The sequence below is a fragment of the Pseudomonas sp. SZ57 genome (assembly GCF_009495975.1).
Lineage (GTDB): Bacteria > Pseudomonadota > Gammaproteobacteria > Pseudomonadales > Pseudomonadaceae > Aquipseudomonas > Aquipseudomonas syringae.
Window position 1 is genome coordinate 1 of the sequence record NZ_WIBD01000009.1, and the last position, 56,323, is coordinate 56,323.

Here is a 56,323-nt window from a genome sequence, read left to right on the forward strand (position 1 = left end):
CACACCAGAGCGTGAGGAACGAGAGGTGTCCGGAAGAACACCTCTCATTGCTATGCGCGGGGCGAAGGCTATCGCGTTCGTGATTCAACCGCGGCGGCGCAGGGCCTCGATACGTTGCTCCAGCGGCGGGTGGCTCATGAACAGACCGGCGAGGCCTTTCTTGAGGCCGGCGTTGATACCGAAAGCGGTCAGGCTGTCGGGCATGTTCACCGGGACGCCCTGTTCGGAACGCAAGCGTTGCAGCGCGCCGATCATTGCACTCGTACCCGCCAGTCGTGCACCGGCATCGTCAGCGCGGAATTCGCGTTTGCGCGAGAACCACATGACGATTGCGCTGGCCAGAAAGCCCAGTACCAGCTCGGCGAAAATCGTCGTGATGTAGTAAGCGATGCCCTGACCGTTTTCAGTCTTGAAGATCACCTTGTCGACGAAATTACCGATGATGCGGGCGAAGAACATCACGAAGGTGTTCACCACACCCTGCACCAGCGCCAGCGTCACCATGTCGCCGTTGGCAACGTGGCCGATCTCGTGCGCCAGTACGGCTTTCACCTCATCCGGCGAAAAGCGCTCGAGCAGGCCCTGGCTGACCGCAACCAGTGCGTCGTTCTTGTTCCAGCCCGTGGCGAATGCGTTGGCTTCGTACGCCGGGAAAATACCGACTTCCGGCATCTTGATGCCCGCGTCACGGGACAGTTGTTCAACGGTCTGCAGCAACCATTGCTCATGGCGAGTGCGAGGCTGGCTGATGATCTGAGTACCGGTGCTCATCTTCGCCATCCACTTGGAGATGAACAGCGAGAACAGCGAGCCCGCGAAACCGAACACAGCGCAGAAGACCAGCAGCTGATTGAGGTTCAGATCAACCCCGTTGGCCGCCATGAACCCATTGAAGCCAAAAAGGCTCAGGGTGATGCTGGCAATCAGCACGACCGCAAGGTTAGTGGCCAAAAACAGCAAAATGCGCATCATGGTCGAAACGTTCTCCTCAGGTAAATATGTAACTCGATGCCGGGTATATAAGGTGATGCTTGCTGCTATTCAACAGAGGGACTATTTCAAACTGTGTCCTCTTGTCGCAATCAATGGTAATCCCGCAAGGCTGAACGGCGCCTGAGCCAGAGCGGTCGATGCCTGAAGCGTTTGTGGCAGGAGGTTCACGCTGTTTCAGGCACGCAGAAATAAACTGCCCCGAGCGGGTCGGGGCAGAGAGGTCAGGCGAGAGGGGGCTGGCTGTTTACTGCCGATAACCCTTGAGGAAGTTACCGATGCGGCCAATGGCCTGCTCCAGCTCATCGACGCGGGGCAGGGTCACGACGCGGAAGTGGTCAGGGTACGGCCAGTTGAACGCTGTGCCCTGGACCACCAGCAGCTTCTCGGAAAGCAGCAGGTCGAGGACGAACTTCTCGTCGTTGAGGATCGGGCAGACCTTCGGGTCAATGCGCGGGAACGCATACAGCGCGCCCATCGGCTTCACACAGCTGACGCCGGGAATGTCGTTGAGCAGTTCCCAGGTACGGTTGCGCTGTTCCAGCAGGCGGCCAGGGGGAAGAATCAGGTCGTTGATGCTCTGATAGCCGCCCAGCGCGGTCTGGATGGCGTGCTGGCTCGGTACGTTGGCACACAGGCGCATGTTGGCCAGAATGTCGATGCCTTCGATGTAGCTCTGCGCGTTGTGTTTCGGCCCGGAAATGGCGATCCAGCCGGAACGGAAGCCCGCAACCCGATACGACTTGGACAGGCCGTTGAAGGTCAGGCACAGCAGGTCCGGCGCCAGCGAGGCGGTGCAGATGTGCACCGCGTCGTCATACAGGATCTTGTCGTAGATTTCGTCGGAGAACACCACCAGATTATGCTGGCGAGCCAGCTCCAGCATGCCCAGCAGTACTTCGCGCGAATACACCGCACCTGTCGGGTTGTTCGGGTTGATGATGACCATGGCCTTGGTGTTCGGGGTGATCTTGGCCTTGATATCTTCAAGATCAGGCCACCAGTTGGCCTGTTCGTCGCACAGGTAATGCACCGGGCTGCCACCGGACAACGCGACAGCTGCGGTCCACAGCGGGTAGTCGGGGGCCGGAACCAGCACTTCGTCGCCATTGTTGAGCAACGCTTGCATCGACATCACGATCAGCTCGGACACGCCGTTGCCCAGGTAGATGTCTTCGATGCCGACGCCTTCGACCTGCTTCTGCTGGTAATACTGCATCACCGCCTTGCGGGCGCTGAACAGACCCTTGGAGTCGCTGTAGCCCTGCGCAGTCGGCAAGTTACGGATCACGTCCTGCAGGATTTCGTCCGGCGCCTCGAAACCAAACGGTGCCGGGTTGCCGATGTTCAGCTTGAGGATGCGATGGCCTTCCTCTTCCAGGCGTTTGGCGTGCTTGAGCACCGGCCCGCGAATGTCATAGCAGACGTTTGCGAGCTTGTTCGATTTGTTGAACTGCATGGTGATGATCCCGAAAATGGACGAGCTGTCGCCGGCTTGCAATGAAGGTCGCTACATTCGCCATGAAAATGGGTTTGTGTACGACAAACGCGGGTGCCAGACTGACGTCTGACCTGGCGCAATGATACGTGCCACCTGATCTGCGGAAAAGGTACAGATCAGGGTTTTTCGAATTCGGAGGTGTACCTGTGGAAAAGTTGGAAAAAACGCTCGAAGAGTGGAAGCAGAAGCTCGACCCGGAGCAGTACAACGTCTGCCGTTTGAAAGGCACCGAGCGGCCGTTCTCCGGCAAGTACGACAAGGTCAAGACAGACGGCATTTATCGCTGTATCTGCTGCGAGGAGCCACTGTTCGATTCCACCACCAAGTTCGATTCAGGCTGCGGCTGGCCCAGCTTCTATGCGCCGCTGGAGGGCAGTGCGGTGGTCGAGGTTCGCGATATCAGCCACGGCATGATTCGTACCGAAGTGGTCTGCGCCAAATGTGATGCGCACCTGGGCCACGTGTTCCCGGATGGACCGCCACCGACCGGCCTGCGTTATTGCATCAATTCGGTCTGCCTGGATCTGGTGCCGCGTTAACAGGCTCTGTGCAGATTCAGCCAACGCCCTGTCCCAATTCCAGTATCGAGGCCTCCTTTGATGAGTGAAAACCTGCTGAGCATCCCGGTCACGACGATCAAGGGCGAACAGAAAACCCTCGCTGATTTTTCCGGCAAGGCGTTGCTGGTGGTCAACACGGCCAGCAAATGTGGCTTTACCCCTCAATACAAAGGGCTGGAGAGGCTCTGGCAGGACTACCGGGATCAGGGGTTGGTGGTGCTGGGCTTTCCCTGCAACCAGTTCGGCAAGCAGGAACCAGGCGACGAGGGGGCGATTTCCGGGTTTTGCGAGCTGAACTATGGCGTCAGCTTCCCGCTGTTCAAGAAGATCGATGTGAACGGTGAGCAGGCCCATCCGCTGTTCGTGCAGCTCAAGCAGCAGGCTCCGGGGTTGTTGGGCACGGAGCGCATCAAGTGGAATTTCACCAAGTTCCTGATTGGCCAGGATGGTCGGCTGGTCAAGCGTTTTGCGCCATTGACCAAGCCTGAGGAATTGACGGGCGAGATTGAGGCGCTGCTGCGCTGAGCCTTCAGTCGATACCAGTAATGGGTATCCACTGATCCAGAATGCTGACCAGTTCGGCGCGCCGGAACGGCTTGGCCAGATAGTCATTCATGCCTGCCGCCTTGCAGCGCTCGCGTTCATCGGGCATGGCATTGGCGGTAAGGGCAACGATCGGCAGGTTCGGCCAGCGGCCACTGCTGCGGATCTGGCGGCTGGCTTCATAGCCGTCCATGACCGGCATGTTGCAGTCCATCAATACCAGGTCGAAATGGCCTTGTTCCAGCTGTTCCAAGGCCTCGCCGCCATGGCTGCTGATGATCACTTCGCAACCCAGCTTGCCGAGGATGCCCTTGGCGACCAGCTGATTGACCGGGTTGTCCTCGACCAGTAACACCCGCGCCAGACGTGGCGCAGTGTGTTCGAGCGCCTGCGTGTCCTTGAGCCCCGTTTCTTCCTGACCCAGTATGCGCCGCAGCGTGTGGTAAAGCGCATTGCGCGCCAGTGGTCGGGCCTGCTGTTGCAGCGGGGCCAGGGCGGCAACCTGTTCGCCAGGCATGAAGTTGCCATAGGCGGTCACCAGCAGGATCGGCACGGGCGTCGTGGGTCGAATCGTAAACAGGCATTCGGGACAGTCGGTGATGACCAGATCGGAACTGCCGTCGAGGTCCACTGCTTGCGCGCGATCGTCGATGCTGCGTCGCTTGAGGTCGACCCCCCAGAACGGCAGCAGACTGCCCAGCAGCTCCACCAGTCCGCTGCCTGCCGAGCTGACCACCGTCACCCGGCCCTTGAGCGGGGTCTGAGTGACCGCAGGCACGTGGATCGGCAGCGGCAGCTCGGCGCAGAACTGGCTGCCGAAACCGGACTGCGACTGGATGCTCAACGTGCCATTCATGGCCTCGCAGAGGTTGTTGGTCAGCGCCAGGCCCAGTCCGGTGCCGCCGTACTGGCGGGTGATGGCCGTCTCAGCCTGGGTGAACGGCTGGAAGATTCGGGTCTGGGCGTCCTGCGCAATGCCGATGCCGGTGTCGCGGACTTCGATGCGCACCCGGTTTTCACCGGAGCTGGCGTCCCGATGATGAGTCAGACGCACATCCACGCGCCCGAAACGGGTGAACTTGAGGGCGTTGGACAGCAGATTGCTGACGATCTGACGCACCCTGGTCGGATCGCCGGTGACCATGGCCGGGAAGTCCGGCGCGATCAGGCAGGTCAGCTCCACACTGGGGGCTGCGTTCTGCGACAGCAGATTGGCGGTGTCCTCAATCAACATCCCCAGGTCGAAAGGAATGCGCTCGATCTCCAGGTGACCGGCATCGAACTTGGACATGTCGAGAATATCGTTGAGCAGCTCGACCAGCACCTTGCCGGAGTCGTGGGCGATCATCAGCTGCTGGCGCTGTTCGGCCCCCAGCGGACTGTCCAGCGACAGCGCCAGCATGCCCAGCAGACCGTTGAGCGGTGTACGAATCTCGTGGCTCATGTGCGCCAGAAACGCCGAGCGCGCATGCGCCATGTCCAGCGCCGTGCTGCGTGCTATCTGCAGTTCCTCGTTGGATTCGCGCAGGCGCAGGTTGCTGGCCTTGAGCTCGTTGGTGCGCGCCGAGACGATGTTTTCCAGTTCGTTGAGATGGTCGGTCAGCCGGTCCTCGGCCGCGCGTCGCCTGGAAAACTCGCTGCTCATGGTTTCAAACTGACGATTGAATGTCTCGACCAGCACACCGATTTCATCCTGGGCATGGTAGGGCGGGCAGGTGATTTTGCCCTGGTCAGGGTTACGCGGATCGCGACTGCTCAATTCGCGGATCACCCTCACCAGTGGCTTGGTCAGGGTCGCGTAAAACAGAATGGTCAGAATCCCGGCCAGCGCCAGGCTGCGCACAAAGCCGTTGAGCAGGGTGATTTCAGCGCGTTGCAGAAAATGGCTGCCGAACGCGAAGGTGTCCACGGTCAGGTACAGTGTGCCGATGGTTTCATTGGGCAGGTGATTGAGGTGCAGCTTTTCTTGGAACTGCCGGCTTTCGCCGAACAGCCAGTCACTCAACACCCGGTAACGCCCGGTGGCCATGGGGCGCTCGACGCTGGAGAGCACAGCGTCGTTGTTATCGGTAAGCCTGGCGCTGACCACGGCAGGTGAGCGCAGCAGGCCGAGTGTGAGTTCCTGGGCCAGCTCGGAGTCGATGTTGTAGGCGATGCGCGACGCCGGGTTCTGGATGATTTCCAGCAGTGACTTGATTTCACGATTGATGGAAGCGTCTTCGCTGGCATAATCGATCGCTATCTGGAACAGGCTCAGCAAGGTCCCCAGCACGAAGCCGATCGATACAGCCAGGCGCGCCTGCTTGAACGACAGCCTGTTTTTGAGCGATATATCCATGAGTACTGCCACTTCTGGTGCCCGGTGCCGGCCAAGCATAGCCGATCGGCACTGCTGACTAATCAGTTAAATATAAGGAGATCCCGTGGATTCTCGGTTGGATGCTTTTCTGCAGCGTGCCGATGCCGTGCTGGCCCGGCTGGAGCCGTTGCTGCCAGCGCTGCGCGAGCCGGTCGACTGGTCGCAGGCTCTCGCCGCGCGCTGGGTGCAAGAAGGCCGCAGCGGTTACCTGATGCCGTTGCAAGTGAGCCTGGATACACGCCTGACCGATCTGATCGGCGTCGACCTGCAGCGCGATCAGTTGGGGCGCAATACCCGCCAGTTCATCGACGGGCTGCCTGCCAACCATGCCTTGCTCTGGGGTTCGCGCGGCACCGGCAAGTCGTCCCTTATCCGCGCGCTGCTGGCCGAGTACGCCCCGGCCGGGCTGCGTCTGATCGAGATCGAACGCGACCATCTGGGTGATTTGCCGCGTGTGGTCGAGCAACTGCACAAGCTGCCGCAGCGTTTCGTGCTGTTCTGCGATGACCTGTCGTTCGAGTCGGGCGAGGGTGATTATCGCGTCCTGAAGAGTGTACTCGACGGCTCGCTGGAGCAGGCGCCAGACAACGTGCTGCTGTACGCGACCTCCAATCGTCGTCACCTGGTGCCCGAGAAGGAAAGTGACAACGTTGACTGGAAGCACGTTGACGGTGAACTGCACCCCAGTGAGGCCGTCGAAGACAAAATCGCCTTGTCTGACCGGTTCGGGCTATGGCTGTCGTTCTATCCGTTCACTCAGGAACATTATCTGAACGTGGTCGAGCACTGGATCACGCAATTGGCGCAAAAAGCCGGATTGCAGTGGCAGCGCGACGAAAACCTGGAAAAAGCCGCGATTCGCTGGGCAACCGCGCGCGGCAATCGCAATGGCCGCTGCGCCTATCAATTTGCACGTTACTGGGTAGGACTTGAATTGTTGGAGCAACACACATGATTGATTTGCAAAACACCGGCGCTGGCCTGGACGGCTACGGTTTGCTGGCAGCACAACTGGAAGCACTGCTGGCCGATGAGCGCGATTTCATCGCCAATGCGGCGCAGTTCTCGGCGTTTCTCTACACCCAGCTCGATGATCTGAACTGGGCGGGCTTTTACCTCAATCGTGACGAAGAACTGGTGCTGGGGCCGTTTCAGGGCCAGATCGCCTGCGTACGCATTCCTTTCGGCCGCGGCGTTTGCGGGGCGGCCGCGCAGAGTCGGCAAACCCAGCGCGTTCAGGACGTTCACGAATTTCCCGGACACATTGCCTGCGACAGTGCATCGAACAGCGAGTTGGTAGTGCCATTGATCAAGGAGGGGCGTCTGATCGGTGTGCTGGACCTGGACAGTCCGAGTGTGGGTCGTTTCAACGAGGAGGATCAGGCAGGGATCGAGCGTCTTGCGGCTATCTTTCTAGCATCGACCGACTGCTGAGCCGGCCGGCCTGCCGCTGCCCGGAGCACAATTCCGGCAGCGGCGGGGCAGTCATCAATCGTAGATGACTTTCTTCTTCCATTCCGATTCGGTGTCGTCCTGCTTCAGGCCTTCGGTCAGTGCGTTGTCGTCGTCTTCGGTCGGTGCGGTGTTGGTCAACACTACCGAGTTGGCACGGGCCAGCTGTTTTTCCATCGCCAGCAGTTGCTGTTGATAAGTGACCGGGTCCGGCTGGTTGCGCAAATACTGTACGCCGCGCTCGAATGCCAGACGCGCCTGACCTGGCTGATCCTGAGAAAGTGCGGTCTGGCCGAGGTTGTTGAAGAATTCGATGTGCAGGTTGACCAGAATCGTGCGGATTTCACGGATCCAGTGTTTCGCTTCGCTGGTCTGCAGAAAACCGTCATGCGCAGCGCGCGTCACCTGACCATGCAGGGCTTCCAGCAGAAAACGCACGTCCTTGGCCTTGGCTTCGGTCTGGATCGGTGTGACCGGGTTGGGTATCTCGATGCCTTCGCCCTTGGCGATCTGCTCTTCCAGTTCGCCGATGCGGTGCTTGAGCTGAGCGTTGCCTTTCTCCATGTTCAGCATGCGCTGCACGACGTTCAGCTCCAGCCGCGCCAGCAACAGCTTCAAGGCAGGTGACATCAGCTGACCCGGGAACACTTCAGTGATCTCGCTGCAGCGACGCAGGCGATCGCCGAGTTCGACCTTGGTGCGAGCCTTCTCCAGTTTGCCGTTTTCAGCGACGTGATTCAGGTAGCCGATCGCGATGAGCAGTGCGATACCTGCTACTACCATCAGCGTGATCATGAGTGGAGTCACTGTGCAAACCTCATTCGTTCAATTAGTTTTAGTGCGAGTGTAGTGGCTAAGCACTACTGCGCATAGATGTCCCTCTCGGAGTTTGTCGGCATCTGTTCTATATAGATGAGGGGAGATTGATCGGCCGCGCGCCTGGCGACAGTCGGTCAGCGTCCGAACGGCATCGAAGTTATTGATTTCAATAAATTTTCACATGGGGGTTGACGACCCCTCAATCCATCCATAGAATGCGCGCCACTTACAGCGTAAAGCACACAGCGTAGCGCAAATAAGTAGTGAATGTTGTACGTGTGTCCCCTTCGTCTAGTGGCCTAGGACACCGCCCTTTCACGGCGGTAACAGGGGTTCGAGTCCCCTAGGGGACGCCATTGCGGGAATAGCTCAGTTGGTAGAGCACGACCTTGCCAAGGTCGGGGTCGCGAGTTCGAGTCTCGTTTCCCGCTCCAAATTCACAAAAACGCCGCTCAACAGAGCGGCGTTTTTGTTTGTGCGTTTTAAGCCAGATATTTTAACGTCACGGGTTTTTAACGTTATATAAAGGAACGCCGCTCTATTAAGAGCGGCGTTTTTTCGTTTCAGGCTCAAGGCATCTGCGGCAATTCATTTGGCCGCATGTCGAACACCAACACCTCTGCGTCAACCCCTGCGCTCAGGCTCAGAATCTGTTCGTCGCGAACACGCACGCCATCCCCTTCGCCCAGTTGCTCGCCATTGAGCACCACACTGCCACGGGCAACGTGCACGTAGGCATAGCGGTTGGCTGCCAGCTCCAGGGTGGCGGTTTCATCGCCATCGAACAGGCCGGCATATACGCGAGCGTCCTGGCGCACTTTGAGCGCACCGTTCTCGCCTTCCGGCGAAATGATCAACTGCAAGCGACCGCGTTTCTGTTCTGGGCTGAAGTGCTTTTCCTGGTAGTTGGGCGTCGCGCCTGCAACATTCGGCACGATCCAGATCTGCAGAAAATGCACGCCCTCGGTGTGCGAGTGGTTGAACTCGCTGTGCGCTACACCGGTGCCGGCGCTCATCAACTGCACGTCGCCAGGGCGAATCACCGAGCCGGTGCCCAGCGTATCCTTGTGTTCCAGCGCGCCTTCCAGCACATAGGAAAAGATCTCCATGTCCCGGTGAGGATGCTGGCCGAAGCCTTTGCCTGCACTGACACGGTCATCGTTGATCACCAGCAGGTCGGAAAAGCCCTGTTCCTGCGGGTTGCGATAGCCGGCAAAGGAAAAGGTGTGAAAGGATTTCAACCAGCCATGATCGGCTGCACCACGATCGGAGGCTTTGCGAAGAGTCAGCATGATTCTTTCTCCATCTATCGACGCTGCACATTCAGCAATCGATCACGTAGGACGAAGAGTACGGCTTATCGACTGTCGCAATAAGTAGCTGAAATATGAATGACTGTCTCTCTGAGGTTGACAGTGTTCAACGCTGCGTTACGCTCTGTCGAACGCCATTAGCGCTTGATCAGGTCGCAACACATGAACCCTTTTGAAGACATGCGCATGTTCTGCCAAGTAATGGAGTCCGGCAGCCTGACCGCTGCGTCCGACAAACTGGGCCTGTCCAAGCAGTTTGTCAGTCGTCGCCTGATGCAACTGGAGGAGCGTCTGGGCGTACGCCTGCTCAACCGCTCGACGCGACGTCTGGATGTCACGCCGTTGGGACAGAGTTACTACGAGTCGGCCCTGCGTCTGCTCGCCGAGCTTGAGCAGGTGGAGCAGGGCATCACCGGACAGAACAACGAACCGCGCGGCACCCTGCGCGTCAGTGCGCCGCTGTCGTTTGCCGTTACGCACCTTGCATGCCTGCTGCCGTTGTTTTTGCAGCGCTATCGCGAGGTGGCGGTGGAAGTGGACCTGAGTGATCGTCCGGTGGATGTGATCAGCGAAGGCTACGACGTGGTGCTGCGTATCGGGGTGCTGGAAGACTCCAGCCTGATCGCCCGGCGCATTGCTTCTATCGACCGGGTGTATTGCGCCAGTCCGGCGTACCTGGCCGAGCGCGGCACACCACAAAAGCCCGAAGACCTGCACACCCATGATTGCCTGCCCTATGGCCACAGCCGTCAGGCGCAGTGGCGTTTTCAAGGGCAGGACAAGCCGTTGACCCTCAATGTCAGCGGGCGTATGCGCGCCAATAATGGCGAGCTGCTGAGGGAATCAGCCATTGCCGGGCTGGGCATCACCTATTTGCCGACTTTCATTGTCGGCGCGGCGTTGCGCGAGGGCCGTCTGGTCCGGGTGCTGGATGACCTGCGCCCCGAGCCGTTGACGCTGTCCGCGGTTTATCCGCAACACCGGCAGGCGTCGCGACCGGTGCAGGCGTTCATCGAGTTCCTGCGCGAGCGTCTGGAATCAGGTATCGAGCTGAATGATCGTCAAGCTTGAAGCAGGCTGGCACTCGATCTATTGATGATTAATTTGCATCTTAGGCTAGAACAAAAATGAATTTAGCTAATTTTTGTTCGGGTGTTAGGGTCGTTGCCGATCATTTCGATTTGCCCAACGCCAGTGGAGAAGCTACCTGTGCCAACGACCCTCATCCTTTGGAGCCAACGCTTGCTGAAGGGGCTGGCGCTGAGCCTTGTGGCCTCGCTCAATACCCAGGCGGCCAATCTGATCGTCGGCGATCAGAGCTATAGCGCCCGCACCGTGATGGAAGCCGCCGGGGTCCTCGAGGACTTACCTTACGAACTGGAATGGAAGCAGTTCACCGCAGGCTCGCCGGTCGCCGAGGCCTTGAACGTCGGCAGCCTGGATATTGGCTTGCTGGGTGATTCGCCTGCGCTGTTCATGGGCGCGCTGGGGGCCCCGATCAAGGTCATCGGTGTGTCGCGACAGAACCTCGACGGCGTTGCCATCGTTGTGCGTAAGGACTCGCCAATCAAGACCGTGGCGGATCTGGCGGGCAAGAAGGTCGCCATCTGGAAAGGTTCGTTCAGCCAGCAACTGATGCTCACTGCACTGGACAAGGCCGGTATCGCCCGCGATGCCGTTGACTATCGCTACCTCAGCGCACTGGATTCCTCCCACGCGCTGGACGGCGGTTCGGTGGATGCGATTGCTACCTGGGAACCCTACGTCACTCAACAGGAACAACAGGGCGCGCGGATTATCGCGACTGCCGAGGGCTTGATTCCGGCGCAAAGCTTCATCGTCGCCAACGATCAGGCGATCAAGGACAAGCGTGCACAGATCAGCGATTTCCTGCAACGCCTGCAGGCCGCCCGCGCCTGGTCGGTCAGCGATCCGCAGCACAATGAACGCTACGCCAACGCGTGGGCCGCGCTGACCAAGGCCGATGCCGAGGTGGCACGCCGCTGGTTCTCCCGCGCCCAGGTGGTGGTCGTGCCGATCACTGCGCAAGTGGTGGCCGGTGCGCAGCAGACCATCGATTTTTTCAACAACGCGGGGCTGACCAAGCGTTATCCTGCCGCCAGCGTGTTTGACGAGTCGTTCAGTGCCGCGCTGGCCGATCAGGCGCAGGCAGTGCGCTGACCGACTGCCTGCCAATGCGCTATCCGGGAGCCATCACCATGAGTTTCACATCATTGCATTGGGGCGCTTACCGTCCACAGGTCGAGGACGGCAAGCTGACCGGGCTGCTGCCAGCAGAATGGGACAAGGACCCGTCTCCGATCGGCGATTCGGTTGCCGAGGCCATTACCTCACCGACCCGCATCAGACGCCCGGCGATACGCCGCAGTTTTCTTCAGCAGGCCGGTGGACGGCCGGATCTGCGTGGTCAGGAGCCGTTCATCGAGGTTTCCTGGGAGGTCGCGCTGGATCTGGTCGCCAGCGAGTTGCAGCGAGTCCGGCACGAGCATGGCAATCAGGCTATTTTCGGCGGCAGCTATGGCTGGGGCAGCGCGGGGCGTTTTCATCATGCGCAAAGCCAGTTGCATCGCTTCCTTAACTGCATCGGCGGTTATGTGTTCAGCACCGACAGCTACAGTCTGGGTGCCGGACGGGTGCTGATGCCGCACATCGTCGGCAACATGGACTGGTTGCTGGCGGCGCATACCTCCTGGAAAAACCTGGCCGAGCATTGCGAGCTGTTCGTCGCGTTCGGTGGCTTGCCCGCCAAGAATGCCCAGACCAGCCCCGGTGGTGCCAGCGACCATCTGCTGGGCGACGCGCTACAGCGTATGTCCGATGCGGGCGTGCAGTTCGTCAATGTCAGCCCGCTGCGTGACGATCTGGTTGGCCCGACGCATAACCAGTGGCTGGCGGTACGTCCCGGCAGCGACACGGCGTTGATGATGGCGCTGTCCTGGGTATTGATCAGTGAAGGGCTGCACAACGAGGATTTCGTCCAGCGCTATACCGTGGGCTATGCGCGTTTTCGCGATTACCTGTTGGGCCACACCGATGGCCAGCCGAAAGACCCGCGCTGGGCCGAGGCGCTGACCGATATTCCTGCGCAGCAGATTGTCGAGCTGGCCCGACGCATGGCCAGCAAGCGCACCATGATCAACGTCGCCTATTCATTGCAGCGCTCGATACACGGCGAGCAACCGTTCTGGATGACCGTGACCCTGGCCGCGCTGTTGGGGCAGATCGGTTTGCCCGGTGCCGGTTTCGGTCTGGGGTATGGCTGCATGAACAACACCGGCAGTGGCCGCAAAGCGTTCTCGGGGCCGCGCTTTTCCCAGGGCAGCAACCCGGTCAAGGCGTTCATTCCGGTCGCGCGGGTGACGGACATGTTGCTCAACCCCGGGACGCCCTTCGATTACAACGGACAGCAGCGCAGGTACCCGGACATCCGCCTGGTGTACTGGGCGGGTGGCAATATCTTTCACCACCATCAGGACCTCAACCGGCTGCTGGAGGCGTGGCAGCGGCCGCAAACCATCATCGTCCACGAGCAGTTCTGGACCGCCCAGGCACGCTATGCCGACATCGTGCTGCCAGCCACCACGGCTCTGGAGCGCAATGACATCGGCAGTTCGGCCTCCGACCGTTTCATGATCGCCATGCAGCAGGCCATCGAGCCCGTGGGAGAGGCGCGTGATGACTACTCGATTCTGGCTGCGCTGGCCGAACGGCTGGGAGTGGCACAGGCGTTTACCGAAGGTAGGGATGCGGGGGAATGGCTGCGCTTTATCTATGACGAGTCTCGGCAACGGGCCGAAACGTTTGGCATCACCCTGCCTGATTTCGAGCAGTTCTGGCGTGACGGTGTACTGGAAATAGACTACCCGCACACCGACAACGTGCTGCTTGAATCCTTTCGCCAAGACCCTGACGCGCATCCGTTGCCGACGCCGTCCGGGCGCATCGAAATTTTCTCCGAGCGCATCGCAGGCTTTGGCTATGCCGATTGCCCCGGTCACCCGGTGTGGCTGGAAAAGCCTGCGCCGACCCACGCGCTGCACCTGCTGTCCAACCAACCGAAAACCCGTTTGCACAGTCAGTACGACCACGGCAGCTACAGTCGCTCCTCGAAAATTCAGGCGCGCGAGCCGCTGACCCTTAATCCGCTGGATGCTCGCGCACGCGGGCTGGTCGATGGCGATGTGGTCAAGGTGTTCAACGAGCGTGGCGCGTTTCTGGCCGGGGTGATCGTCTCGGACGGCATTCGCCCCGGCGTAGTGCAGATTGCCACCGGGGCCTGGTTCGACCCGCTGGTACACGGCGAACGGGGCAGCCTGGAAAAACACGGCAACCCGAATGTAATCACCGAAGATGTGGGCGCCTCCAGCCTGTCGCAGGGTTGTGCAGCGCAGACGGCATCGGTGGACATCGTCAAATGGGATCAGGACCTGCCGCCGGTGACGGCGTTCGAGCCGCCGTCACTGCTCTGACGCGTCCTATTGGTCTTTGCTGCGTGCTGCAAACGCCGCCTTGCCCACGCCCGTCAGTACTGCGTCGTTCTGTGGGGTGTGCACCCGACCGCACAGGACGTTGCGGTAGTGGCGCTGCAACGGGTTGCTGCGTGACAGTCCCGGATTTCCCGAGGCCTCGATGGCCAGCTCTACCGCGCGGATGGCATTGCCGGTCACCAGGTATTTGATCTGCCCGGCGTGCTGGGCAGGTGTGTGCCCGTGGGCAGCCGATTGCAACAGGCTGCGATTGGCGAACAGCAGGGTATCGATCTGCCCGACGGTTTCCTGAAAGCGCGGCAAGGTCGATAGCGCCGCGCCAAGGTTGGAGGGCGTACGCTGTTCCAGCCAGTGCACCAGCCAGTCGCGGGCGGATTGAGCGATGCCGTCGTAGACCGACGATAGCAGCACCGCCATCCACAGCAGGCCCGATCCATCCAGTTCGGATTGCGGAGCGCTCCACGGGCTGACGCTGACGGCGTGATCGAGCGGCACCAGCACATTGTCGAATCTGACTTCGTGGCTGCTGGTGGCGCGCATGCCCAGATGGTCCCAGTCCTCAATGATGGTGATGCCCGGCGTATCCTTGTGGACCAGCCAGCTGCCCACCAGCGGGTCATCGTCATCGCTGCGCGCCCACACGGCAAACCAGGTCAGACCGTGGCTGCCGGTGGAGTAGATCTTGCTGCCGCTGATGCGCCAGCCTTGCGCGGTGCGGTGCGCGATGGTGCCTGGCAGGCCGCCACGCGCGGGCGTTCCCAGATCGGGCTCGACGCGCAGGGCGTTGATCAACGCGCCCTTACGCACGGCCTGTTCGGCCACCTGCACGCGCAGATGGCTTGGCCAGTTGCGGTTTTCCTGCAGCCTTGAATGCTGCAGGTATTGCATCACCAGAATCAGCGCCGTCGACGGCTCTCCCCGGGCCACCGCGCTGATTACCTGTTGAGCACGGGGCAAGTCGGCACCGCCGCCGCCCAGTTCGGTCGGAACGGTCAGGCCAAGCAGGCCGTGAGTGTGCAGCCGCTGGAAGTTGGCATGGGGAAATTGCGCGCTGATATCGTATTGCTCGGCAGTTTCGGCCAGCGCTGCGGTCAGTTCCGCCAGCCGTTTACTGAAGTCCTCGGCGGACTCGGGCGCGTCTTGCTGCTGGCGCGGGGTAGGGCGCAGGGTCGAGAGTGTCATGCGGGGTCCTTTTCGCAGCGTTTATTGGGCGGTGGCCTGCGCGATCTGCGCGCGCGACGCGTTGAAGCTTTTGTCGAAGCCTGTCGAAACGTCGATCCGTTTGCTCAGGATGCCTTCAGCCAGGTAAGTGTCGGCAGTGGTTTGCAGGCCCTGGACAATCTGGTCGTCAATCGGCGTGCGCTGCATTTTCGTCGCCTTGGCCACTGTGAGGTGCACCGCCAAGGGGAGGCCGGTGACTTTCGCCTGGGCCGCCGCGTACTCCTCGGGATGGGCGTTGGACCAATTGAAGGCGCGTTCCACACGCGCAACGAAATCGTCCAGTTGTGCGCGCTTGCCTTCGATGGCCTTGCTGGTTGCGGCAAGGTAGAGGTGGTTGCTCAGCAGCTCGCTGCCGCTGACGAGCACCCGCGCGTCGCTTTGCGTGATGGAGATCGTGGTGTACGGGTCCCAGGTCGCCCAGGCGTCGGCATCGCCACTGTCCAGCAGCAGACGCGATTCGCTGGGCAGCAGATTGATGAAGGTGACATCACTGGTTTTCAGCCCGGCCTCATGCAAGGCGCGGATCGCCAGATAGTGGCCGATGGAACCGCGTCCGGTGACGATGCGCTTGCCCTTGAGGTCGGCAACGGTCTTGATCGGCGAGTCTTTGGGTACCAGCACCGCAGTGGTGAAGCGGCCCTGGGCATGGGTGATGCTGACCACTTTCAAGGGTGCACCCGCCCCCAGAGCGAATACATAGGGCGCATCACCCAGCGCACCGATATCCACTGCCTCGGCATTCAGCGCTTCACCCAAAGGCGCGGCCGAAGGGAACTCGGAGAACTTGATTTCGTACGGCACACCCTTGAGCTCGCCGGAGACCTGCAGCAGGGTTTTCAGCAACGACTTCTGGTTGGCCACCAGCAACGGTGCCAGCTCAGCGGCCAGAACCTGCTGACCTGCCATGACGCTCAACAGCGCGCCCAGCAACAGGCTTTTGAAGGGCAGGGGGGATTTGAAAAAAGGCAGCATTTAAGTGTGTCTCCAATAGGGTGATGAATAGTCCTGATGAGCCTTTGACGCTTGTGCCAATACGCCTCACCTTTAGAGTCGGACGCAGCCTTGTGGGAGCGAGCTTGCTCGCGAAGACCCTGTTCCAGACGCAGAAAATGCACTGAATGTAGCGCCCTCTTCGCGAGCAAGCTCGCTCCCACTTGGCGCTTGTGCCAATGCGCTGCGCGGTGTACTCAACGGCATCAAATCACGTAAAACCCGTGTGTTGCGTCACGTCCCAACTGCTCCACCAGGCCGAATTCCCAGTCCAGATACGCCTGCATGGCTTCGCGCGGTGCGTCGGTGCCTTCGTACGGGCGGCGGTAGCGATCGATGCGTGGCGAGGCCAGTCGGCTTTCGCCGTGCTCCAGCGGCAGGCCGGCCTTGATCCAGCTGGCGGTGCCGCCTTCGAGCAGAAACACCGGCTTGTCGGTCAACGCTTCCAGGTCGGCCACGGCAAAGCGCGCCAGACGGCTGCTGCCGCAGGTCAGAACATAACGGTCGGCGGGTGGCAGCTTGCCCAGCGCCTGCTTCAGGTCGGCACGCAAGGTCCACCAGGCACCGGGGATATGCTGTTTGACATAGTTGGCGCTGGCGGTGAAATCCAGCACCGCCACGTTTACCTGTTTCTGCCATTGAGTAAGGGTCTCGACGCTGATCGCCTCGACCTGCGGCGGCGTCGGGAAGGGCGCGTCCCAGTCGCCCTGTTCGCTGAAATCCGCTGCCTCCAGGTCATCAATCACCGCCACGTCCCAGCCCAACTGCGCCAGCCAGGAGGCCGACATGTTGGCGCGTACGCCGTCGTCGTCCAGCAGAGCGATTCGCGCACCGCGTACGCTGGCGAAATGATCGGTTTCCTGCACCAGTTGCCCACCCGGTGTGGAACGCGCGCCGGGCAGGTGGCCTTTGGCAAACTCTTCCGGGGTGCGGACATCGAACAGGTAAGTGGTACGTGAAGCCTCGGCTTGCCAGCGTTGCAGATCAGCACGGCTGGCACGTTTGACGCTGGCGCGATCGGCCACTTTGCGGGCATCGGCACTGGCGGTTTCGCGGGTCTCTTCACTGACTGCCGCAAAACGCCGGTTCTGGCCATGGTCCAGCGTCTGGCCGGCCAGCAGCCAGCCAATCGTGCCATTGCGCAGTGCGTTGATCGGATTGGGCAGGCCCGCGTTGACCAGCGACTGGGTGCCGATGATGCTGCGCGTGCGACCCGCACAATTGACGATGATTCGAGTAGAGGGATCCGGTGCCAGCTCACGTGCCCGCAGCACCAGTTCGGCGCCCGGTACGCTGATGCCGCCTGGAATGCTCATGGTCTGGTATTCGTCATAGCGCCGGGCATCGAGCACCACCACGTCGGCATTGCTGTCGAGCAGGCGCTTGACCTCTTCTGCGGCCAGCGACGGGGTGGCGCGGTGATGCTCCACCAGCTCGCCAAACGCCTTGCTCGGCACATTCACGTCGATGAACAGCTCGCCGCCAGCCGCGCGCCAGCCCTGCAGGCCGCCGTCGAGCAGTTTCACGTCGCTGTAGCCCAGTGTCTGCAGGCGCTGCAGGGCGATCTGCGCCAGACCTTCGCCATCGTCGTAAAGGGTCACGGCTGTGTCGCGTCGCGGGATGCGGGAGAAAACCTCCAGCTCCAGCTTCGACAACGGAATGTTCACGGCAAACAGCGGATGAGCCTGGGCAAAGGGGGCCTCTTCGCGGACATCTACCAGGGCCAGCTCCTGGCGGTCCAGCAAGGCCTGGCGAATATCGGCGAATGATCGGGTGGCAGGTGTGGTCATGGGGTCGGGCTCCCTGTTGGCTGATCCTGATGGGCGGTGGCGGTGGCGTTCGAATAGCCGGAGATGAACAGTTTTTCGCTGCCATCGAGGTCATAGACCGCACGCTTCACAGTGCCGATATCGGCGCCGTAAACGTGGATGCTGATCGACACCTGATCGTTGAAGGCGTTGCTGACCTGATGAACATCGTTGCTGTGCGGTGACAGCGCCTCGACCTGGCCGGGTTGCAGGCGAATCGCCGGGCCGCTGGTTTCCAGGCGCCCTTGCGCGTTGCGGAGGTAGCCCTGGGATTCTTCCGCGCCGCGCAACATGCCGATCAGGCCCCACACGCGGTGGTCGTGAATCGGTGTGCGCTGCCCTGGCCCCCAGACGAAACTGACTACCGAAAAACGCTGCTGTGGATCGGCATGCAGCAGAAATTGCTGATAGCGGTTGGCGTCGGGTACGGTAAATTCTTCTGCCAGCCAGTCATCGTGGCTGACCAGTTGCGCCAGCAGCTTGCCGCCACGGCGCAACAGATCGCCTTCGTGGGGCTCGCTGCCGATCAGTTCGGTGAGGGCATCGATAAAGGCCCCGAGTCGTTCCGGGTGTCGGTTCTGAGTCATGTCCATTTCCAGATCAAAGTCGGGGAATGGTTCGATATAAGCATAATAATGATATTTAATATGCTATTTTTTAATGATTAGGTTATAACGAAAACGTCTTTTACTTCCTTGTCGTAATCCGCGAAATCTACGCTCGGGCTATCCATGAGCGCCTGCTGGTACTATGCTTTTTGCCTATGTTTAATCTCTTCTTTATGTGCGGTCCGAATGAAAATTGATGATATCGATGCGTTCGTTGCAGTCATCCGCTGCCAGTCGATCAGCCACGCCGCTGAATCGCTGGACCTGACCCAGCCCGCCATCACGCGTCGGGTGCAGAATTTCGAGCAAGCCCTCGGGGTCGAGCTGTTCGACCGCAATACCAAGCCGCTCAAGCCGACTCCGATGGGGCTTCAGGTGTACCAGAAGTGCCTGGCGATCCTGCGCGAGATGGATTCGTTGCGCGAGCTGGTGGCCAGTGACACGCCGCCCAGCGGTCTGTTGCGTCTGGGCGTGCCGCAAACCATCGGTGACGTGGTGCTGCTCGATGCACTCAAGCAGTTGCGTGGGGAATTTCCGGATCTGCGTGCTCAGGTCAGCACCGGTTGGGGCAGTCATCTGATCGGCAAGATCGAAAACGGCGAGCTGGATGCAGCGGCTGCGCTGTTTCCGGCAGGCAAGATATTTCCAGACAACATCATTGGTCAGTCGATTGGCAAGATGGAGCTGGTGGTGGTCTGCGCCAAGGGGTTGGCCCCGAAAAAGCCCGGCAAGCTGGCGGACTGTTATGAGCAGGGCTGGGTGCTTAATCCGGACGGCTGCGGTTTTCGTGCAGGCTTGCAGCGCACGCTGACCGATCAGGGCTTGAGCATGAAGGTCAATCTGGAAACTTTCGGCACCGAGCTGCAACTCGGGCTGGTGGCCGACGGCATGGGGCTTGGCCTGGTGCCCCGTCCGCTGCTGGAACGCAGCGCGCACCGCGAGCAGTTGGTGGCGCTGCCGCTCAAGGACTTCAAGCCGGTAATGGACTTGTGGCTGTTCTACCCGCGCTTTCTCGGTAACCTGCAAGCGCCGGTGGAAGCCTTTGGCACACTGGTGGCCCGGTCGCTCAAGCCGGTCTCGGCAGCCGCCTGAACACCGCATTGCGGGCAGGCGGTCTGGCGTTGGGCGTCAGACCGGCCCGCAGGATATAGGTTGAATCAGGCGACCTGTTCGCGAGCCTGCTGTTCACGCTGCGCCACCAATGCGCGGGTCAGCGGGATCAGCTTCTTGCCGTAGTCGATGGCATCTTCCAGTGGATCGAAGCCGCGAATCAGGAAGGTGGTAATCCCCAGATCGTAGTAATCCAGCAGTGCTTCAGCGACCTGTTCCGGGGTACCGACCAGCGAGGTCGAGTTGCCCTGGGCGCCGAGCAGGCCGGCGATGCCTGTCCACAGGCGCTTGTCCAGGCGCGATCCTTGTGCAGCAGCGGCCAGCAGGCGGCGTGATCCTTCATTCGGCGGTTCGCGACGTACAAAGCCGTTGCGGTCTGCCAGGGCCTTGGCCTTTTCCAGAATACTGTCGGCACGTGCCCAGGCCTGTTCCTCGGTCTCTGCCAGAATCGGACGCAATGACAGGCTGAAACGAATGGTCCGCCCATGTCTGGCGGCTTCGGCGCGGACCTGTTTCACCACGTCACGCACCTGCTCGTATGTCTCGCCCCACAATGCATAAACATCGGCGTGTTTACCCGCCACAGCAATCGCCGCCGCCGAGGAACCACCGAAGTACAGAGGGATATGTGGCTGCTGTGGGGATTTGACCAACGAGTGCGCACCCTCAAGCTGGTAGTAGGTGCCGTTATGATCGAACGGCTTGTCGCTGGTCCATTCCTGACGCACCACGCTGAGGTATTCGTCGCTGCGTGCGTATCGATCGTCCTTGCCGATATGGCTGCCGTCGGCGCGCAGTTCCTTGTCGTCACCGCCGGTGATGATATGCACGGCAGTGCGGCCGCCATTGAACACGTCCAGCGTCGCGAACTGCCGTGCCGCCACCGTGGGCGCGATGAAGCCGGGGCGATGGGCGACCAGAAACTTCAGTCTGGTGGTGACGCTGGCGGCATGCGCTGTGACCAGCGTGCTGTCCGGGCTGTTGGAGTGGTAGGCGATCAGCGCGCGATCAAAACCGGCATCTTCATGAGCCTTGGCCACGGTCTTCACGTAGTCGGGCTGGATGGTCGCGCCGCTGCGCGGGTGAATTTCAGAACCGGGTTGCGTGGCGATATAGCCAATGAATTCGATGCTCATGAAAACTCCTGCCAATGGTTGAGGTCCGTTCGACCTTGTCGAGAGGCACCATAAAGGCAAGGGGCAGACGCTGTGAAATTCGATTTCGGTCTAAGTTAATTATAAAAAATATGCATTATATGTATTTATGGTGATCAAATATTTTAACTATTAGCTTAGGTCTAAATCGAATTTCACGCAGCGTTCTTATGCTAATAGCATGGCTCTCATAATGTATCGGGTGCGTCCTGCCCGGTTTGTCCAGGAAGGATGTGCCCATGTCTGACACAACGCTGAACCTCGCAGAACCCGGTTTTCTGGTGGTCAACAAACCCGAACAAAGCCGCGTCTCGCAATCGGTTCGCCCGCGCTGGCAAGTGCCGGGTTTTGTCTTGCGTCTGCTCAGCCCGCTGGTGCTGTTGCTGCTCTGGGAACTGGCTTCACAAACCGGTCTGCTGCCCGTCCGCGTGATTGCCGCGCCATCGCAGATCGGCGGTACGCTCTGGTCGATGATCGTTTCGGGCGAACTGGCCCACCACTTGTGGGTTTCGTTGCAACGGGCACTGTCGGGCTTGAGCATTGGCGTCAGCATCGGCGTGGTCGCTGCGCTGGTGACCGGGCTTTCCCGGCGCGGCGAAATCGTTCTCGACTCGCCCATGCAGATGTTGCGCACCATTCCCTCACTGGCACTGGTGCCACTGTTCATCCTCTGGTTCGGCATTGGCGAGTTCACCAAAGTGGCGCTGATCGTCATGGGCACCACCTTTCCGGTGTACCTGAACCTGTTTTCCGGTATCCGCAATATCGACCCGAAACTCATTGAGGCTGCCAATACGCTCGGCTTGAGCCGCCGCGAGCTGATCTGGCACGTCATCCTGCCCGGCTCGTTGCCTGCGTTTTTTGTCGGGCTGCGCTATTCACTGGGTATTTCGTGGCTGGCCCTGGTCTTTGTCGAGCAAATCAACACCACTGCGGGCATCGGTTATCTGGCCAGTGATGCGCGGGACTTCATGCGCACTGATGTAATCGTTATCTGCCTGTTGATCTACAGCGTCCTTGGCCTGGTGATCGACGCCATCATTCGCACGCTGGAGCGCTATGCGCTGGCTTGGCGACCGACCTTCGTGAGGCATTGAACACATGGCGACTCCTGATCTGCGCAACACTCCATCCGTCGTGCCCGAGGCGGGGCAGGCGCCTGTACAACTGCGCAACGTGGTGCGTCAGTTTGGTCGGCAACGGGTCATCGACGGGCTGAATCTGGACATTGCTCCAGGCGAATTTGTCGCCTTGCTTGGCGCCAGTGGCTCCGGCAAGACCACCTTGCTGCGCACTCTGGCCGGGCTGGACGAGATCGACAGCGGCGAGCTCCGTGTGCCGGTCGCGCGTGCGGCGGTGTTTCAGGAGCCGCGCCTGATGCCGTGGAAAAGCGCGTGGAAAAACGTGGTTCTCGGCCTGCGCATCAACGATGCCAGGGCTCGGGCTGAGGCGGCGTTGACCGAGGTTGGCCTGGCGCATCGGCTGAATGCCTTTCCGGCCACCTTGTCCGGTGGCGAAGCGCAGCGTGTGGCGCTCGCCCGGGGGCTGGTCCGTGCGCCAAAACTGTTGCTGCTCGACGAGCCTTTTGCCGCACTCGATGCCTTGACGCGCATTCGCATGCACCAACTGATCATCGACCTGTGGCGCAAACACACCCCGGCGGTGCTGCTGGTGACGCATGATGTCGATGAGGCGATCCTGCTCGCTGACCGGGTCATCGTGCTGGCCGATGGCAAGATTGCCGACGACATCCGCGTCGACCTGCCACGCCAGCGCGACAGCGGGCAGGCCGGGTTTCAGCTGATTCGCAGCCGCTTGCTGGCCTTGCTGGGCGTCAAGGTGCACGCGGCTGCCGACACAGCTCCGCAAGCGCCGGAACAGGACGTGACCCTCAGCGCACTGCGCCGCTTCGCCAATGCTCGTTGATTCGGCGCACGCTGCGTATCATGGTCGTCTGAATTTCCGAAGGGGACGCCCATGTCTGCCGAAAAGCCTGAAGTCATCATCACCTATTGCATTCAATGCCAGTGGCTACTGCGCGCTGCCTGGCTGGCCCAGGAACTGCTGAGCACGTTCAGCGATGATCTGGGTAAAGTCTCGCTGCAGCCAGGCACCGGCGGCGTGTTCCACATAACCTGCGACGGCGTACAACTCTGGGAGCGCAAAGCGGATGGCGGCTTTCCCGAAGCCAAGGTGCTCAAGCAGCGGCTGCGTGACCAGATCGACCCGGCCCGCGATCTGGGCCACAACGACCGCCATACTCCGGCAGACCCTCAGTAATACAGGGCAACTGTCACGACATCGCCACGCACATGTCACATTCGGTTAACCGGCATGCTCCACTCTTCTGGAAACCCTGCCGGAGGTCTTCACATGACCAGTGCTCAGCTCGCCACACCCAGCCGCAAACAGCGCGTGCGCACCTTGTGGATTTCCGACGTTCATCTGGGCACACGTGATTGCCAGGCCGAGCACCTCTCCGCGTTTCTCAAGCGCTATCAGGCTGACAAGGTGTACCTGGTCGGCGACATCATCGATGGCTGGAAACTGCGCGGCGGCATGTACTGGCCACAAGCGCACACCAACGTGATTCGCCGCTTGCTGACCATGAGCAAGCGCGGCACCGAAGTCATTTACGTCACCGGCAATCACGATGAATTCCTGCGCCGCTACTCCAAACTGGTGCTGGGCAACATCCAGTTGGTAGACGAAGTCGAACACGTGACGGCCGACGGACGTCGCTTTCTGGTCATTCACGGCGACCAGTTCGACGTGATCACCCGCTACCACCGCTGGCTGGCCTTTCTGGGTGACTCGGCCTATGAATTCACCCTGACCCTCAACCGCTGGCTCAACCACTGGCGCGCCAAATACGGCTATGGCTACTGGTCGCTGTCGGCGTACCTCAAGCACAAGGTCAAGAGTGCGGTGAATTTCATCAGCGATTTCGAAGAAGCCATCGCTCATGAATGCGTGAAGCGCGGGCTGGACGGGGTGGTCTGCGGGCACATCCACCATGCGGAAATTCGCCAGGTGGGCGGCGTGGAATACCTCAACTGCGGCGACTGGGTCGAATCCTGTACCGCCCTGATCGAACACCTGGACGGCAACATCGAACTGTTCCGTCTGGCGGATGCGCATTTGAAGGCGCAACAGGTTGCGGTCGAAGAACCCGCCAGCGAAACGCTTGCCTGAAGCAGTCTGCCTAGAAAGGCACCTTACCCAGGAGCATGTCGCGGTACATCACAAAGTCGCCGAGCAAGCTGTAAAACGGATGCTTGAACGTGGCCGGACGGTTCTTCTCGAAGAAGAAATGCCCGGCCCACGCGAAGCCGTAACCCGCGACCGGCAACAACCATAACAACCCCCAGCGGCCGCTGCCCACACCAAACGCCAGCAGGAAAATCACCAGAGACGTACCGACAAAATGCAGACGCCGGCTGGTAGCGCTGCTGTGCTCGGCAAGATAGAAAGGATAGAACTCGGCAAAGCTCGAAAAACGCCTGATGGTATCCACGGTGCCTTTCCTCGTGTGGGTTCTTGTTGTTATACACAAATTTAGCCGACTGTCGTGCCAATGCTCCGCGTTGGCATGCAGTTCCTGACGCTCCGCGTCACAAATCTACGATGCGAAACACCGTCCTGCCTTGCCCGCAGCCACTGCCGCAAAAGCGCTTTTCAACCGCGATGGCACTGACGACGCAGAGTGCGACTTTAGTGACGGCTGAGCTCTGGCACTGATCCGGCGACTCCCGGAGCAGTGACAGGGCGAAGGAACCCGACGAAGTCGGGCCGGAAACGGAGCCAGGGGCTTTGGTCACTTTGGCCCCATCAAAGTAACTCGCCGAGGGGCGAAAAGGTGACCTGAGCCGAACACCAATCCACCTGACACCACAGAACCACTGTGTGACGCGGAGCGTCACGAACTGCATTCCCACGCGGAGCGCGGGAACGAGAATCTGAGCCGAGCCCCAATTCACCTGACATCGCGGAGCCGCCGTGTGACGCAGAGCGTCACGAACTGCATTCCCACCCAGAGCATGGGAACGATAAAGCCTTACCCGCGGCCTCTGCCAGGCCTCAATGCCGCCAGAATGCCGGTACACAGAGCACCAGCACAGTAATGATTTCCAGACGACCAAGCAGCATGCCGCCGGACAGAATCCATTTGGCCGCATCCGGCAGGGTAGAGAAATTGCCCGCCGGCCCGATGACCTCACCCAGCCCCGGCCCTACACCCGATACCGTACTGGCAGCGCCGGTCAGCGCCGTCATCCAGTCCAGCCCGAGCAGCGACAGCATCAGCGCGATCAGACAGATAGTGATCGTGAAGAAAAACGAAAAGGTCAGGATCGAACGCACGATCTCATCGTCCAGCCTATGGCCATTGTATTTCTGCTTCATCACCGCGCGCGGATGGATCAGTTGATTGAGGTTGGTCTTGAGCAGAATGTAGGCCACCTGAAAACGGAAGATCTTCACTCCGCCGGCTGTCGATCCGGAACAGCCGCCAATAAAGCCCAGATAAAAGAACAGCATCAGCGAGAAATTGCCCCACAGGCTGTAGTCACCCAGTGCAAAACCCGTCGTCGTCACCACCGAAGTCACGTTCAGCGCTACATGGCGCAATGCCTCGGTCCACGGCAGGTCCGTGGTATTGGCGTACCAGACCGTCATGACCAGCCAGGTGATCAACAGCAGCCCGATCAGCCCCTGAACCTGCTCATCCTTGATCAACGCCTTGCGGTTGCCACGCAATGTCGCGACATACAGCGTAAAGGGCAGGCTGCCGAGGATCATCACCACGATCGCCACCCAGTGCACCGCCGGTTGCGGCCATTTGGCCAGCGACTGGTCGGAAGTGGAGAACCCGCCGGTGGAAATCGCCGACATCGCATGGTTGATCGCGTCGAACAGACTCATGCCCGCCGCCCAGAAAGCCAGACTGCCCAGCGCGGTAAAGCCGACATAGGCGAGCACGATGAACTTGGCCACCATGTGCGAGCGGGGCATGACCTTTTCCGAGCGGTCCGAGGACTCGGTCTGAAACAGACGCATGCCGCCGATGCGCAGCAGGGGCAGAATCGCCACGGCCATACCGATGAAGCCGATACCGCCCAGCCAGTGCAGCATTGAGCGCCAGATCAGAATGCCCGGCGACATGCTGTCCAGGTTGCTGAGTACTGTCGAACCGGTGGCCGTGATGCCGGACATGCTCTCGAAGAACGAATCGGTGTAACTGATGTGCTGGGTCAGCAGAAAGGGCAGGGCGGCGAAAATGCACACCACGATCCAGCTGGAGACGGTCAGCATGTACATGTCCCGCGGGCGCAACTGAACGTTGTCGGGGCGTCCGGGCACCACCAACGCCAGGCCGGCGATAAAGGTGATGGCGCTGGCCCAGAGAAACTCGCGCAGGTCTTCGAAACGGTCGTAGATGACCAGCGTGGCCATGGGCACGATCATGGCGACAGCCAGGGTGATCAGGAAGATGCCGATAATGAAACCGATGATACGCAAGGTCGGCAACGACATGACAGGCTCTGGCTGGTGTGAGGAAAGGCGCCATTCTACCTGCGCTTGAGGTCATGTAAACCGGTGCGGCCGAGGACCGGCTGCAAGCGCAGAGGTAACGAATTGTCCGTCGCACTCGTTATTGACGCTAAACAGGCTCTAGAATGCCCGATCACTTTTCAAGGAGACAGTCCATGCAGGCGCTCGACGTTTTGCTCAATCGTGTATCGGTTCCACGACTGGTCGACCCGGCCCCGGACGCTGCGCAGCGGGAAATCCTGTTCGGTGCCGCATTGCGCGCGCCGGATCATGGACAGCTCAAGCCCTATCGTTTTCTGACGGTCGAAGGCGCGGCCCGTGAGCGCATGGGCGAGATGCTGGCGCAGGCGCTGCAGGAGAGTGGCGCTGAAGTGACCCCGCAGGCGCTGGAAAAGGCCCGTCTTGGACCATTGCGTGCACCCTTGGTGGTGGTCGTGATCGCGCGCTTGCAGGACCACTTCAAAGTCCCGCACTCGGAACAACGGATCACCGCCGGATGCGCCGCCCATGGCGTGTTGCTGGCAGCGTATGCACTGGGTATCGGTGCGGTCTGGAGGACTGGCGAGCTGTCCTATGCGCCACAGGTCGCCAAGGGCTTCGGCCTTGAAGCCGGCGAAGAAGTGCTCGGCTTTCTGTACCTGGGCACCCCGCTGAACCCGCCGCGCGAAGCGCCAAAAGTCGATGTGGGCGGGTTTGTCAGCGAGTGGCAGGGCTGATCAGACAGACGATGAACTGAGCGGCTCTCTGGGCAGATCCAGCGTGGCGATAAACCCGCCATCCGGGTGATTGCCCAGCATCAGAGTGCCGCCATGTCGTTCCGCTGCGCGTTTGGCGATCGCCAGCCCCAGGCCGTGACCTGGCGTGGTCTGGCCGGGGGCGCGGTAAAACGGCTCGCCCAGTTGCGTCAGGTGTTCGTCGGCAACGCCTGGGCCATGATCGCGGACGCTCAGACGGATGTGATCGCCGACCTGAGTTGCCTGCAGATCGATGCGCTGGCCGCTCGGGTTGAAGCGCAGCGCGTTGCGCAGCAGGTTGTCCAGCGCCCGTTCGATCATGTCCGGCCAGCCTTTGAACTGCAGGTTGTCCTGCACATCAATGTGAATATTCTGATCGATACCGTCCAGTTGTGTGTCGTTCTTCAGGCGCTGCAGCAGCGCTTCGAGGTCGACGGGCTCCGGGCCGCGAAGCTCGGCGTCGAGGCGTGCCAGGGCCAGAATCTCGCTGATCAACGCCTCAAGCCGGTCACATTCACGGCCCAGCCGTGGCCAGAGCTTTTCACGCTCGGCAGGCTCCGCACGTTCAGCCAGCGCCAGGGCAATGCGCAACCGGGCCAGCGGTGAGCGCAGTTCATGAGACACATCGCGCAGCAACTGGCGCTGACTGCCAATCAGGCTTTGCAGGCGCGCACCCATGCGGTTGAAGTCCTTGGCCAGCACGCCGAACTCGTCACGGCGGTTGGCCAGCTGTCCGAGGCTGTGCTGTTGATAGCTGGTTTGCCCCAGATCGTGCACCGCCCCGCGCAGGCGACTCAGCGGTCGGGTAATCGACAGCGTCACGAACAGGCTGAACAGGGTCAGCACCACCAGGGCAATGCCCAGCGCGCTCAATGGCCACATCAGACTCTGACGATGCCACTCGTCGAGCTCCGGGTGCGGAACGCGGTAGATGAACAGGTAGGTTTCGCCGGTCTTCGGGCTGCTGTACTCGGTGGCCAGGCGGCGCCAGGGCAGTTTGCGCCCCTGATCGTCGTCTTCCCGCTGCCGTGCTTCCAGGGCTGCGGCGCGCGGCGGGAACGTACCGCGTACCATGGGCTCGCCGCTTTCGCTCAGCACTTGCGTGTCGATACGATTGCGTCGTTTTATGTCCTGAAGAAACTCCTGAGCGTTATCCGCGCCCTTGTCCTCGAAGCGCTGCGTCCACTGTTCGGGCAACGAGTTGAGCACCGGGTGGCGACTGAGGATCCACGCATCCTGATTGAGCATATGCCCCATGAGTACCGACAGGCCGCCTACCAGAGCGATGGCCAGCCAAAAGCTGGCCAGGATTCGCCAGAACAATGAACGCACGGGATTTCCTCGGTCTCAGTAAAAAAGCCCGGCATGCGCGTGCATGCCGGGTTGTGTTCAGCGCACCGGGCCGCGAGGCCTGATGGTTACAGCGTTTTTGCTGCTTTTGCCGCTTTCCAGGCCTTGAACTCGGCCCATTCGGCGCGACGCTCATCTTCTTTCTTCTTGATTTCGTCAAACAGCTTCTGCTGGTCAGGCCTCAGCAGTGCACGAACTTCGCTGTCGGTCTTGGAGCGTTTGGCTTCGATTTCGTCGTGCATTGCTTTCTGGTCGGCAGCAGGCATTTTTTCCAGGTAGCTTTGAGTGATTTCGCGGCGCTCGTGCTTTTGCTCGCGCATCAAGCGTTCGATCTGCTGACGCTGTTCACGTGTCAGGTCCAGCTCAGCCATCGGTCCCATCGGGCCAGGGCCGCGATCCATGCGTGGGCCAGGGCCGCGGTCATCGCGATCCATGTGCATGGCAGGTCCGTCAGCATCCGGGCCACCGGCAGGTGGCGCTGGTGGTGCGGCCATGGCAATGGTCGGCAGGGCAGTGGCAAACATCAAAGCGATCAGGGTCTTGCGCATTGTGTATCTCCTTGTCTCTAGTGCGGCTCGATGCCGATGAGCCCAGTTTAGGGAGATCAAGGTCAAGCGCAGTCAGCGCTTGGTAAAGCTTGTGTAAGGAGACCGTTGCAAGTTGTCAGCTTAAGGCTACACGCCAGAAACGCTGGGCTTTCGACTTGCCGCGTCAAGCTTGCCGCGTGAAGCGGCTCAAAGAGCGTAATAATAGCCGCGGCTGCGCAGTGCGACGATGCGCGGGCGGCCGTCGGAGTGCGGGCCGATTTTCTTGCGCAGGTTGCTGACGTGCATGTCCAGACTGCGGTCGTACAGGGTCAGTTTGCGGCCCAGGGCCAGTTGTGCCAGTTCCTGCTTGTCCAGCGGTTCGCCGGGCTGGCGCATCAGCGCCTCCAGCAAGCGGCTTTCGGAAACTGTGAGGGTCAGCTCCTTTTCGTCGACACTGACCACGCCGCGCATCGGGCTGAAGGTCAGGTCACCCAGTTCGAGCTGGCTGGACGACGCCACCGGGTGACTGCGGCGCAGCACGGCGCGCAGGCGCGCAGTGAGTTCGCGAGGGTCGCAGGGTTTTGCCAGGTAATCGTCAGCGCCCAACTCCAGACCCAGAATGCGGTCCAGTGGCTCGCCGCGTGCGGAGAGCATGACCACCGGCAGGTCGGGGTGGTCGGCACGTAATTGCTTGAGCAACTCCAGACCGCTGCCATCGGGCAGCATCACGTCCAGCACCACGGCAGCGGGTGCGGCGTCTGCCAATGCCTGACGCGCGCTGGTCCCGTCGTGACAGGCGCGCACCTGAAAGCCTTCCTGGCTCAGCCAACTGCTCAGCAGTTCGCACAGCTCCTGATCATCATCAATTAGTAACAGCTCGCTCATGACTCACTCAATTTAGCCACTGCCGACGTTGCCTACGCCAACCGCTGACCAATATACCGCACAGAAGGGCGAACATCGCAACGCCACCGCCTGCGATGAACCATTGTTGCTGCTCGGTCAGCAGGCGCGGGGGCGCTGCGGACAGTGCTTCTTTGAGCTGCAACTTGAGCTTTTGGTTCTCCTGACGCAAACGTGTCAGCAAGGCGTTGTTGCGTTCCGGATCGGCGTTCTGCAACTGCCGGGTCAATTCTTCGCGCTGCCGCTCGCTGTCCTTGAGGCGCAACTGGAGGTCGGCCATCTGGCTGGCGGCGCCGGGCTGATGCAAAGGCTGTACTGCGCCACCTTCACTGACCGCCTCGGCGTTTACCTGCACACTCGCCGCCATCAATATCGCCAACAGACACCACGTCGCTGAACGCATCTGAACTCCCTTTTACCAAGCCGTGTAAATTCGCACATTGAGCGGGTTATCGGCAGGCAAGCGGGAATGATGAATGAAGGGCGGGGCGGGGCGGGGCGGGGCGGCGGCACGGCCCTGATTCGCTGGAAGCAGGGCGTGCAGGTGCTATCGAGGCGCGTGGATCAGGGCAGGACTTGCTTGAACGGCTTGACCACGACGTTGGCGTAAACGCCTGCGGCCACGAACGGATCGGCTTCGGCCCACGCCTTGGCGGCGCTTTGCGATTCGAATTCGGCAACGATCAGGCTGCCGCTGAAACCGGCAGCGCCCGGGTCGTTGCTGTCGACTGCCGGGTGTGGACCGGCCAGCACCAGACGGCCTTCATCCTTGAGCGCGTTGAGACGCTCAAGGTGTGCCGGGCGAACGCTGAGGCGTTTTTCCAGCGAGTTTTCGACGTCGGTGGCGATGATTGCGTAGAGCATGTCAGTCCTCGGATTTGGTCGTATTGGGAGCGGCGTCGTGCAGGTGGCGTGACAGGTAGATCCCCTGGCCGACCAGGAAGATCAGGGTCATGCCCAGGCTGCCGAATACTTTGAAGTCGACCCAGAATTCCTGATAAGTGAAGGCCACATACAGGTTGGCTGCGCCACAGAACAGGAAGAATATGATCCAGGCGATGTTGAGGCGGGTCCAGATCGCCGCCGGCAGGGTCAGTGCATGACCCATGATGCGCTGGATAAGCGGGCGGTCGCCGATGAAATGACTGCCGGCGAAGGCGACGGCAAACAGCCAGTTGACCACCGGTGCTTTCCATTTCAGGAAGGTTTCGCTGTGGAAGGCCAGGGTCAGGCTGCCGAACACCAGGCACGCCACCAGGGTGAGCCACTGGCTTTTTTCCAGCTTGCGCTGTTTGACGTAGAGAATGCCGTAGACCACCACCGAACTGATGATCAGCATCGCCGTTGCACTGAAAATGCCGCCTACCATATAGGTATTGCCGAGAATATCCACGGCACGCGGCTCGGTTTTGTAAACGATGAAGAACAGCAGCAGCGGGATGAAGTCGATGAATTGTTTCACAATGGCAGCCAGAAGCAGGATGTGGCGGCATAATAACAAACATCAATGAACACGAAAGCATCACTATGAATGTAGACCTGCACTGCCACAGCACCGCTTCCGACGGGGCGCTCTCGCCCACGGCACTGGTTGCGCGTGCTCATGAAAACGGCGTGCGCGTCCTTTCGCTGACCGACCACGACACCCTTGAAGGGCTTGAAGAGGCCCGTGCGGCGGCGCATTCATTGGGTATGCAACTGGTCAACGGGGTGGAGCTGTCGTGCACCTGGGGCGGCGCGACCATCCATATTCTGGGTTACGGATTCGATACCCAGGCCCCGGCGCTGACCGAAGCCATCAGCCGTTTGCATGAGGGCCGCTGGCTGCGTGCGGAAGAAATCAGCCGTAAATTGGCGATCAAAGGTATGCCTGGGGCGCTGGAAGGCGCTCGCGCGATTCAGCAGGAACTGGGTGACAGCGGTAATGCGCCTGCGCGTCCGCACTTTGCCGACTTCATGGTGCGCTCGGGTTTCGTCAAGGATCGCGCCGAGGCATTTCGCAAATGGCTGGGCGCGGGCAAACTGGGCGATGTGAAGCAGCACTGGCCAACGCTGGAGGACACGGTCGCCACCTTGCGGGCGTCGGGTGCATGGGTCAGCCTCGCGCATCCTTCACATTATGACTTTACCCGCAGTAAACGGCGTAAACTGGTCGGCGATTTCGTCCAGGCTGGTGGGCACGCCATAGAAGTGGTCAATGGCATGCAGCCTGCCGATCAGGTCGGCACCCTGGCCATCCTTGCACGCGAGTTCGGTCTGCTGGTTTCTGCCGGCAGCGACTTCCACGGTCCTGGCACCTGGGGCGAGATCGGCACTTATCGCCCCGTGCCTGAAGATCTACCGCCTTTGTGGTGCAGATTCAAACATGAACAGCCTACTGCCTCCGTCTGAACAGGAAGTAATCGTGAGTCAATTTTTCCAGGTCCATCCGGAAAACCCGCAGCCGCGCCTGATCAAACAGGCCGCTGAAATCATCAAGGCCGGCGGGCTGGTGGTGTACCCGACAGATTCGTCCTATGCACTGGGTTGCCAGATCGGTGACAAGAGCGCCATCGAGCGTATCCGCCGCCTGCGCCAGCTGGACGACAAGCACAACTTCACCCTGATGTGCTGCGACCTGTCGCAACTGGGGCTGTTTGCCAAGGTCGACACCGGCGCGTTCCGTGCGCTGAAGGCGCACACGCCCGGGCCGTACACCTTCATTCTCAACGCCACCCGCGAGGTGCCGCGTCTGGTGCTGCACCCCAAGCGCCGCACCATCGGCCTGCGCGTGCCAAGTCATCCCATCGCCCAGGCGCTGCTGGAGCAATTGGGCGAGCCGCTGATGAGCGTCAGCCTGATCATGCCGGGCGACAGCGTGCCGCTCAGCGATCCCTATGAGATGCGTCAGATTCTCGAGCATCAGGTCGACCTGATCATCGATGGCGGGATCGGCGGTATTTCGGCGTCCACGGTCATTAACCTGGCTGAGGGTGAACCCCAGATCGTTCGGGTCGGCTGTGGTGATCCGACGCCTTTCGGTGAACGCGCCTGATGACAGCCGTCGAGGCAGTCGACAGCCAGGCCGACGCCCAGCAAGAGCTGCCGTTCGCGCTGGTCTACGGGCGTGCTGTCACGCAGATGCCGCTGGACCTGTACATCCCGCCCGATGCGTTGGAGGTTTTTCTCGAAGCGTTCGAAGGGCCGCTCGACCTGCTGCTGTACCTGATCCGCAAACAGAACATCGACATCCTCGATATTCCCGTGGCCGAGATCACCAAGCAGTACATGGGTTACGTCGAGCTGATGAAAACCGTGCGCCTGGAGCTGGCTGCCGAGTATCTGGTCATGGCCGCCATGCTGGCCGAGATCAAATCGCGCATGCTGTTGCCGCGCTCGGCGGAAGTCGAAGAGGAAGAGGGTGATCCGCGCGCCGAGCTGATTCGCCGCTTGCAGGAATACGAGCGCTTCAAGGCCGCCGCCGAGGGCATCGATGGCCTGAGCCGGGTGGGCCGCGATGTGATCGTGCCGAAACTGGACGCTCCCGAAGCCCGTGCACGCAAGTTGTTGCCGGATGTCAGCCTCGAAGAAGTGCTGATGTCGATGGCCGAAGTGCTGCACCGCGGCGACATGTTCGAAAGCCACCAGGTCAGCCGCGAGGCACTGTCCACCCGCGAGCGCATGAGCGATGTGCTGGAACGTCTCAAGGGCGGCGGTTTTGTGCCGTTCGCCGAGCTGTTTACCGCCGAAGAAGGGCGTCTGGGTGTGGTCGTGACGTTTATGGCGGTGCTTGAGCTGGTCAAGGAGTCACTTGTCGAGCTGGTCCAAAACGAGCCCTTTGCGGCGATCCATGTCCGGGCGCGAGCCGAGTAGAGCTAAAACACATTCATGAACCTCAATGAACCTCGCGAACTGGCCCCGCTGCTTGAAGCATTTCTGCTGGCCTCCGGAAAACCGCAGACGCTGGAGCGCTTGTATGAGTTGTTCGAGGAAGGCGAGCGCCCTGAACCCCCCGTGTTCAAAAAGGCACTCGAGGTGCTGCGCAAGTCGTGTGAGGGGCGCGCCTTCGAGCTCAAGGAGGTGGCATCGGGTTATCGCCTGCAGATTCGTGACCGCTTTTCGCCGTGGGTCGGGCGGTTGTGGGAAGAACGGCCGCAGCGTTACTCCCGGGCCATGCTGGAAACCCTCGCGCTGATCGCCTACCGCCAGCCGATCACGCGGGGCGAGATCGAGGATGTGCGTGGTGTCGCGGTCAACAGCCACATCGTCAAGACCCTGCTCGAGCGCGAGTGGATTCGCGTGGTGGGCTACCGTGATGTGCCCGGCAAACCGGCCATGTTCGCGACCACCAAAGGCTTTCTCGACCACTTCAACCTGAAAAGCCTCGACGAACTGCCGCCGCTGGCCGACCTGCGCGAGATGGAAACCGAGCCGGTGCTGGATTTCGAAGAAGCGCCGGTGCCTGCGCACCTGCAAGCCCTGGCCGACGCCAGCCTCGACCCGGACGCAGAGCCCGAAGCGCCGCGTGACGAAACCAGCTTCCGCAGCCTGCTGGTGGAACTGGACTCGATGGAGCAGGGCCTCAAGACCGACTTTGACGACCTGCTGCGTACGGAGCCTGAGCCTGAAGACGGCAAAGGCGACGATGAGGTCTGATTGACTAGCGCTCCCACGCTGAAGCGTTCAGCGTGATACACAAGTCTCGTGGGAGCGAGCTTGCTCGCGAAGGCGATGGTGCAGGCTCGCTATTTTCGGATTCTGTACGGGCCCTTTCGCGAGCAAGCTCGCTCCCAAAAGACCTGTATGTAGCCATGAGCGCTCTGCGTCCTCTTGATACCTCGTCCTGGAGCGTTCAGAACGATAATCAGAACTGTCGTGCCAACGCTCCGCGCACTCCGGTCGAATTCATACGCCAGCCCAGGGTCACATCTGATACCACTCGCCATGAGATTCGCTGCCCATGAGTTCGACCAAGAACCCCTGTATCAGCCTGTGCAAGTTCGATGATGACATTTGCCTGGGATGCGGCCGCAGCAAGCGCGAAATCAAGTCCTGGAAGAAGCTCGACAAGGACGACAAGCGCACGGTGCTCGATGAGTCTGCCAAGCGGCTGGCGAAGCTCAAGACCGCCGGTCGCAAAAAGAAGAAGTGATTCGGGCATTTGCCGTTGACGCCGGATGCGTAAACCGGCGCAGGGGCGTATGATGGTCGACCCTCGGCGATCAAGTGTCGCCCGGGCTTTCAAGTATTTCGCCTTGCCGCTATCCACAGCGCGCCGGGCACAGGTCTTGCCGTTTCTCGGCCAGCCCTGATTCGACACACCGGGAGGTGCCCAGATGAGTGAAAAAGACAAGCAGGACAGCCAGGAAATCGGACCCGCAGGCGAAAAGCTGCAGAAGGTTCTGGCGCGCATTGGCGTGGGTTCACGCCGTGACGTGGAAGCCTGGATTACCCAAGGCCGTATCAAGGTCAACGGCAAGGACGCGACCCTCGGTCAACGCGTCGACCTGCATGACGCCATCAGTGTCGATGGTCGCGTCATCAAGCGCGAAGAAGCGGCCGAAACGGTCCGTCGCGTCATCATGTACAACAAGCCCGATGGTGAAATCTGCACCCGTGACGACCCTGAAGGCCGTCCGACCGTGTTCGATCGTCTGCCGCGTCCGAAAGAAGGCCGCTGGATCAACATCGGTCGTCTCGACATCAACACCACCGGCCTGCTGATGTTCACCACCGACGGTGAACTCGCCAACCGCCTGATGCACCCGTCGTTTGAAATGGACCGTGAATACGCGGTTCGTGTGCGTGGCGAAGTCGATGACGACATGTTGCTGCGCCTCAAGAACGGTGTGATTCTCGAAGACGGTCCTGCACGCTTCACCGATATCCAGCAGGCACCGGGCGGCGAAGGCTTCAACCACTGGTATCACTGCGTGGTGATGGAAGGCCGTAACCGCGAAGTGCGTCGTCTCTGGGAATCCCAGGGGCTGGTGGTCAGCCGCCTGAAGCGCGTGCGTTACGGGCCGGTGTTCCTCAACTCCGACCTGCCGATGGGCCGCTGGCGTGAAATGAGCCAGTACGAAGTCGATATTCTGGCAGCCGAAGTCGGTCTGCAACCTGTGGCCCAGCCGCAGATGAATGCCAAGACCAAAGACAAGATGGAGCGTCTGCAGCGTCAATCGTCGCGCCCTTTGGGCAAAGGCGAGCGCGTTCGCACCTTGCGTCCTGCGGCTGGTGCTCCGGCAACCGGCGGCGAGCGCGCACCGCGTCAGCCGCAGATCACCGGCAGCGAGCGCGATCGTCCGCGCGGTGGCGATTCGACTCAGCGTCCTTCGCCGCGCAAGGATTCGGGTAAGCCCGGTTCACGCGCGCCGCGTCCGGCCGACAACAGCCGTGGCACACCGGTTGCCGAGCGTCCGAGCGACATGAACAAGCGTCCGGCCAAGCCGGGTCCGAAGCGTGTCGGCATCAAGCTGGTCAACGATGATGCGCCGTCAGGCAAGCGTCGTGGCCCACCGGCAGGTTCAGGTCAGCGTCCTGGCTTCGGTCGTCGCAAGCCTGAGTGATCGCACGGTGTGAATGAATGGCAGCGCCAGTCCACAGGGCTGGCGTTGTCGTTTTCGGCGCTCTGAAAAGCGCTGTCACACTGCCGTCGCGCATCGACCTCCCTGTTTTGAACCTCAGCCGGGATGCACGTGTACAATGCTGCGCTTTTTTCTGTGAAACAGTGCTGTTCAACGCTTTAGGCCATCCGCCTCGGGCGCTGCAATTCTGTTGCGCCACGAGCGCAGCAGGTTCTATTCCGTCACAGAACAAGATCGATCAGGTGGCTATTGAATGAGTGAAACAACCTCACCCTCGGGCGAACTGAAACGTGGCCTGAAGAATCGACACATCCAGTTGATCGCCTTGGGCGGTGCCATCGGGACGGGCCTGTTTCTCGGTTCGGCGGGCGTGCTGAAATCAGCCGGGCCGTCGATGATTCTCGGTTATGCCATCTGTGGCTTCATCGCCTTCATGATCATGCGCCAACTAGGCGAGATGATTGTCGAAGAGCCGGTCGCCGGTTCATTCAGCCACTTCGCCCACAACTACTGGGGCGGTTTCGCCGGGTTCCTGTCGGGCTGGAATTGCTGGCTGCTGTACATCCTGGTCGGCATGTCCGAACTGACCGCCGTCGGCAAATATATTCATTACTGGTTGCCGGACATCCCGGGCTGGGTGTCCGCGGCAGCCTTCTTCGTGCTGATCAATGCCATCAACCTGACCAACGTCAAGGTCTTCGGCGAGACCGAGTTCTGGTTCGCGATCATCAAGGTGGTGGCGATCATCGGCATGATTGCCCTGGGCAGTTACATGCTGGTCAGTGGCAGCGGCGGCCCGCAGGCCTCGGTCAGCAACCTCTGGGAGCATGGCGGGTTCTTTCCCAATGGGGTCAGCGGTTTGGTGATGGCGCTGGCAATCATCATGTTCTCCTTCGGCGGCCTGGAGATGCTCGGTTTCACCGCTGCCGAAGCCGAACAACCGAAGACCGTAATTCCCAAGGCGATCAACCAGGTCATCTACCGCATCCTGATTTTCTACATCGGCGCACTGGTGGTGCTGTTGTCGCTGACGCCCTGGGACAGCCTGCTGGCCAGCCTCAATGCGTCTGGCGATTCCTACAGCGGCAGCCCGTTCGTGCAGGTGTTCTCGATGCTCGGCAGCGACACGGCGGCGCACATCCTCAACTTCGTGGTGCTGACGGCAGCGCTGTCGGTGTACAACAGCGGCACCTACTGCAACAGCCGCATGCTGGTGGGCATGGCCGAGCAGGGTGATGCGCCCAAGGCGCTGGCCCAGGTCGACAAACGCGGGGTGCCGGTCAAGGCGATCTTTGCTTCTGCCGCCGTGACACTGGTCGCGGTGCTGCTCAACTATTTCGTGCCGCAGCAGGCGCTGGAACTGTTGATGTCGCTGGTGGTGGCCACGCTGGTGATCAACTGGGCGATGATCAGCTACTCGCACCTGAAATTCCGTCAGCATATGAACCGCACCGCCCAAGTGCCGCTGTTCAAGGCGCTGTGGTATCCGTATGGCAACTATGTCTGCCTGGCCTTTGTGGTGTTTATCCTCGGCATTATGCTGATGATCCCCGGCATCCGTATATCGGTCTATGCGATACCGGTGTGGCTGGCGGTGATGTGGGTCTGTTACCGGGCCAAGAACAGGCGTAGCGTTGTCGTGTCTGCCCAGTCTGGCAAGTAGCCTTGCCCGTTTCCGAGAAGAAGAGACCCCGATGCTGGTGATTTCCAACAACGTTCATCTGCCGGACGCCGAGATCGAGTTGACCGCTATCCGTGCCCAGGGCGCGGGTGGGCAGAACGTCAACAAGGTCTCAAGCGCCGTGCATTTGCGTTTCAATATCAATGCCTCGTCGCTGCCGCCGTTCTACAAGGAACGGCTGCTGGCGTTGAGTGATAGCCGGATTACCAGCGACGGCGTGATCGTGCTCAAGGCTCAGCAGTATCGGACCCAGGAGCAGAACCGTGCCGATGCGTTGCTGCGCCTGAGTGAGCTGATCGTCAACGCGGCCAAGGTCGAAAAGAAACGCCGCCCGACCCGCCCGACCCTAGGCTCCAAGACCCGACGCCTGGAGTCCAAGAGCAAACGTGGCTCGATCAAGGCCGGACGCGGGAAAGTGGATTTTTGAGGTGTTTTTCAGTCTCGTGCCACGCAGTGCTCAGCGCTATACAAAAGTCTACGCTTGATTCTGGCCGCAGGCCGTGGGAGCGAACTTGTTCGCGAAAGGGCCCGTACAGTCGCAGAAGATTTGGCGTTCAAAACAATGTCTTCGCGAACAAGTTCGCTCCTACGCCCTGCGGGCAGCAGCCTGAAAACTCCGCTTTCCGGGCTCTTCAGGACCTGTATGACTATGAGCACCGATCATTACTGGCGCAGCACCTGCGCCTGCTTGTACAGATAAACGCTCAACGCCAGCCCGGTGAGTGACGCGAGTGCCGCGAACAGGAAGATCGAGACGAAGCCGAAACCGGCGGCAATGGCGCCTGCCAGTGGGCCGGTGATGCCCAGTGACAGGTCGATGAACAGCGAGTAGGCGCCGACTGCCGCGCCTCGGCTTGACGCCGGGACCAGATTGACCGCTTCCACGCCCAGCGCCGGGAACACCAGCGAAAATCCGAAACCGGTCAGCGCCGCGCCAGCCAGTGCCAGGTCCGGAGTGGGCGCCAGCCATAGCAGCAAGAGCCCCAGGCTTTCCACGGACATACAGACAATCGCCACTCGAAAGCCGCCCAGGCGATTGATCAGGTTGCCGAACAGCAGGCGCGCGGCGATGAAGCTGCCACCAAACAGCGTCAGGCACAGTGCAGCGTTCGGCCAGTGGTTGCTGGCGTAATACAGGGTGATGAACGTCGCGATAGTCCCGAAGCCGATACCGCCCAACGCCAGGCCCATGCCATGCGGAAACACTCGTCCCAGTACATGCATGAATGGCAGTCGCTCACCCTGCACGATCGGCGCGGGCTCTTTGTGCCACGTCAGGTAGAGCCCCAGCGCGCACAGCAGCATGATGCTCACACCCACTGTCCACAGGCCGAGTTCGTCGACCATCCACACACCCAGTGGCGCACCGATGGCCAGCGCGCCGTAGCTGGCGATGCCATTCCAGGAAATGACCTTGGCGGTGTTCTGCGCGCCGACCCGGCCGATGCCCCAGCCAATCGATCCAGAACCGACCAGGCTTTCCGCGGCACCGAGGATCACCCGGCCAATCAGCAGAATCACCAGGCTCGCCATCGGCCAGCTGTCCAGCCACACCGGCACCAGCATGAACACACCGCTCAGCCCGCAACCGGTCAGCCCGATCTGCACAGCTTTCTTGCTGCCCAGATTGTCGATGATGCGACTCGACCAGGGCCGACTGATCAGCGTGGCCAGGTATTGCACGCTGATGACCAGCCCGGCGATGACTGCACCGAAGCCCAGATCACTGTGGACATAGCCGGGCAGAACGGCGAGGGGAATGCCGATGTTCAGGTAGCCGATAAAGGTGAACATCACGATGGACACGACGGTCAGGGTAACGGCCATCGGGGTTTGTGGTGTGTTTTGCTGTGTCTCGGACATGGGGCGGGCTTTCGTTCTTTTGCGGGCATGGCATTCGAGCGGGCGGGGAAAAACCCTTAGCAAGCTCTCGAAGTGCTTATCATACCGATGCATCGGGCGATGCAGGTGCAACAGATTGAAATAAACCTGAATGGAGGGGGCTATTTGTCTCTTGGTGCCACAAGGTGTGTGGTCACAAGAGCGGCCAAGGCGTTTTCCTGAGTACCGAAACGGGCGAGCAGGGCGCTCTGTTTTTCCGGGCTGAGGCGTGACCAGATCTCGATCATTTTCTCGGCGGTGCCAATCAGGGCGCTGGCTTGGGTTTCAGTGAAGTCGCTCATAAAAATCTGCAGTTTGCCTGTTGCTGGTTTTCCAGGCGTATTGAAAACCGGCAAAACCGTTTTTCGATACGCCTGAAAACAATCGCCTTCAGTCTTTGCGTCCGGCTTTCTGGCTGTCTTGAGCCGAGGGTGCTGCTTTCATTGCGACAGGTTGACCAAGCTCTTGCTGAGCCAGAGTCGACTGTTGTGGTTCCTGTTGGCCTGGTGGGAAGTTAGGGATTTCATGCATCGTCGTCGCTCCTCGCAAGGGGTTGCAGATAGAACCGTGCTTTAAAAAAGCCTGCGCAGGATAACCCACTGAAAATGACAATCAGGATATTTTTTTAACCTGATTGCCCTGGTGGTGAAACAAAATGGCTTTTTCACTGTCCGGCTTTTCGCCTCGCGAGGCGCTGAGCAGCTTGATTTCATTGGGCCGGACCGCATGAGCAGGGTCCGCGGCCCGTTGATCATTTTATTTTCGGCCTTCTGCACCCTTGGCCACTTCATCCGTGCGCGCGGCCATGATGAAGTCGTTGCGGTGCAGGCCCTTGATCGAGTGGCTCCACCAGGTCACGGTCACCTTGCCCCACTCGGTCAACAGGCCCGGGTGATGGCCTTCCGCTTCGGCAATTTCGCCCACCGCGTTGGTGAACGCTATCGCCCATTTGAAATTCTTGAACAGAAACACTTTTTCCAGCTGCATCACCGCGTCGCGGACCTCGATGTTCCAGTCCGGGATCTGCTTGAGCAGTTCCGGCAATTCGGCTTCGCTGACCTGCGGCGCATCGGCACGGCAGGCTTCACAGTGAGCTTGATTCAAGGTGGTCATAAGCAGAGTGTCCTTTTCGGAGAGCGGGCCGAGTGTCAGGCGGCGTGGCTTTTGGTTTTAGGTGGAAACCTGGGAGCGTGCAAGCCCAACTGCATGCCTTGCCCGACCAGCGCCATGATGTCTTGCTGCGCCAGGTCGAACAGACGCTTCAGATCCGGCAGGACAAAGTACAGCGGTTGCAGAATGTCGATGCGATAAGGCGTGCGCATCGCTTCAAGCGGATCGAAAGGCTGGTGTTCGGGGGCTGACGACAAGCTGTACAACGCTTCCTTCGGTGAAGAAAGGATGCCGCCGCCATAGATTTTCCGCCCTTGCGGTGTATCGACCAGACCAAACTCGATGGTCATCCAGTACAGCCGGGCCAGGTACACGCGTTGTTCCTTGCTCGCGCTCAGGCCGAGTTTGCCGTAGGTGTGGGTAAATTCGGCAAACCACGGATTGGTCAGCAGCGGGCAGTGGCCAAATATTTCATGAAAGATGTCCGGTTCCTGCAGGTAGTCCAGTTCTTCTGCGCTACGGATGAACGTCGCCACCGGAAAACGCTTGCTGGCCAGCAGTTCAAAAAATGTCTGGAAGGGGATCAGCGCGGGCACTCGCTCGACCTGCCAGCCCGTGGTCGCGCCCAGAACCTTGTTGATTTCGCCTAGCTGAGGAATGCGATCGAGTGGCAGGCCCAGTTGCTCGATGCCGTCCAGATACTCCTGACAGGCACGTCCTTCGACGATCTCCATCTGCCTGGTAATCAGGGTGTTCCATACCGCATGTTCGTCTGCCGTGTAATCGATGAAGCCCGAAGCGTCCGGCTCGCGTGCCACGTAAAGCGTCTGGGCCATGCTGATGTCCTCGAAAGGCTGCTGTTTTTAGAGTGTTCTTGTAAAAGCCTGGGTTCAGGAATAACCCGGTTTCGAGGGCACGTCAGCGGGTGTGAGCAGGGTAGCGCATGGGTTTGATCACTGGTTCGTAACGAAAAGTTTACGCTTGCGATGGAAGAGGCTTGAAATCAAGCATCCTGCCGCTCGCGAAGCGCGCATGCGTAACGTATTGTTGACATTAATTTTCCCGCTTCATAAAAAACATACCCCTACAGAGACGATGACTCATGCGCATCAAGGTGCACTGCCAGAACCGCATCGGCATTCTTCGCGACATTCTCGACCTGCTGGTGGCTTACGGCGTCAACGTGGCGCGCGGTGAAGTGGGGGGCGAGCACGGTGATGCGATCTATCTGCATTGCCCGAACCTGATCAACCTGCAGTTCCAGGCTCTGCGCCCGAAGTTCGAGGCGATCACCGGGGTGTTCGGCGTCAAGCGTGTCGGGCTGATGCCCAGCGAGCGCCGGCACATGGAGCTCAATGCCTTGCTCGGCGCGCTGGAATTCCCGGTATTGTCCATCGACATGGGCGGGGCGATCGTTGCGGCCAATCGTGCCGCCGCGCAATTGCTGGGTGTGCGGGTCGATGAAGTGCCGGGCATGCCCTTGTCGCGTTACGCCGAAGATTTCGACCTGCCTGAGCTGGTGCGCGCCAGTCAGTCGCGGATCAATGGGCTGCGGGTCAAGGTATGTGGCGATGTGTTTCTTGCCGACATCGCGCCCCTGCAATCGGAACATGACGACAGCGAGGCCATGGCCGGAGCCGTGTTGACGCTGCACCGCGCTGATCGGGTCGGCGAGCGCATCTACCATGTGCGCAAACAGGAGTTGCGTGGCTTCGACAGCATTTTTCAAAGCTCGAAGGTCATGGCTGCTGTGGTTCGCGAGGCGCGGCGCATGGCGCCCCTTGATGCGCCGCTGCTGATCGAGGGGGAAACCGGCACCGGCAAGGAATTGCTGGCCCGCGCCTGTCACCTGGCCAGTCCGCGCGGCCAGTCACCGCTGATGGCGCTCAACTGTGCCGGGTTGTCGGAGTCCATGGCCGAGATCGAGCTGTTCGGTTATGACCCCGGTGCGTTCGAAGGCGCGCGCGCGGAAGGGCGGCTGGGGCTGTTGGAACTGACCGCGGGCGGCACGCTGTTTCTCGATGGTGTAGGTGAGCTGAGCGCGCGCATGCAGGCCAAGCTGCTGCGTTTCATTCAGGACGGCAGCTTTCGCCGGGTCGGCAGCGACGAGGACATGTTTCTCGATGTGCGGGTGATGTGTTCGACCCAGGTCGATCTCTCGGAGCTGTGCGCCAAGGGCCTGTTCAGGCAGGACCTTTATCATCGCCTTAACGTGCTGTCGCTGCATATACCGCCACTGCGCGACTGTCTGGACGGTCTTGAGCCTCTGGTGGAGCATTTTCTCGATCAGGCCAGCCGGCAGATCGGCTGTCCGCTGCCCGGCATATCGCCTGCGGCCATCAAACGTCTCAGTCAGTACCACTGGCCTGGCAATGTGCGGCAACTGGAAAACGTATTGTTTCAGGCCGTATCGCTGTGTGACGGCGGCAAGGTGCAGGCCGAGCACATTCGTTTGCCGGACTACGGCGTGCGCCAGGGATTGAGTGAGGTGTCGCTGGAGGGCGGGCTGGGCGCTATTATCGGGCGCTTTGAAAAGTCGGTGCTGGAACAACTGTATGCGCAATATCCCAGCAGTCGCCAATTAGGTAAACGCCTGGGGGTGTCTCATACAACGATTGCCAACAAGTTGCGCGACTATGAATTAGGGCGCGAATCAGATCCGCATCCAGTCGATAAATAACTCGCTCATTGATAGTCCTGTCAGCCACTTCGTGCATGCGCCTCGCATCTTATAAAGAGCGGCGAGGCGTCGTGCACAGGTTGCAACGGCAAGAAGCCTCAACCGTTGCTGCAGCCGTTGCCCATCACCTGATAGCCCATGGTGTGGCGCGCGCCTTGCGAATCTTCATACACCATGCGCGCCGGGACCACTGCGCAGACGTTAGGGATCTGGCTGATGGAAATAACCCGGGCGATATCCAGATGAGTGCCGTAGGTATATTGCTCGACACGCGCCTGTTGCGCAGCCACTTTGGTCTGCGATTCTTCGGCCATGGCGAAACTGCTGATACCGCACAGGGCCAATGCCACTAATAAAGCTTTCATTGTCGTTTACCTTTTTCAAAGTGAGCGCCGTCGCATCACGTTTTTGACGTCATGGGCTAAGGCGGTCTGATACGTTTTTCGAGTTGGAACAACACTGCGTGGGGGCAGTTGATGTCTGCCTTGTTGGCGGATCGAATTCTATGCCTGTTGCGACAGTGCATATATAAAGACTTTGGATAAGCGCTTTTATCAAAATGGTAATAATCTTGAGGGCAGCTGCAAGCTGCAAGCTTCAAGCTTCAAGCTTCAAGCTTTCGGGCTTAATGCTTGCGGCTTGCGGCTTGCAGCTTATGGCTTGCAGCTCCGGCCCCGCCCGGTAAGACCAACGTCGAATGGCCCCTGCGGGTGGGGCGGGATACAACAGGGGCATAAAACAACAACTATCCACCGAGGTAACCAAGATGAGTGCAGCTTCCCTGTACCCCGTCCGCCCAGAAGTCGCAGCGACTACGCTGACGGATGAAGCGACCTACAAGGCCATGTACCAGCAGTCGGTGGTCAACCCTGATGGTTTCTGGCGTGAACAGGCTCAGCGCCTCGACTGGATCAAACCTTTCACCGTGGTCAAACAGACCTCGTTCGATGATCACCGTGTCGATATCAAATGGTTCGCCGACGGCACGCTGAACGTTGCCTACAACTGCCTGGATCGCCATCTGGAAGAACGCGGCGACAGCATCGCCATCATCTGGGAGGGCGATGACCCTTCCGAGCACCGGGAAATTACCTACCGCGAACTGCACGCCGAAGTGTGCAAGTTCGCCAACGCGCTGCGTGGCCAGGACGTGCACCGTGGTGACGTCGTGACCATCTACATGCCGATGATCCCCGAGGCTGTGGTCGCCATGCTGGCGTGCGCGCGGATCGGTGCGATTCACTCGGTGGTGTTCGGCGGCTTTTCGCCCGAAGCGCTGGCCGGCCGGATCATCGATTGCAGTTCCAAAGTGGTCATCACCGCTGACGAAGGTCTGCGTGGCGGCAAGAAGACGGCGCTCAAGGCCAACGTCGACCGCGCCCTGACCAACCCGGAAACCAGCAGCGTGCAGAAGGTCATCGTCTGCAAGCGCACCGGGGGCGAGATCGAATGGAACCGTCACCGTGACATCTGGTACCACTCGCTTCTGGAAGTGGCGTCCAGCACCTGCGCGCCGAAAGAGATGGGCGCCGAAGAGTCGCTGTTCATTCTCTACACCTCGGGCTCGACCGGCAAACCCAAGGGCGTGTTGCACACCACCGCAGGTTACCTGCTGTATGCCGCGCTGACTCACGAACGCGTGTTCGACTACAAACCAGGTGAAGTCTACTGGTGCACCGCCGACGTCGGCTGGGTCACCGGGCACAGTTATATCGTCTACGGCCCTCTGGCCAATGGTGCGACTACGCTGCTGTTCGAAGGCGTGCCGAACTATCCGGACATCACCCGCGTGTCGAAAATCATCGACAAGCACAAGGTCAATATCCTCTACACCGCGCCGACCGCGATTCGCGCCATGATGGCTGAAGGCACCAAGTCCGTTGAAGGTGCCGACGGTTCCAGCCTGCGCCTGCTGGGTTCAGTGGGCGAGCCGATCAACCCGGAAGCCTGGGCCTGGTACTACAACACGGTCGGCAAGCAGAACTGCCCGATTGTCGATACCTGGTGGCAGACCGAAACCGGCGGCATCCTGATCAGCCCGTTGCCAGGCGCGACCGCCCTGAAGCCGGGCTCGGCGACCCGTCCGTTCTTCGGCGTGATCCCGGCGCTGGTGGACAACCTGGGCAATCTCATCGAGGGCGCTGCCGAGGGCAATCTGGTGATCCTCGATTCGTGGCCGGGCCAGTCGCGCTCGCTGTACGGCGATCACGACCGCTTCGTCGACACCTACTTCAAGACGTTCCGCGGCATGTACTTCACCGGTGACGGTGCCCGTCGTGACGAGGACGGTTATTTCTGGATCACCGGGCGTGTGGACGACGTGCTCAACGTTTCCGGCCACCGCATGGGCACGGCTGAAATCGAAAGTGCTATGGTTGCGCACCCGAAAGTCGCCGAGGCGGCTGTGGTCGGTGTGCCGCATGACCTGAAAGGGCAGGGCATCTACGTTTATGTGACCCTCAATGGCGGTGAAGAACCGAGCGACGCGCTGCGCACCGAATTGCGCAACTGGGTGCGCAAGGAGATCGGCCCGATTGCCTCGCCTGACTTCATTCAGTGGGCGCCCGGTCTGCCGAAGACCCGTTCGGGCAAGATCATGCGCCGTATCCTGCGCAAGATTGCGACTGCCGAGTACGATGCGCTGGGTGATATCTCCACCCTGGCCGACCCGGGCGTGGTGCAGCATCTGATCGACACGCACAAGGCCATGAACGCTGCCTGAGCGATCCTGTGACTGAAGCGCCCCGTTCGGTGAGAGCCGAACGGGGCGCCTTCGTTTTCGGCGTCTGGTACGGGAAAAGGGATATATATCGGGTTGTTACCGGTTTACACGGCGTTGTAGCCCAGTGCTTCGTTGTGGGACATGTCTGGGGTTTCTGTGTAGGAAAGTACGACGCAGCAAGGCTTTTAAATCGCCATGTGGCACGCTGGGCTTGCCGGATTAAAAGGGTTTGCCAATAATGGGCGCGCTTTTTGCTGTTATGACGGGTTAAGCCTCCAATGCTGGATCAGCAGAAACAGGCCCCGTCAATACCGTGTAGTGGGTTTTCAAGCGCTTCTGTAACTAGTTGTCGCATTGAAGAAATATCGACTTCGAGCCTGTCGTTAAAATGCCCCTCATTCGCCGAAGGGCTGTGAGCCGCCAGCGCGGTGTCACGTATCCGGCGTCGCTTTTCCCCGAGATTGTCCTTTCGCACATTGGGCGCTTGCTCACTTTGCCACTTGTCGTGCTTTACCGATGGAGTCCCTGGAAATGAAAAAGCTCATGCTTATTGGCGCGATGGCGTTGTCCGTGCTCGCCCAGCCGATCTTTGCTGATGAAAAACCACTGAAAATCGGTATCGAAGCGGCTTACCCTCCGTTCGCGTCCAAGGCCCCGGATGGCAGCATCGTCGGCTTTGACTACGACATCGGCAATGCGCTGTGTGAAGAAATGAAGGTCAAGTGCACCTGGGTCGAGCAGGAATTCGACGGCCTTATCCCGGCGCTGAAAGTGCGCAAGATCGACGCGATCCTGTCGTCGATGTCCATCACTGACGACCGCAAGAAGTCCGTGGATTTCACCGGCAAGTATTACAATTCCCCGGCGCGTCTGGTCATGAAGGACGGCACTACGATCAGCGACAGCCTGGCTGAACTCAAGGGCAAGAAGATCGGCGTGCAGCGTGGCTCGATCCACGAGCGTTTCGCCCGTGAAGTCCTCGCTCCCAAAGGTGTCGAAGTGACGCCGTACGGTTCGCAGAACGAAATCTACCTGGACATCGGTGCAGGTCGCCTGGACGGTACTGTCGCCGACGCCACGCTGTTGCAGGACGGTTTCCTGAAAACCGACGCAGGCAAAGGCTATGCGTTCGTAGGTCCGTCGTTCGTCGATCCGAAATACTTCGGTGACGGCATCGGCATTGCCGTGCGCAAGGGCGACAAGGCCGACCTTGACCGTCTCAACGCCGCCATCGCCGCGATCCGTGCCAACGGCAAGTACAAGGCTATCCAGGACAAGTATTTCGATTTCGATATCTACGGCAAATAAGTCGTCGTCCTTACCCTGACCAATGGCGCAAACAGAATTGCCTGGATTGCGCCATTTTTATTCCACGCTTGAGGACCGCACATCATGTTGAAAGGTTACGGAGCTGTCATCCTCGAAGGTGCCTGGCTGACGTTGCAGCTGGCCCTGTCGTCGATGGCTCTGGCGATCGTTCTCGGTCTGATCGGCGTGGCGCTGAGGCTGTCTCCGGTACGCTGGATCGCCTGGCTGGGCGATCTGTACAGCACGGTGGTTCGTGGTATTCCCGATCTGGTCCTGATTCTGCTGATCTTCTACGGCGGCCAGGACCTGCTCAACCGCGTCGCCCCATTGCTGGGGTTTGACGACTACATCGATCTTGATCCGTTGATGGCCGGCATCTGCACGCTGGGCTTCATCTTCGGCGCGTATCTCTCGGAAACCTTTCGCGGCGCGTTCATGGCCATCCCCAAGGGGCAGGCCGAGGCGGGCATGGCGTATGGCCTGAGCAGCGGCAAGGTGTTCTTCCGCATTCTGGTGCCGCAGATGATTCGTCTGGCGATTCCCGGTTTCACCAACAACTGGCTGGTGCTGACCAAGGCCACCGCGCTGATTTCCGTGGTCGGTCTGCAGGACATGATGTTCAAGGCCAAGCAGGCGGCCGATGCCACCCGCGAGCCTTTCACCTTCTTTCTGGCGGTTGCGGCGATGTACCTGGTGATCACCAGCGTGTCGCTGCTCGCCTTGCGTTACCTCGAAAAACGCTACTCGGTGGGCGTGAGGGCGGCTGACCTATGATCTTTGACTACAGCGTGATCTGGGACAGCCTGCCGCTGTACTTCGGCGGCCTGCTGACCACCCTGAAGCTGTTGGCGATTTCGCTCGCGTTCGGGCTGCTGGCGGCATTGCCGCTGGGCCTGATGCGGGTCTCGAAAAACCCTTGGGTGAACATGCCTGCCTGGCTGTACACCTACGTGATTCGCGGCACGCCGATGCTGGTGCAACTGTTCCTGATCTATTACGGGCTGGCCCAGTTCGATGCGGTGCGCGAAAGCTTTTTGTGGCCCTGGCTGTCCAGCGCCACCTTCTGCGCCTGCCTGGCGTTCACCATCAACACCAGCGCCTACACGGCGGAGATCATCGCCGGCAGCCTCAAGGCCACACCGGCCGGTGAAATCGAGGCCGCGCGGGCCATGGGCATGTCGAAAGCCAAGATGTACCGGCGCATTCTGCTGCCCTCGGCCTTACGCCGGGCGCTGCCGCAGTACAGCAACGAGGTCATCATGATGCTGCAGACCACCAGTCTGGCGTCCATCGTGACCCTGATCGACATCACAGGTGCGGCCCGTACGGTCAACGCGCAGTTCTACCTGCCTTTCGAGGCTTACATCACCGCAGGCGTTTTCTATCTGGGCCTGACATTCATTCTGGTGCGGCTGTTCAAGATCGCCGAACGTCGCTGGCTGGGCTACCTCGCCCCACGGAAGGTCTGAAATGCAAAGAACCGATCATGTATTGCCGTGGAGTACCCTCGGCACCGAACGCACGCTGAGTGTCTTTCGCTTCGGCACCGGCGAGCGCAAGGCCTACATCCAGGCCAGCCTGCATGCCGACGAACTGCCCGGCATGCGCACGGCCTGGGAGCTGAAAAAACGCCTGACCGAGCTGGAGCAGCAAGGCCTCCTCAAAGGTGTCGTCGAGCTGGTGCCGGTGGCCAATCCGCTGGGCCTGGGGCAGTTGCTGCAAGGCGCGCATCAAGGCCGTTTCGAGTTCGGCAGTGGCAAGAATTTCAACCGTGACTTCACCGAGCTGAGCGAGCCGGTCGCCGAGTTGCTGGAAGGTCAGCTGGGCGATGACCCGCGCGCCAATACCCGGCTGATTCGCCAGGCAATGAGCGCTGCGCTCGAAGGTCTGCCCGCGCCGCAGAGCGAATTGCAAGGCATGCAGCGCATCCTGCTCAGTCATGCCTGCGTCGCTGATGTGGTGCTCGATCTGCATTGTGATGCCGATGCCGCTCTGCACATGTACGCCTTGCCGCAGCACTGGCCACAATGGCGTTCGCTGTCGGCGCATCTGAATATCCAGGTGGCGCTGCTCGCCGAGGATTCCGGTGGCAGCTCCTTCGATGAAGCCTGCTCGCTGCCTTGGTTGCGCCTTTCGCGGATTTTCCCGCAGGCGCAGATCCCGCTGGCCTGCCTCGCGACCACCCTTGAGCTGGGTGGTCAGGCCGATACCGGCAAGCCGCAGGCAATCGCGCACGCCGAGGGTATCCTGGCGTTCCTCGCCGAACAGGGCTTCATCAGCGGCGACTGGCCGCAGCCGGCGCACGAAGCCTGCGAAGGCTTGCCGTTCGAAGGCACCGAATTGCTCTATGCGCCGCACCCTGGCGTGGTGACGTTCCTGCGCGCTGCAGGCGACAGGGTCGAGGTGGGCGATCCGCTGTTCGAAGTGATCGACCCGCTGTCCGATCAGGTCAGTACCATTTGCGCGAATACTGCCGGGGTGTTGTTCGCCATCGAGCGGCTTCGTTACGCTCAACCCGGTTTCTGGCTGGCCAAGGTGGCGGGGCGCACGGCGCTGCGTCACGGACGTCTGCTCAGTGATTGACCGTTCTGTGGAAACCCAAAGCATGAACAAACTGGAAGTGCAGGATCTGCACAAGCGCTATGGCAGTCACGAAGTGATCAAGGGCGTGTCCCTGACCGCCAAGGCTGGCGATGTCATCAGCATCATCGGCTCCAGCGGCTCGGGCAAAAGCACCTTTCTGCGCTGCATCAACCTGCTCGAACAGCCCCATGCCGGCAAGATCCTGCTCAACAACGAAGAGTTGAAGCTGGTGCCGAACAAGGAAGGCGGCCTGAAAGCTGCCGACGCCAAGCAGTTGCAGCGTATGCGTTCACGTCTGTCGATGGTGTTTCAGCACTTCAACCTGTGGTCGCACATGACGGCACTGCAGAACATCATCGAAGCGCCGGTCCATGTGCTGGGTGTGTCGAAAAAGGAAGCGCTGGAAAAGGCCGAACATTATCTGGCCAAGGTCGGTGTGTCTCATCGCAAGGACGCTTACCCTGGGCACATGTCCGGCGGTGAGCAGCAGCGTGTTGCGATTGCCCGCGCACTGGCGATGGAGCCCGAGGTCATGCTGTTCGATGAGCCGACCTCGGCGCTGGACCCGGAGCTGGTCGGTGATGTGCTCAAGGTCATGCAGGGCCTGGCTCAGGAAGGCCGCACCATGGTGGTGGTGACTCACGAAATGGGTTTTGCCCGTGAGGTCTCCAATCAGCTGGTTTTCCTGCATCAGGGCGTCGTTCTGGAGCGTGGCGATCCGCGCGAAGTGCTGGCCAATCCGCAGACCGAGCGTTTGCAGCAGTTCCTGTCCGGCAGCCTGAAGTGACGATCGGCAGCGCATGACGATGCCTTTTTATGGCAGAACAGGGCATGCTGCGCGACGCGCGACACGACCTGGATGTTCCAGATCGAGCTGTCTTCCAAGGCTCGGCTTTTGCGGCAATACGTATCGGATGTCCCAATGACTGCCCATCGAATAGGTTTCCTCGTCTGGCCTGGCACCAAAGCCCTGACCCTGGCACTGGCCGAGGAAGCCTTGCGCGTTGCGCAGCGCGTTCATCCTGAAGTGGTCTATGAGCTGTCGTTCCTGCAGGCCGAGGCCACGGAGCCTTCGGCGCTCGCCGGCGCGTGGCAATTGCCGGGTGAGCCCTGGGCCGGGCGGCTGGAAGGCTTTCAGAAGCTGTTTTTACTGGCTGACGAGCCTCCTGCAGGTGTGGCCCCGGCGCTGGGCAGTGCGCTCAAGCAACTGGTGCGTGCCGGCTGTTCGATTGGCGGGCTGTCGGCGGGCGTCTATCCGCTTGCGCAGCTTGGCCTGCTGGATGGCTACCGGGCCGCCGTGCACTGGCGCTGGCAGGACGACTTTGCCGAGCGTTTCCCCAAGGTCATCGCCACCAGCCATTTGTTCGATTGGGACCGGGATCGCCTGACCGCCTGTGGTGGCATGTCGGTGCTCGACCTGCTGCTGGCGGTGCTGTCCCGTGATCATGGCGCCGAACTGGCCGGTGCGGTGTCCGAAGAGCTGGTGGTCGAGCGCATTCGCGAAGGCGGCGAGCGTCAGCGCATTCCGCTGCAGAACCGTCTGGGCTCCAGCCATCCCAAGCTGACCCAGGCGGTGCTACTGATGGAAGCCAACATCGAAGAGCCATTGACCACCGACGAAATCGCCCAGCACGTGTGCGTGTCTCGTCGTCAGCTGGAGCGGATCTTCAAGCAGTACCTCAACCGTGTGCCCAGTCAGTATTACCTGGAGCTGCGCCTGAACAAGGCGCGCCAGATGCTGATGCAGACCAGCAAGTCAATCATTCAGATCGGACTTTCGTGCGGTTTTTCCTCGGGGCCGCACTTCTCCAGCGCCTACCGCAATTTCTTCGGTGCCACGCCGCGCGAAGACCGCAATCAGCGACGCAGCAGCAGCCCGTTCGAACTTTCCCCTGTGCCTGCCGAGCGCGGTTGATTATCTTGTCGCGATAGAAGTGCTGCCGCGACAGCTCAGGTCCAGACAGGCCCGCCTCAATCCGTTTAAACTGCGCCTTTGTGACGCAAATTGTCGCATTGCCGAAAACCTAGAAAAAACCCGGTTTTGCGCTGTAACAAGTTGTCGCCTGGCGGCAAGGCCGAACACAAATCAGTCCTTACAATCTTTCCATCGCTCGCCAGTTTCAGGCAGGCGTTCCTCATCAGGAGACTCCGATGTCCGTTGAGCATGCTGCGGTGCAACGCGCCGATTTCGACCAGGTAATGGTCCCCAATTACGCCCCGGCCGGGTTCATCCCTGTGCGCGGTGCGGGCTCCCGGGTCTGGGATCAGGCGGGGCGCGAACTGGTGGATTTCTCGGGCGGTATCGCCGTCAACGTATTGGGCCACTGCCACCCGGCGCTGGTCGGTGCCTTGACCGAGCAGGCCAATAACCTCTGGCATGTGTCCAACGTCTTCACCAACGAGCCGACCCTGCGTCTGGCGAAAAAGCTGGTGGATGCGACGTTCGCCGAGCGCGTGTTCTTCTGTAACTCCGGTGCTGAAGCCAACGAAGCCGCCTTCAAGCTGGCACGCCGTGTGGCGCATGACCAGTACGGTCCGGAAAAGTACGAAATCATCGCGGCGCTGAACAGCTTTCATGGCCGTACCCTGTTCACCGTCAGCGTGGGTGGGCAGCCGAAGTACTCCGATGGTTTCGGGCCGAAGATCACCGGCATCAGCCATGTTCCGTACAACGACCTCGATGCACTGAAGGCTGCTGTTACCGACAAGACCTGTGCCGTGGTGCTGGAGCCGATTCAGGGCGAGGGCGGTGTTCTGCCGGGTCAGCTGGAATACCTGCAAGGTGCGCGCAAGCTGTGTGACGAGCACAACGCCCTGCTGGTGTTCGATGAAGTGCAGAGCGGCATGGGCCGCAGCGGTCATCTGTTCGCCTACATGCATTACGGCGTGACCCCGGACATCCTTTCCAGCGCCAAGAGCATCGGCGGTGGTTTCCCGCTGGCGGCCATGTTGACCACTGAAAAGCTCGCCAGGCACTTCGCGGTCGGCGTCCACGGCACCACTTATGGCGGTAACCCGCTGGCCTGCGCGGTCGGTGAGGCGGTCATCGATGTGATCAATACGCCTGAAGTGCTGGCGGGCGTGCAGCGCAAGCATCAGCAGTTCAAGACCCGTCTGGAAAGCATCGGCCAGCAATACGGCGTGTTCAGCGAAGTGCGCGGTCTGGGTCTGCTGATCGGTTGCGTGTTGTCCGATGCCTGGAAAGGCAAGGCCAAGGACATCTTCAATGCGGCCGAGGCCCAGGACCTGATGATCCTGCAGGCCGGCCCTGACGTGATTCGTTTTGCGCCGAGCCTGGTGATTGAAGACGCAGACATCGAAGAGGGCCTGAACCGCTTCGAACGCGCCATCGCCAAACTGACATCCTGATTCGATGGCAGCCTTGCGGTGCCCGCCTGATGGCGGACGCCGCACCTGTTTCCTGCGCCATGCGGCCTGACGTCGTGTGGTGCTTTTACTAGCGCCGGTCGTAAAGGCTGGTCGATCTACAAGGAGTGGCACCATGCTGGTAATGCGCCCTGCGCAAATGGCTGACCTGGCCGAGGTTCAACGCCTCGCTGCCGACAGCCCTATCGGTGTCACGTCCTTGCCCGACGATGCTGGCCGCCTGACCGACAAGATCGGCTCGTCGGAGGCGTCTTTTGCCGCCGAGGTCAGCTTCAACGGCGAAGAAACCTACTTCTTCGTGCTCGAAGACAGCGAAAGCGGCAAGCTGGTGGGCTGCTCGGGCATCGTCGCCTCGGCGGGCTACTCCGAGCCGTTCTACAGTTTTCGTAACGAAACCTTCGTGCATGCTTCCCGCGAACTGAAGATTCATAACAAGATTCACGTGCTGTCGCAGTGTCATGACCTGACCGGCAACAGTCTGTTGACCAGTTTTTACGTGGTCCCGGAGCTGGTCGGCACGGCATGGTCGGAGCTCAATTCGCGCGGTCGCCTGCTGTTTGTCGCCAGTCACCCCGAGCGCTTTGCCGATTCGGTGGTGACCGAGATCGTCGGTTACAGCGATGAGCAGGGCGACTCACCGTTCTGGGATGCCATCGGGCGCAACTTCTTCGATATCAATTACGCCGCTGCCGAGCGCCTGTGCGGGCTGAAAAGCCGGACCTTCCTCGCCGAGCTCATGCCGCATTACCCGATCTACGTGCCACTGCTGCCCGACGCAGCGCAGGAAGCCATGGGACAGGTGCATCCGCGCGCGCAGATCACCTTCGACATCCTGATGCGCGAGGGCTTTGAAACCGATCACTACATCGACATCTTCGACGGTGGACCGACGCTGCACGCGCGGGTGTCCGGGATTCGTTCGATTGCCCAGAGCCGCCTGGTTCCGGTCAAGGTCGAGCCTGGGCAAGGCAGCGATGTCGGCAAGGGCGGGCGTCTGTATCTGATCGCCAATGGCCTGTTGCAGGACTACCGCGCGGTGCTGCTGGAACTGGACTGGGCGCCCGGCAGGCCGGTGGTGCTGAGCCTCCAGGCTGCCGACGCCCTGGGTGTTGGTGAAGGTGCCAGTGTGCGGATTGTCGCGGTCTGAACCGGACGTTCGATAGCTGATTAGCGAGTTTCAAGGCTCTTGATGAGCCGCTGAGGAGATAACATGATCGTTCGTCCTGTACGCAGCAGCGACCTGCCCGCGTTGATCGAGCTGGCGCGTAGCACCGGCGCCGGTCTGACGACTCTGCCCGCCAATGAGCAGCGTCTGGCGCACCGGGTAGGCTGGGCTGAAAAGACCTTTCGCGGCGAAGCCGAGCGCGGCGATGCCGATTACCTGTTCGTGCTTGAAGATGACGACGGCCGGGTGGTGGGTATTTCCGCCATCGCCGGAGCGGTCGGTCTGCGCGAGCCCTGGTACAACTACCGGGTCGGTCTGACCGTCAGCGCTTCACAGGAGCTGAACATCTACCGGGAAATTCCGACCCTGTTCCTGGCCAACGACCTGACCGGCAATTCCGAGCTGTGCTCGCTGTTCCTGCACAGTGATTCGCGTAACGGCCTCAACGGCCGCCTGCTGTCCAAGGCGCGCATGCTGTTCATCGCCGAATTCCCCAGTCTGTTCGGCAACAAGATCATTGCTGAAATGCGCGGCATGTCCGATGAGCAGGGCCGTTCGCCGTTCTGGGAAAGTCTGGGGCGGCATTTCTTCAAGATGGAGTTCAGCCAGGCCGATTACCTGACCGGCGTAGGCAACAAGGCATTCATCGCCGAACTGATGCCCAAGTTTCCGTTGTACAGCTGCTTTCTTTCCGAAGACGCACGCAACGTGATCGGTCGGGTGCATGCCGACACCGAGCCTGCGCTGACCATGCTCAAGAGCGAAGGCTTTTCGTATCAGGGTTATGTCGACATCTTCGATGCCGGCCCGGCCATCGAGTGCGAGACCGGCAAGATTCGCGCAATCAAGGACAGCCAGGCGCTGGTGCTGGCCATCGGCACGCCAGGTGACGACGCTCCACAGTTCCTGATCTACAACCGCAAGCGTGAAGACTGCCGCGTCACGGTAGGCGCTGCGCGTTTTGCCGCCGGTACGCTGGTCGTCGCTCCGCAAACCGCCAAGCGGCTGCGCATGAGTGCGGGCGACAATGTGCGCGCGGTGCCCTTGTCTGCGGCGCGGGAGGGCGTTTGATGAGTAGCCTTTACATCGCAGGCGCGTGGCAGGACGGGCAGGGTGAGGTAGTCAATTCGCTGAACCCAGTGACCCAGCAAGTGCTGTGGTCCGGGCGTGGGGCGAGCGCCGCGCAGGTCGAGCAGGCGCTGCAGGCGGCGCGTCAGGCATTTCCCGCCTGGGCGCTGCT

Annotated in this window: 56 protein-coding genes and 2 tRNA genes (1 of these 58 cut by a window edge); 35 read left to right on the plus strand and 23 right to left on the minus strand. The window is 60.5% G+C overall.

Annotated elements, in window-relative coordinates:
• Positions 1-84 precede the first annotated feature (84 nt).
• Together htpX and GE543_RS11780 are read right to left on the minus strand one after the other, a co-directional pair.
• The gene (gene htpX, locus GE543_RS11775; protein WP_003314685.1) at positions 85-972 is read right to left on the minus strand and encodes a protease HtpX; all 888 of its coding nucleotides are present in this window, start codon (positions 970-972) and stop codon (positions 85-87) included.
• A 265-nt stretch (positions 973-1,237) separates the two neighbouring features.
• Positions 1,238-2,449, minus strand: coding sequence for a pyridoxal phosphate-dependent aminotransferase (locus GE543_RS11780; RefSeq protein WP_003314686.1), 1,212 nt, complete (start codon positions 2,447-2,449; stop codon positions 1,238-1,240).
• A 188-nt stretch (positions 2,450-2,637) separates the two neighbouring features.
• Between GE543_RS11780 and msrB the strand changes: the two genes are divergently transcribed.
• Positions 2,638-3,030 (plus strand): peptide-methionine (R)-S-oxide reductase MsrB, encoded by a 393-nt coding sequence (gene msrB / locus GE543_RS11785; protein WP_058822350.1) that lies wholly within the window; start codon positions 2,638-2,640, stop codon positions 3,028-3,030.
• A gap of 60 nt (positions 3,031-3,090) precedes the next feature.
• Complete coding sequence (locus tag GE543_RS11790) at positions 3,091-3,576, plus strand: glutathione peroxidase (protein ID WP_153221502.1); 486 nt, start codon at positions 3,091-3,093, stop codon at positions 3,574-3,576.
• A 4-nt stretch (positions 3,577-3,580) separates the two neighbouring features.
• Here GE543_RS11790 and GE543_RS11795 read toward each other — a convergent pair whose 3' ends face one another.
• Entirely contained in the window at positions 3,581-5,932 is a 2,352-nt protein-coding gene (locus GE543_RS11795) for an ATP-binding protein (protein ID WP_153221503.1), read from the minus strand.
• A gap of 85 nt (positions 5,933-6,017) precedes the next feature.
• Between GE543_RS11795 and GE543_RS11800 the strand changes: the two genes are divergently transcribed.
• Both GE543_RS11800 and GE543_RS11805 read left to right on the plus strand, forming a co-directional pair.
• Positions 6,018-6,908, plus strand: a complete 891-nt coding sequence (locus tag GE543_RS11800; protein ID WP_011268543.1) for an ATP-binding protein — start codon at positions 6,018-6,020, stop codon at positions 6,906-6,908.
• Positions 6,905-7,387, plus strand: coding sequence for a GAF domain-containing protein (locus tag GE543_RS11805; protein ID WP_153221504.1), 483 nt, complete (start codon positions 6,905-6,907; stop codon positions 7,385-7,387). The genes GE543_RS11800 and GE543_RS11805 overlap by 4 nt, the downstream gene beginning before the upstream one ends.
• A 54-nt stretch (positions 7,388-7,441) precedes the next feature.
• Here the strand turns inward: GE543_RS11805 and GE543_RS11810 are convergent, their stop codons facing one another.
• Positions 7,442-8,200 (minus strand): hypothetical protein, encoded by a 759-nt coding sequence (locus GE543_RS11810; protein ID WP_004411141.1) that lies wholly within the window; start codon positions 8,198-8,200, stop codon positions 7,442-7,444.
• A gap of 304 nt (positions 8,201-8,504) precedes the next feature.
• Between GE543_RS11810 and GE543_RS11815 the strand changes: the two genes are divergently transcribed.
• Positions 8,505-8,580 (plus strand) — tRNA-Glu (locus GE543_RS11815).
• Positions 8,581-8,582: 2 nt separating this feature from the next.
• A tRNA-Gly gene (locus GE543_RS11820) sits at positions 8,583-8,658 on the plus strand.
• A 135-nt stretch (positions 8,659-8,793) separates the two neighbouring features.
• On the opposite strand, the gene GE543_RS11825 is transcribed toward GE543_RS11820, so the two are convergent.
• On the minus strand, positions 8,794-9,516 hold the full coding sequence (locus GE543_RS11825) for a pirin family protein (protein ID WP_024640857.1): 723 nt from the start codon (positions 9,514-9,516) through the stop codon (positions 8,794-8,796).
• A 183-nt stretch (positions 9,517-9,699) separates the two neighbouring features.
• On the opposite strand from GE543_RS11825, the gene GE543_RS11830 reads away from it, so the two are divergent.
• The 3 genes from GE543_RS11830 (at position 9,700) to GE543_RS11840 (ending at position 14,027) form a co-directional block, all read left to right on the plus strand.
• A complete protein-coding gene (locus GE543_RS11830; protein ID WP_046236234.1) occupies positions 9,700-10,608 on the plus strand; it encodes a LysR family transcriptional regulator in 909 nt (302 codons plus the stop codon).
• 138 nt (positions 10,609-10,746) lie between these two features.
• Positions 10,747-11,718 (plus strand): ABC transporter substrate-binding protein, encoded by a 972-nt coding sequence (locus GE543_RS11835; RefSeq protein ID WP_371927153.1) that lies wholly within the window; start codon positions 10,747-10,749, stop codon positions 11,716-11,718.
• Between the two features lie 38 nt (positions 11,719-11,756).
• Complete coding sequence (locus tag GE543_RS11840) at positions 11,757-14,027, plus strand: molybdopterin guanine dinucleotide-containing S/N-oxide reductase (RefSeq protein WP_153221505.1); 2,271 nt, start codon at positions 11,757-11,759, stop codon at positions 14,025-14,027.
• A 6-nt stretch (positions 14,028-14,033) separates the two neighbouring features.
• Here the strand turns inward: GE543_RS11840 and GE543_RS11845 are convergent, their stop codons facing one another.
• The 4 genes from GE543_RS11845 to GE543_RS11860 form a co-directional block, all read right to left on the minus strand.
• The gene (locus GE543_RS11845) at positions 14,034-15,227 is read right to left on the minus strand and encodes an acyl-CoA dehydrogenase family protein (protein WP_153221506.1); all 1,194 of its coding nucleotides are present in this window, start codon (positions 15,225-15,227) and stop codon (positions 14,034-14,036) included.
• Positions 15,228-15,248: 21 nt separating this feature from the next.
• Positions 15,249-16,238 (minus strand): ABC transporter substrate-binding protein, encoded by a 990-nt coding sequence (locus GE543_RS11850; protein WP_153221507.1) that lies wholly within the window; start codon positions 16,236-16,238, stop codon positions 15,249-15,251.
• Between the two features lie 224 nt (positions 16,239-16,462).
• Positions 16,463-18,046: a rhodanese-related sulfurtransferase gene (locus tag GE543_RS11855; RefSeq protein ID WP_153221508.1), complete on the minus strand. Its 1,584-nt coding sequence runs from the start codon at positions 18,044-18,046 to the stop codon at positions 16,463-16,465.
• The gene (locus GE543_RS11860) at positions 18,043-18,651 is read right to left on the minus strand and encodes a cysteine dioxygenase (RefSeq protein ID WP_004411127.1); all 609 of its coding nucleotides are present in this window, start codon (positions 18,649-18,651) and stop codon (positions 18,043-18,045) included. Before GE543_RS11860 ends, GE543_RS11855 begins: the two co-directional genes overlap by 4 nt.
• A gap of 207 nt (positions 18,652-18,858) precedes the next feature.
• Between GE543_RS11860 and GE543_RS11865 the strand changes: the two genes are divergently transcribed.
• Positions 18,859-19,764, plus strand: a complete 906-nt coding sequence (locus GE543_RS11865) for a LysR family transcriptional regulator (protein WP_003393841.1) — start codon at positions 18,859-18,861, stop codon at positions 19,762-19,764.
• Positions 19,765-19,829: 65 nt separating this feature from the next.
• Here the strand turns inward: GE543_RS11865 and GE543_RS11870 are convergent, their stop codons facing one another.
• Positions 19,830-20,918 (minus strand): LLM class flavin-dependent oxidoreductase, encoded by a 1,089-nt coding sequence (locus GE543_RS11870; RefSeq protein WP_153221509.1) that lies wholly within the window; start codon positions 20,916-20,918, stop codon positions 19,830-19,832.
• 257 nt (positions 20,919-21,175) lie between these two features.
• Between GE543_RS11870 and GE543_RS11875 the strand changes: the two genes are divergently transcribed.
• The 4 genes from GE543_RS11875 (at position 21,176) to GE543_RS11890 (ending at position 24,131) form a co-directional block, all read left to right on the plus strand.
• On the plus strand, positions 21,176-22,033 hold the full coding sequence (locus GE543_RS11875; protein ID WP_096114096.1) for an ABC transporter permease: 858 nt from the start codon (positions 21,176-21,178) through the stop codon (positions 22,031-22,033).
• A gap of 4 nt (positions 22,034-22,037) precedes the next feature.
• Entirely contained in the window at positions 22,038-22,862 is an 825-nt protein-coding gene (locus tag GE543_RS11880) for an ABC transporter ATP-binding protein (protein ID WP_153221510.1), read from the plus strand.
• 51 nt (positions 22,863-22,913) lie between these two features.
• Positions 22,914-23,216: a SelT/SelW/SelH family protein gene (locus GE543_RS11885; RefSeq protein ID WP_046236243.1), complete on the plus strand. Its 303-nt coding sequence runs from the start codon at positions 22,914-22,916 to the stop codon at positions 23,214-23,216.
• A gap of 93 nt (positions 23,217-23,309) precedes the next feature.
• Positions 23,310-24,131, plus strand: coding sequence for a UDP-2,3-diacylglucosamine diphosphatase (locus tag GE543_RS11890; protein ID WP_003342638.1), 822 nt, complete (start codon positions 23,310-23,312; stop codon positions 24,129-24,131).
• 10 nt (positions 24,132-24,141) lie between these two features.
• On the opposite strand, the gene GE543_RS11895 is transcribed toward GE543_RS11890, so the two are convergent.
• Together GE543_RS11895 and GE543_RS11905 are read right to left on the minus strand one after the other, a co-directional pair.
• Positions 24,142-24,453, minus strand: a complete 312-nt coding sequence (locus GE543_RS11895; protein ID WP_003393857.1) for a DUF962 domain-containing protein — start codon at positions 24,451-24,453, stop codon at positions 24,142-24,144.
• 563 nt (positions 24,454-25,016) lie between these two features.
• Positions 25,017-26,471, minus strand: coding sequence for a TrkH family potassium uptake protein (locus GE543_RS11905; RefSeq protein ID WP_003369828.1), 1,455 nt, complete (start codon positions 26,469-26,471; stop codon positions 25,017-25,019).
• A gap of 173 nt (positions 26,472-26,644) precedes the next feature.
• Between GE543_RS11905 and GE543_RS11910 the strand changes: the two genes are divergently transcribed.
• On the plus strand, positions 26,645-27,205 hold the full coding sequence (locus GE543_RS11910) for a nitroreductase family protein (protein ID WP_004411117.1): 561 nt from the start codon (positions 26,645-26,647) through the stop codon (positions 27,203-27,205).
• On the opposite strand, the gene GE543_RS11915 is transcribed toward GE543_RS11910, so the two are convergent.
• The 6 genes from GE543_RS11915 to GE543_RS11940 form a co-directional block, all read right to left on the minus strand.
• On the minus strand, positions 27,206-28,555 hold the full coding sequence (locus GE543_RS11915) for an ATP-binding protein (RefSeq protein WP_371927154.1): 1,350 nt from the start codon (positions 28,553-28,555) through the stop codon (positions 27,206-27,208).
• Positions 28,556-28,641: 86 nt separating this feature from the next.
• A complete protein-coding gene (locus GE543_RS11920; protein ID WP_004411108.1) occupies positions 28,642-29,121 on the minus strand; it encodes a hypothetical protein in 480 nt (159 codons plus the stop codon).
• Positions 29,122-29,307: 186 nt separating this feature from the next.
• Positions 29,308-29,985 (minus strand): response regulator transcription factor, encoded by a 678-nt coding sequence (locus GE543_RS11925; RefSeq protein WP_003424789.1) that lies wholly within the window; start codon positions 29,983-29,985, stop codon positions 29,308-29,310.
• A gap of 7 nt (positions 29,986-29,992) precedes the next feature.
• Positions 29,993-30,406, minus strand: coding sequence for a translation initiation factor 2 (locus GE543_RS11930; RefSeq protein ID WP_004411107.1), 414 nt, complete (start codon positions 30,404-30,406; stop codon positions 29,993-29,995).
• 161 nt (positions 30,407-30,567) lie between these two features.
• Entirely contained in the window at positions 30,568-30,867 is a 300-nt protein-coding gene (locus tag GE543_RS11935; RefSeq protein WP_003314712.1) for a YciI family protein, read from the minus strand.
• Between the two features lies 1 nt (position 30,868).
• Positions 30,869-31,465, minus strand: a complete 597-nt coding sequence (locus GE543_RS11940; protein ID WP_004411104.1) for a septation protein A — start codon at positions 31,463-31,465, stop codon at positions 30,869-30,871.
• A gap of 65 nt (positions 31,466-31,530) precedes the next feature.
• Here GE543_RS11940 and GE543_RS11945 point away from each other — a divergent pair, with 65 nt between their 5' ends.
• From GE543_RS11945 to arfB, 8 genes are all read left to right on the plus strand, one after another.
• A complete protein-coding gene (locus GE543_RS11945) occupies positions 31,531-32,394 on the plus strand; it encodes a PHP domain-containing protein (protein WP_004411103.1) in 864 nt (287 codons plus the stop codon).
• Positions 32,395-32,407: 13 nt separating this feature from the next.
• Complete coding sequence (locus GE543_RS11950; RefSeq protein WP_003424791.1) at positions 32,408-33,037, plus strand: L-threonylcarbamoyladenylate synthase; 630 nt, start codon at positions 32,408-32,410, stop codon at positions 33,035-33,037.
• 119 nt (positions 33,038-33,156) lie between these two features.
• A complete protein-coding gene (locus tag GE543_RS11955) occupies positions 33,157-33,855 on the plus strand; it encodes a ScpA family protein (protein ID WP_170855934.1) in 699 nt (232 codons plus the stop codon).
• Between the two features lie 15 nt (positions 33,856-33,870).
• Positions 33,871-34,638, plus strand: a complete 768-nt coding sequence (scpB, locus tag GE543_RS11960) for an SMC-Scp complex subunit ScpB (RefSeq protein ID WP_004412831.1) — start codon at positions 33,871-33,873, stop codon at positions 34,636-34,638.
• A 304-nt stretch (positions 34,639-34,942) separates the two neighbouring features.
• Complete coding sequence (locus GE543_RS11965) at positions 34,943-35,134, plus strand: DUF1289 domain-containing protein (protein WP_003314720.1); 192 nt, start codon at positions 34,943-34,945, stop codon at positions 35,132-35,134.
• Positions 35,135-35,318: 184 nt separating this feature from the next.
• Complete coding sequence (gene rluB, locus GE543_RS11970) at positions 35,319-36,548, plus strand: 23S rRNA pseudouridine(2605) synthase RluB (RefSeq protein ID WP_003314721.1); 1,230 nt, start codon at positions 35,319-35,321, stop codon at positions 36,546-36,548.
• Between the two features lie 271 nt (positions 36,549-36,819).
• Positions 36,820-38,229: an amino acid permease gene (locus tag GE543_RS11975; protein ID WP_004412828.1), complete on the plus strand. Its 1,410-nt coding sequence runs from the start codon at positions 36,820-36,822 to the stop codon at positions 38,227-38,229.
• Between the two features lie 31 nt (positions 38,230-38,260).
• Positions 38,261-38,674, plus strand: coding sequence for an alternative ribosome rescue aminoacyl-tRNA hydrolase ArfB (gene arfB / locus GE543_RS11980; RefSeq protein WP_153221512.1), 414 nt, complete (start codon positions 38,261-38,263; stop codon positions 38,672-38,674).
• Positions 38,675-38,910: 236 nt separating this feature from the next.
• Here the strand turns inward: arfB and GE543_RS11990 are convergent, their stop codons facing one another.
• From GE543_RS11990 to phhA, 4 genes are all read right to left on the minus strand, one after another.
• Entirely contained in the window at positions 38,911-40,110 is a 1,200-nt protein-coding gene (locus GE543_RS11990) for an MFS transporter (protein ID WP_004411096.1), read from the minus strand.
• Positions 40,111-40,250: 140 nt separating this feature from the next.
• Positions 40,251-40,430, minus strand: a complete 180-nt coding sequence (locus GE543_RS11995) for a hypothetical protein (RefSeq protein ID WP_003314725.1) — start codon at positions 40,428-40,430, stop codon at positions 40,251-40,253.
• 454 nt (positions 40,431-40,884) lie between these two features.
• Positions 40,885-41,241, minus strand: a complete 357-nt coding sequence (locus tag GE543_RS12000) for a 4a-hydroxytetrahydrobiopterin dehydratase (RefSeq protein WP_046269823.1) — start codon at positions 41,239-41,241, stop codon at positions 40,885-40,887.
• Between the two features lie 35 nt (positions 41,242-41,276).
• Positions 41,277-42,074 carry a phenylalanine 4-monooxygenase gene (gene phhA / locus GE543_RS12005; protein WP_046269824.1) on the minus strand — a complete coding sequence of 266 codons (798 nt, stop codon included), beginning with the start codon at positions 42,072-42,074 and terminating at the stop codon, positions 41,277-41,279.
• A 266-nt stretch (positions 42,075-42,340) separates the two neighbouring features.
• On the opposite strand from phhA, the gene GE543_RS12010 reads away from it, so the two are divergent.
• Positions 42,341-43,918 (plus strand): sigma-54-dependent transcriptional regulator, encoded by a 1,578-nt coding sequence (locus GE543_RS12010; protein WP_103688873.1) that lies wholly within the window; start codon positions 42,341-42,343, stop codon positions 43,916-43,918.
• A gap of 98 nt (positions 43,919-44,016) precedes the next feature.
• Here the strand turns inward: GE543_RS12010 and GE543_RS12015 are convergent, their stop codons facing one another.
• Positions 44,017-44,283: a DUF2790 domain-containing protein gene (locus GE543_RS12015; protein WP_003342597.1), complete on the minus strand. Its 267-nt coding sequence runs from the start codon at positions 44,281-44,283 to the stop codon at positions 44,017-44,019.
• Positions 44,284-44,684: 401 nt separating this feature from the next.
• Between GE543_RS12015 and acs the strand changes: the two genes are divergently transcribed.
• The 11 genes from acs to astD form a co-directional block, all read left to right on the plus strand.
• Complete coding sequence (gene acs, locus GE543_RS12020) at positions 44,685-46,640, plus strand: acetate--CoA ligase (protein WP_003342595.1); 1,956 nt, start codon at positions 44,685-44,687, stop codon at positions 46,638-46,640.
• A 531-nt stretch (positions 46,641-47,171) separates the two neighbouring features.
• The gene (locus GE543_RS12025; RefSeq protein WP_004416894.1) at positions 47,172-47,948 is read left to right on the plus strand and encodes an ABC transporter substrate-binding protein; all 777 of its coding nucleotides are present in this window, start codon (positions 47,172-47,174) and stop codon (positions 47,946-47,948) included.
• A gap of 84 nt (positions 47,949-48,032) precedes the next feature.
• Positions 48,033-48,722, plus strand: a complete 690-nt coding sequence (locus GE543_RS12030) for an ABC transporter permease (protein ID WP_003314732.1) — start codon at positions 48,033-48,035, stop codon at positions 48,720-48,722.
• On the plus strand, positions 48,719-49,417 hold the full coding sequence (locus GE543_RS12035) for an ABC transporter permease (protein WP_153221514.1): 699 nt from the start codon (positions 48,719-48,721) through the stop codon (positions 49,415-49,417). The genes GE543_RS12030 and GE543_RS12035 overlap by 4 nt, the downstream gene beginning before the upstream one ends.
• A 1-nt stretch (position 49,418) precedes the next feature.
• Complete coding sequence (locus tag GE543_RS12040) at positions 49,419-50,531, plus strand: succinylglutamate desuccinylase/aspartoacylase family protein (protein WP_103696992.1); 1,113 nt, start codon at positions 49,419-49,421, stop codon at positions 50,529-50,531.
• 22 nt (positions 50,532-50,553) lie between these two features.
• On the plus strand, positions 50,554-51,318 hold the full coding sequence (locus GE543_RS12045) for an ABC transporter ATP-binding protein (protein WP_004412815.1): 765 nt from the start codon (positions 50,554-50,556) through the stop codon (positions 51,316-51,318).
• Positions 51,319-51,453: 135 nt separating this feature from the next.
• On the plus strand, positions 51,454-52,446 hold the full coding sequence (argR, locus tag GE543_RS12050; protein WP_003424817.1) for a transcriptional regulator ArgR: 993 nt from the start codon (positions 51,454-51,456) through the stop codon (positions 52,444-52,446).
• A gap of 236 nt (positions 52,447-52,682) precedes the next feature.
• Positions 52,683-53,900: an aspartate aminotransferase family protein gene (locus GE543_RS12055; RefSeq protein ID WP_024959970.1), complete on the plus strand. Its 1,218-nt coding sequence runs from the start codon at positions 52,683-52,685 to the stop codon at positions 53,898-53,900.
• A 133-nt stretch (positions 53,901-54,033) separates the two neighbouring features.
• Positions 54,034-55,065 carry an arginine/ornithine succinyltransferase subunit alpha gene (gene aruF / locus GE543_RS12060; protein ID WP_003424821.1) on the plus strand — a complete coding sequence of 344 codons (1,032 nt, stop codon included), beginning with the start codon at positions 54,034-54,036 and terminating at the stop codon, positions 55,063-55,065.
• Between the two features lie 63 nt (positions 55,066-55,128).
• A complete protein-coding gene (gene astA, locus GE543_RS12065) occupies positions 55,129-56,154 on the plus strand; it encodes an arginine N-succinyltransferase (RefSeq protein ID WP_004412810.1) in 1,026 nt (341 codons plus the stop codon).
• Positions 56,151-56,323, plus strand: the start of a protein-coding gene (gene astD, locus GE543_RS12070; protein ID WP_178118597.1) for a succinylglutamate-semialdehyde dehydrogenase. It continues 1,297 nt past the right edge of the window; only the first 173 of its 1,470 coding nucleotides appear in the window; it begins with the start codon at positions 56,151-56,153; the stop codon falls past the right edge of the window. Before astA ends, astD begins: the two co-directional genes overlap by 4 nt.

Bases quoted from the DNA above. Each gene is read 5' to 3' on its own strand.
- GE543_RS11920 (WP_004411108.1), bottom strand. From the start codon at position 29,121: ATGCGCAAGACCCTGATCGCTTTGATGTTTGCCACTGCCCTGCCGACC.
- arfB (WP_153221512.1), top strand. From the start codon at position 38,261: ATGCTGGTGATTTCCAACAACGTTCATCTGCCGGACGCCGAGATCGAG.
- GE543_RS11905 (WP_003369828.1), bottom strand. From the start codon at position 26,471: ATGTCGTTGCCGACCTTGCGTATCATCGGTTTCATTATCGGCATCTTC.
- GE543_RS11790 (WP_153221502.1), top strand. From the start codon at position 3,091: ATGAGTGAAAACCTGCTGAGCATCCCGGTCACGACGATCAAGGGCGAA.
- argR (WP_003424817.1), top strand. From the start codon at position 51,454: ATGACTGCCCATCGAATAGGTTTCCTCGTCTGGCCTGGCACCAAAGCC.
- GE543_RS12045 (WP_004412815.1), top strand. From the start codon at position 50,554: ATGAACAAACTGGAAGTGCAGGATCTGCACAAGCGCTATGGCAGTCAC.
- GE543_RS11890 (WP_003342638.1), top strand. From the start codon at position 23,310: ATGACCAGTGCTCAGCTCGCCACACCCAGCCGCAAACAGCGCGTGCGC.
- aruF (WP_003424821.1), top strand. From the start codon at position 54,034: ATGCTGGTAATGCGCCCTGCGCAAATGGCTGACCTGGCCGAGGTTCAA.
- acs (WP_003342595.1), top strand. From the start codon at position 44,685: ATGAGTGCAGCTTCCCTGTACCCCGTCCGCCCAGAAGTCGCAGCGACT.
- GE543_RS11995 (WP_003314725.1), bottom strand. From the start codon at position 40,430: ATGAGCGACTTCACTGAAACCCAAGCCAGCGCCCTGATTGGCACCGCC.
- GE543_RS11805 (WP_153221504.1), top strand. From the start codon at position 6,905: ATGATTGATTTGCAAAACACCGGCGCTGGCCTGGACGGCTACGGTTTG.
- GE543_RS11885 (WP_046236243.1), top strand. From the start codon at position 22,914: ATGTCTGCCGAAAAGCCTGAAGTCATCATCACCTATTGCATTCAATGC.
- GE543_RS11910 (WP_004411117.1), top strand. From the start codon at position 26,645: ATGCAGGCGCTCGACGTTTTGCTCAATCGTGTATCGGTTCCACGACTG.
- phhA (WP_046269824.1), bottom strand. From the start codon at position 42,074: ATGGCCCAGACGCTTTACGTGGCACGCGAGCCGGACGCTTCGGGCTTC.
- GE543_RS11780 (WP_003314686.1), bottom strand. From the start codon at position 2,449: ATGCAGTTCAACAAATCGAACAAGCTCGCAAACGTCTGCTATGACATT.
- GE543_RS11830 (WP_046236234.1), top strand. From the start codon at position 9,700: ATGAACCCTTTTGAAGACATGCGCATGTTCTGCCAAGTAATGGAGTCC.
- htpX (WP_003314685.1), bottom strand. From the start codon at position 972: ATGATGCGCATTTTGCTGTTTTTGGCCACTAACCTTGCGGTCGTGCTG.
- GE543_RS11945 (WP_004411103.1), top strand. From the start codon at position 31,531: ATGAATGTAGACCTGCACTGCCACAGCACCGCTTCCGACGGGGCGCTC.
- GE543_RS11810 (WP_004411141.1), bottom strand. From the start codon at position 8,200: ATGATCACGCTGATGGTAGTAGCAGGTATCGCACTGCTCATCGCGATC.
- GE543_RS11935 (WP_003314712.1), bottom strand. From the start codon at position 30,867: ATGCTCTACGCAATCATCGCCACCGACGTCGAAAACTCGCTGGAAAAA.
- GE543_RS11840 (WP_153221505.1), top strand. From the start codon at position 11,757: ATGAGTTTCACATCATTGCATTGGGGCGCTTACCGTCCACAGGTCGAG.
- GE543_RS12040 (WP_103696992.1), top strand. From the start codon at position 49,419: ATGCAAAGAACCGATCATGTATTGCCGTGGAGTACCCTCGGCACCGAA.
- GE543_RS11965 (WP_003314720.1), top strand. From the start codon at position 34,943: ATGAGTTCGACCAAGAACCCCTGTATCAGCCTGTGCAAGTTCGATGAT.
- GE543_RS12015 (WP_003342597.1), bottom strand. From the start codon at position 44,283: ATGAAAGCTTTATTAGTGGCATTGGCCCTGTGCGGTATCAGCAGTTTC.
- rluB (WP_003314721.1), top strand. From the start codon at position 35,319: ATGAGTGAAAAAGACAAGCAGGACAGCCAGGAAATCGGACCCGCAGGC.
- GE543_RS12025 (WP_004416894.1), top strand. From the start codon at position 47,172: ATGAAAAAGCTCATGCTTATTGGCGCGATGGCGTTGTCCGTGCTCGCC.
- GE543_RS11855 (WP_153221508.1), bottom strand. From the start codon at position 18,046: ATGACCACACCTGCCACCCGATCATTCGCCGATATTCGCCAGGCCTTG.
- GE543_RS12030 (WP_003314732.1), top strand. From the start codon at position 48,033: ATGTTGAAAGGTTACGGAGCTGTCATCCTCGAAGGTGCCTGGCTGACG.
- GE543_RS12035 (WP_153221514.1), top strand. From the start codon at position 48,719: ATGATCTTTGACTACAGCGTGATCTGGGACAGCCTGCCGCTGTACTTC.
- GE543_RS11875 (WP_096114096.1), top strand. From the start codon at position 21,176: ATGTCTGACACAACGCTGAACCTCGCAGAACCCGGTTTTCTGGTGGTC.
- GE543_RS11880 (WP_153221510.1), top strand. From the start codon at position 22,038: ATGGCGACTCCTGATCTGCGCAACACTCCATCCGTCGTGCCCGAGGCG.
- GE543_RS11860 (WP_004411127.1), bottom strand. From the start codon at position 18,651: ATGACTCAGAACCGACACCCGGAACGACTCGGGGCCTTTATCGATGCC.
- GE543_RS11845 (WP_153221506.1), bottom strand. From the start codon at position 15,227: ATGACACTCTCGACCCTGCGCCCTACCCCGCGCCAGCAGCAAGACGCG.
- GE543_RS11825 (WP_024640857.1), bottom strand. From the start codon at position 9,516: ATGCTGACTCTTCGCAAAGCCTCCGATCGTGGTGCAGCCGATCATGGC.
- GE543_RS11975 (WP_004412828.1), top strand. From the start codon at position 36,820: ATGAGTGAAACAACCTCACCCTCGGGCGAACTGAAACGTGGCCTGAAG.
- GE543_RS11795 (WP_153221503.1), bottom strand. From the start codon at position 5,932: ATGGATATATCGCTCAAAAACAGGCTGTCGTTCAAGCAGGCGCGCCTG.
- GE543_RS11925 (WP_003424789.1), bottom strand. From the start codon at position 29,985: ATGAGCGAGCTGTTACTAATTGATGATGATCAGGAGCTGTGCGAACTG.
- astA (WP_004412810.1), top strand. From the start codon at position 55,129: ATGATCGTTCGTCCTGTACGCAGCAGCGACCTGCCCGCGTTGATCGAG.
- GE543_RS11930 (WP_004411107.1), bottom strand. From the start codon at position 30,406: ATGCGTTCAGCGACGTGGTGTCTGTTGGCGATATTGATGGCGGCGAGT.
- GE543_RS11870 (WP_153221509.1), bottom strand. From the start codon at position 20,918: ATGAGCATCGAATTCATTGGCTATATCGCCACGCAACCCGGTTCTGAA.
- scpB (WP_004412831.1), top strand. From the start codon at position 33,871: ATGAACCTCAATGAACCTCGCGAACTGGCCCCGCTGCTTGAAGCATTT.
- GE543_RS11850 (WP_153221507.1), bottom strand. From the start codon at position 16,238: ATGCTGCCTTTTTTCAAATCCCCCCTGCCCTTCAAAAGCCTGTTGCTG.
- GE543_RS12010 (WP_103688873.1), top strand. From the start codon at position 42,341: ATGCGCATCAAGGTGCACTGCCAGAACCGCATCGGCATTCTTCGCGAC.
- GE543_RS11865 (WP_003393841.1), top strand. From the start codon at position 18,859: ATGAAAATTGATGATATCGATGCGTTCGTTGCAGTCATCCGCTGCCAG.
- GE543_RS11990 (WP_004411096.1), bottom strand. From the start codon at position 40,110: ATGTCCGAGACACAGCAAAACACACCACAAACCCCGATGGCCGTTACC.
- GE543_RS12000 (WP_046269823.1), bottom strand. From the start codon at position 41,241: ATGACCACCTTGAATCAAGCTCACTGTGAAGCCTGCCGTGCCGATGCG.
- GE543_RS12055 (WP_024959970.1), top strand. From the start codon at position 52,683: ATGTCCGTTGAGCATGCTGCGGTGCAACGCGCCGATTTCGACCAGGTA.